This window comes from Egbenema bharatensis FJBBOT/2019, assembly GCF_048077055.1.
Lineage (GTDB): Bacteria > Cyanobacteriota > Cyanobacteriia > Elainellales > Elainellaceae > Egbenema > Egbenema bharatensis.
Genome location: NZ_CP182236.1, coordinates 2,792,743 through 2,850,413 on the forward strand (window position 1 = coordinate 2,792,743; position 57,671 = coordinate 2,850,413).

Annotated in this window: 46 protein-coding genes and 3 pseudogenes (2 of these 49 only partly in view); 32 read left to right on the forward strand and 17 right to left on the reverse strand. The window is 52.1% G+C overall.

Annotated elements, in window-relative coordinates; all coding sequences use genetic code 11:
• Positions 1–232, reverse strand: partial view of a sugar transferase gene (locus tag ACM1PF_RS12905; protein WP_416676639.1) — the start only. It extends 425 nt beyond the left edge of the window; 232 of the gene's 657 nt are visible here — the first part of the coding sequence; its start codon is at positions 230–232; its stop codon lies beyond the left edge, outside the window.
• 401 nt (positions 233–633) lie between these two features.
• Here ACM1PF_RS12905 and ACM1PF_RS12910 point away from each other — a divergent pair, with 401 nt between their 5' ends.
• Positions 634–2,142, forward strand: a complete 1,509-nt coding sequence (locus ACM1PF_RS12910) for a family 10 glycosylhydrolase (RefSeq protein WP_416675053.1) — start codon at positions 634–636, stop codon at positions 2,140–2,142.
• 186 nt (positions 2,143–2,328) lie between these two features.
• Complete coding sequence (locus ACM1PF_RS12915) at positions 2,329–3,264, forward strand: HpsJ family protein (protein WP_416675056.1); 936 nt, start codon at positions 2,329–2,331, stop codon at positions 3,262–3,264.
• On the opposite strand, the gene ACM1PF_RS12920 is transcribed toward ACM1PF_RS12915, so the two are convergent.
• Together ACM1PF_RS12920 and ACM1PF_RS12925 are read right to left on the reverse strand one after the other, a co-directional pair.
• Positions 3,261–4,991, reverse strand: coding sequence for an MBL fold metallo-hydrolase (locus ACM1PF_RS12920; RefSeq protein ID WP_416675058.1), 1,731 nt, complete (start codon positions 4,989–4,991; stop codon positions 3,261–3,263). The two genes, ACM1PF_RS12915 and ACM1PF_RS12920, sit on opposite strands and share 4 nt — an antisense overlap.
• A gap of 8 nt (positions 4,992–4,999) precedes the next feature.
• The gene (locus ACM1PF_RS12925) at positions 5,000–5,386 is read right to left on the reverse strand and encodes a hypothetical protein (RefSeq protein WP_416676957.1); all 387 of its coding nucleotides are present in this window, start codon (positions 5,384–5,386) and stop codon (positions 5,000–5,002) included.
• A gap of 122 nt (positions 5,387–5,508) precedes the next feature.
• On the opposite strand from ACM1PF_RS12925, the gene ACM1PF_RS12930 reads away from it, so the two are divergent.
• A complete protein-coding gene (locus ACM1PF_RS12930; RefSeq protein ID WP_416675060.1) occupies positions 5,509–6,165 on the forward strand; it encodes an AAA family ATPase in 657 nt (218 codons plus the stop codon).
• Positions 6,166–6,449: 284 nt separating this feature from the next.
• Here ACM1PF_RS12930 and ACM1PF_RS12935 read toward each other — a convergent pair whose 3' ends face one another.
• Positions 6,450–7,922 carry a glycoside hydrolase family 13 protein gene (locus ACM1PF_RS12935; RefSeq protein ID WP_416675063.1) on the reverse strand — a complete coding sequence of 491 codons (1,473 nt, stop codon included), beginning with the start codon at positions 7,920–7,922 and terminating at the stop codon, positions 6,450–6,452.
• A gap of 633 nt (positions 7,923–8,555) precedes the next feature.
• On the opposite strand from ACM1PF_RS12935, the gene ACM1PF_RS12940 reads away from it, so the two are divergent.
• From ACM1PF_RS12940 to ACM1PF_RS12950, 3 genes are all read left to right on the forward strand, one after another.
• Positions 8,556–9,083 carry a hypothetical protein gene (locus ACM1PF_RS12940; protein ID WP_416675065.1) on the forward strand — a complete coding sequence of 176 codons (528 nt, stop codon included), beginning with the start codon at positions 8,556–8,558 and terminating at the stop codon, positions 9,081–9,083.
• Positions 9,084–9,543: 460 nt separating this feature from the next.
• Positions 9,544–11,022, forward strand: a complete 1,479-nt coding sequence (gene ffh, locus ACM1PF_RS12945; RefSeq protein ID WP_416675068.1) for a signal recognition particle protein — start codon at positions 9,544–9,546, stop codon at positions 11,020–11,022.
• Between the two features lie 126 nt (positions 11,023–11,148).
• A complete protein-coding gene (locus tag ACM1PF_RS12950; protein ID WP_416675071.1) occupies positions 11,149–11,682 on the forward strand; it encodes a hypothetical protein in 534 nt (177 codons plus the stop codon).
• A 160-nt stretch (positions 11,683–11,842) separates the two neighbouring features.
• Here the strand turns inward: ACM1PF_RS12950 and ACM1PF_RS12955 are convergent, their stop codons facing one another.
• Positions 11,843–12,160 (reverse strand): slr1957 family protein, encoded by a 318-nt coding sequence (locus ACM1PF_RS12955; protein ID WP_416675073.1) that lies wholly within the window; start codon positions 12,158–12,160, stop codon positions 11,843–11,845.
• 376 nt (positions 12,161–12,536) lie between these two features.
• On the opposite strand from ACM1PF_RS12955, the gene ACM1PF_RS12960 reads away from it, so the two are divergent.
• Both ACM1PF_RS12960 and carB read left to right on the forward strand, forming a co-directional pair.
• Positions 12,537–12,854: a hypothetical protein gene (locus ACM1PF_RS12960; RefSeq protein ID WP_416675076.1), complete on the forward strand. Its 318-nt coding sequence runs from the start codon at positions 12,537–12,539 to the stop codon at positions 12,852–12,854.
• Between the two features lie 119 nt (positions 12,855–12,973).
• Positions 12,974–16,250 (forward strand): annotated as a pseudogene (carB, locus tag ACM1PF_RS12965) (carbamoyl-phosphate synthase large subunit).
• A gap of 273 nt (positions 16,251–16,523) precedes the next feature.
• Here carB and ACM1PF_RS12970 read toward each other — a convergent pair.
• The 5 genes from ACM1PF_RS12970 to ACM1PF_RS12990 all read right to left on the reverse strand — a co-directional run bounded on the left by ACM1PF_RS12970 (position 16,524) and on the right by ACM1PF_RS12990 (position 19,493).
• Positions 16,524–17,501 carry a DMT family transporter gene (locus ACM1PF_RS12970; RefSeq protein WP_416675079.1) on the reverse strand — a complete coding sequence of 326 codons (978 nt, stop codon included), beginning with the start codon at positions 17,499–17,501 and terminating at the stop codon, positions 16,524–16,526.
• A gap of 5 nt (positions 17,502–17,506) precedes the next feature.
• On the reverse strand, positions 17,507–17,704 hold the full coding sequence (locus ACM1PF_RS12975; RefSeq protein WP_416675082.1) for a hypothetical protein: 198 nt from the start codon (positions 17,702–17,704) through the stop codon (positions 17,507–17,509).
• 77 nt (positions 17,705–17,781) lie between these two features.
• On the reverse strand, positions 17,782–18,246 hold the full coding sequence (locus ACM1PF_RS12980) for a hypothetical protein (RefSeq protein ID WP_416675085.1): 465 nt from the start codon (positions 18,244–18,246) through the stop codon (positions 17,782–17,784).
• Positions 18,243–18,569, reverse strand: coding sequence for a hypothetical protein (locus ACM1PF_RS12985; RefSeq protein ID WP_416675088.1), 327 nt, complete (start codon positions 18,567–18,569; stop codon positions 18,243–18,245). The genes ACM1PF_RS12980 and ACM1PF_RS12985 overlap by 4 nt, the downstream gene beginning before the upstream one ends.
• Positions 18,570–18,725: 156 nt before the next feature.
• Positions 18,726–19,493, reverse strand: a complete 768-nt coding sequence (locus tag ACM1PF_RS12990) for a DUF4058 family protein (protein ID WP_416675091.1) — start codon at positions 19,491–19,493, stop codon at positions 18,726–18,728.
• Between the two features lie 163 nt (positions 19,494–19,656).
• On the opposite strand from ACM1PF_RS12990, the gene ACM1PF_RS12995 reads away from it, so the two are divergent.
• The 3 genes from ACM1PF_RS12995 (at position 19,657) to ACM1PF_RS13005 (ending at position 21,823) form a co-directional block, all read left to right on the forward strand.
• Complete coding sequence (locus ACM1PF_RS12995) at positions 19,657–20,982, forward strand: four-carbon acid sugar kinase family protein (protein ID WP_416675093.1); 1,326 nt, start codon at positions 19,657–19,659, stop codon at positions 20,980–20,982.
• An 85-nt stretch (positions 20,983–21,067) separates the two neighbouring features.
• Positions 21,068–21,313 carry a hypothetical protein gene (locus ACM1PF_RS13000; protein WP_416675096.1) on the forward strand — a complete coding sequence of 82 codons (246 nt, stop codon included), beginning with the start codon at positions 21,068–21,070 and terminating at the stop codon, positions 21,311–21,313.
• A 27-nt stretch (positions 21,314–21,340) separates the two neighbouring features.
• Positions 21,341–21,823, forward strand: a complete 483-nt coding sequence (locus tag ACM1PF_RS13005) for a GNAT family N-acetyltransferase (RefSeq protein ID WP_416675098.1) — start codon at positions 21,341–21,343, stop codon at positions 21,821–21,823.
• A gap of 70 nt (positions 21,824–21,893) precedes the next feature.
• Here the strand turns inward: ACM1PF_RS13005 and ACM1PF_RS13010 are convergent, their stop codons facing one another.
• Positions 21,894–22,109 (reverse strand): hypothetical protein, encoded by a 216-nt coding sequence (locus tag ACM1PF_RS13010; RefSeq protein WP_416675100.1) that lies wholly within the window; start codon positions 22,107–22,109, stop codon positions 21,894–21,896.
• On the opposite strand from ACM1PF_RS13010, the pseudogene ACM1PF_RS13015 reads away from it, so the two are divergent.
• The 6 genes and pseudogenes from ACM1PF_RS13015 to hypB all read left to right on the forward strand — a co-directional run bounded on the left by ACM1PF_RS13015 (position 22,109) and on the right by hypB (position 28,518).
• A pseudogene (locus tag ACM1PF_RS13015) lies at positions 22,109–24,609 on the forward strand (carbamoyltransferase HypF). The gene ACM1PF_RS13010 and the pseudogene ACM1PF_RS13015 sit on opposite strands and share 1 nt — an antisense overlap.
• A 16-nt stretch (positions 24,610–24,625) precedes the next feature.
• Entirely contained in the window at positions 24,626–24,892 is a 267-nt protein-coding gene (locus ACM1PF_RS13020) for a HypC/HybG/HupF family hydrogenase formation chaperone (RefSeq protein ID WP_416675103.1), read from the forward strand.
• Positions 24,893–24,952: 60 nt separating this feature from the next.
• Positions 24,953–26,080 (forward strand): hydrogenase formation protein HypD, encoded by a 1,128-nt coding sequence (gene hypD / locus ACM1PF_RS13025; protein WP_416675104.1) that lies wholly within the window; start codon positions 24,953–24,955, stop codon positions 26,078–26,080.
• A 60-nt stretch (positions 26,081–26,140) separates the two neighbouring features.
• On the forward strand, positions 26,141–27,232 hold the full coding sequence (gene hypE / locus ACM1PF_RS13030) for a hydrogenase expression/formation protein HypE (protein WP_416675107.1): 1,092 nt from the start codon (positions 26,141–26,143) through the stop codon (positions 27,230–27,232).
• A gap of 9 nt (positions 27,233–27,241) precedes the next feature.
• Complete coding sequence (gene hypA, locus ACM1PF_RS13035; protein WP_416676640.1) at positions 27,242–27,583, forward strand: hydrogenase maturation nickel metallochaperone HypA; 342 nt, start codon at positions 27,242–27,244, stop codon at positions 27,581–27,583.
• On the forward strand, positions 27,574–28,518 hold the full coding sequence (gene hypB, locus ACM1PF_RS13040) for a hydrogenase nickel incorporation protein HypB (RefSeq protein ID WP_416675109.1): 945 nt from the start codon (positions 27,574–27,576) through the stop codon (positions 28,516–28,518). Before hypA ends, hypB begins: the two co-directional genes overlap by 10 nt.
• Positions 28,519–28,567: 49 nt before the next feature.
• Here the strand turns inward: hypB and ACM1PF_RS13045 are convergent, their stop codons facing one another.
• Positions 28,568–29,614: an IS1/IS1595 family N-terminal zinc-binding domain-containing protein gene (locus ACM1PF_RS13045; RefSeq protein ID WP_416675111.1), complete on the reverse strand. Its 1,047-nt coding sequence runs from the start codon at positions 29,612–29,614 to the stop codon at positions 28,568–28,570.
• A 328-nt stretch (positions 29,615–29,942) separates the two neighbouring features.
• Here ACM1PF_RS13045 and ACM1PF_RS13050 point away from each other — a divergent pair, with 328 nt between their 5' ends.
• Both ACM1PF_RS13050 and ACM1PF_RS13055 read left to right on the forward strand, forming a co-directional pair.
• A complete protein-coding gene (locus ACM1PF_RS13050; protein WP_416675113.1) occupies positions 29,943–30,233 on the forward strand; it encodes a DUF3288 family protein in 291 nt (96 codons plus the stop codon).
• 37 nt (positions 30,234–30,270) lie between these two features.
• On the forward strand, positions 30,271–30,753 hold the full coding sequence (locus tag ACM1PF_RS13055) for an MgtC/SapB family protein (protein ID WP_416675116.1): 483 nt from the start codon (positions 30,271–30,273) through the stop codon (positions 30,751–30,753).
• 15 nt (positions 30,754–30,768) lie between these two features.
• On the opposite strand, the gene ACM1PF_RS13060 is transcribed toward ACM1PF_RS13055, so the two are convergent.
• The gene (locus tag ACM1PF_RS13060) at positions 30,769–33,456 is read right to left on the reverse strand and encodes a hypothetical protein (RefSeq protein WP_416675119.1); all 2,688 of its coding nucleotides are present in this window, start codon (positions 33,454–33,456) and stop codon (positions 30,769–30,771) included.
• 488 nt (positions 33,457–33,944) lie between these two features.
• On the opposite strand from ACM1PF_RS13060, the gene pgr5 reads away from it, so the two are divergent.
• Positions 33,945–34,142, forward strand: a complete 198-nt coding sequence (pgr5, locus tag ACM1PF_RS13065; RefSeq protein WP_416675121.1) for a cyclic electron transport protein PGR5 — start codon at positions 33,945–33,947, stop codon at positions 34,140–34,142.
• Between the two features lie 96 nt (positions 34,143–34,238).
• Positions 34,239–35,105 (forward strand): MBL fold metallo-hydrolase, encoded by an 867-nt coding sequence (locus tag ACM1PF_RS13070; RefSeq protein ID WP_416676641.1) that lies wholly within the window; start codon positions 34,239–34,241, stop codon positions 35,103–35,105.
• A gap of 222 nt (positions 35,106–35,327) precedes the next feature.
• On the opposite strand, the gene ACM1PF_RS13075 is transcribed toward ACM1PF_RS13070, so the two are convergent.
• Positions 35,328–35,453 carry a hypothetical protein gene (locus ACM1PF_RS13075; RefSeq protein ID WP_416675123.1) on the reverse strand — a complete coding sequence of 42 codons (126 nt, stop codon included), beginning with the start codon at positions 35,451–35,453 and terminating at the stop codon, positions 35,328–35,330.
• 360 nt (positions 35,454–35,813) lie between these two features.
• On the opposite strand from ACM1PF_RS13075, the gene ACM1PF_RS13080 reads away from it, so the two are divergent.
• The 3 genes and pseudogenes from ACM1PF_RS13080 to ACM1PF_RS13090 all read left to right on the forward strand — a co-directional run bounded on the left by ACM1PF_RS13080 (position 35,814) and on the right by ACM1PF_RS13090 (position 39,350).
• Complete coding sequence (locus ACM1PF_RS13080; RefSeq protein ID WP_416675126.1) at positions 35,814–36,722, forward strand: hypothetical protein; 909 nt, start codon at positions 35,814–35,816, stop codon at positions 36,720–36,722.
• Between the two features lie 5 nt (positions 36,723–36,727).
• Complete coding sequence (locus ACM1PF_RS13085; RefSeq protein ID WP_416675129.1) at positions 36,728–37,966, forward strand: choice-of-anchor Q domain-containing protein; 1,239 nt, start codon at positions 36,728–36,730, stop codon at positions 37,964–37,966.
• A 77-nt stretch (positions 37,967–38,043) separates the two neighbouring features.
• Positions 38,044–39,350 (forward strand): annotated as a pseudogene (locus ACM1PF_RS13090) (NF041680 family putative transposase).
• A gap of 380 nt (positions 39,351–39,730) precedes the next feature.
• Here the strand turns inward: ACM1PF_RS13090 and ACM1PF_RS13095 are convergent.
• The gene (locus tag ACM1PF_RS13095) at positions 39,731–41,602 is read right to left on the reverse strand and encodes an ArnT family glycosyltransferase (RefSeq protein WP_416675131.1); all 1,872 of its coding nucleotides are present in this window, start codon (positions 41,600–41,602) and stop codon (positions 39,731–39,733) included.
• Between the two features lie 570 nt (positions 41,603–42,172).
• Positions 42,173–42,328: a type II toxin-antitoxin system TacA family antitoxin gene (locus tag ACM1PF_RS13100; protein WP_416675133.1), complete on the reverse strand. Its 156-nt coding sequence runs from the start codon at positions 42,326–42,328 to the stop codon at positions 42,173–42,175.
• A 293-nt stretch (positions 42,329–42,621) separates the two neighbouring features.
• On the opposite strand from ACM1PF_RS13100, the gene ligA reads away from it, so the two are divergent.
• Both ligA and ACM1PF_RS13110 read left to right on the forward strand, forming a co-directional pair.
• The gene (ligA, locus tag ACM1PF_RS13105; protein WP_416675136.1) at positions 42,622–44,766 is read left to right on the forward strand and encodes an NAD-dependent DNA ligase LigA; all 2,145 of its coding nucleotides are present in this window, start codon (positions 42,622–42,624) and stop codon (positions 44,764–44,766) included.
• 91 nt (positions 44,767–44,857) lie between these two features.
• Positions 44,858–46,672 (forward strand): alpha/beta hydrolase, encoded by a 1,815-nt coding sequence (locus ACM1PF_RS13110; RefSeq protein ID WP_416675139.1) that lies wholly within the window; start codon positions 44,858–44,860, stop codon positions 46,670–46,672.
• Between the two features lie 88 nt (positions 46,673–46,760).
• On the opposite strand, the gene ACM1PF_RS13115 is transcribed toward ACM1PF_RS13110, so the two are convergent.
• Positions 46,761–47,507 carry an SDR family oxidoreductase gene (locus ACM1PF_RS13115; protein ID WP_416675142.1) on the reverse strand — a complete coding sequence of 249 codons (747 nt, stop codon included), beginning with the start codon at positions 47,505–47,507 and terminating at the stop codon, positions 46,761–46,763.
• Between the two features lie 40 nt (positions 47,508–47,547).
• Between ACM1PF_RS13115 and ACM1PF_RS13120 the strand changes: the two genes are divergently transcribed.
• The 6 genes from ACM1PF_RS13120 to ACM1PF_RS13145 form a co-directional block, all read left to right on the forward strand.
• The gene (locus tag ACM1PF_RS13120; RefSeq protein ID WP_416675145.1) at positions 47,548–47,697 is read left to right on the forward strand and encodes a DUF29 family protein; all 150 of its coding nucleotides are present in this window, start codon (positions 47,548–47,550) and stop codon (positions 47,695–47,697) included.
• 749 nt (positions 47,698–48,446) lie between these two features.
• The gene (locus ACM1PF_RS13125; RefSeq protein WP_416675147.1) at positions 48,447–49,829 is read left to right on the forward strand and encodes an AAA-like domain-containing protein; all 1,383 of its coding nucleotides are present in this window, start codon (positions 48,447–48,449) and stop codon (positions 49,827–49,829) included.
• Positions 49,826–53,440: an AAA-like domain-containing protein gene (locus tag ACM1PF_RS13130; RefSeq protein WP_416675149.1), complete on the forward strand. Its 3,615-nt coding sequence runs from the start codon at positions 49,826–49,828 to the stop codon at positions 53,438–53,440. The genes ACM1PF_RS13125 and ACM1PF_RS13130 overlap by 4 nt, the downstream gene beginning before the upstream one ends.
• 1,033 nt (positions 53,441–54,473) lie before the next feature.
• Entirely contained in the window at positions 54,474–55,337 is an 864-nt protein-coding gene (gene bchL / locus ACM1PF_RS13135) for a ferredoxin:protochlorophyllide reductase (ATP-dependent) iron-sulfur ATP-binding protein (RefSeq protein WP_416675152.1), read from the forward strand.
• A gap of 236 nt (positions 55,338–55,573) precedes the next feature.
• On the forward strand, positions 55,574–56,485 hold the full coding sequence (locus ACM1PF_RS13140) for a DUF5331 domain-containing protein (RefSeq protein WP_416675155.1): 912 nt from the start codon (positions 55,574–55,576) through the stop codon (positions 56,483–56,485).
• 51 nt (positions 56,486–56,536) lie between these two features.
• Positions 56,537–57,671, forward strand: the 5' portion of a protein-coding gene (locus ACM1PF_RS13145) for a ferredoxin:protochlorophyllide reductase (ATP-dependent) subunit N (RefSeq protein WP_416675158.1). It continues 266 nt past the right edge of the window; the window shows 1,135 of its 1,401 coding nt (coding positions 1–1,135); its start codon is at positions 56,537–56,539; the stop codon falls past the right edge of the window.

Sequence of the window (57,671 nt, forward strand, 5' to 3'; positions counted from 1 at the left end):
TCCAGATGCGGAACGTTTGACCGTTTAAACCGCAACGCGCCTGGCTATAAAAAATTGGGCCAGGATTATCGATTTGTATACTGATGGCGATCGGAATGAAGAGTACTGCTGTAATAGCTAATCCAACCAGGGAACCAACCAGATCAATCAGGCGTTTTGCCTTGCTAGTAACAGAGGGATGGGTTTTATCCCCACCAAATTCAGTTTTGAGATTAGGAGAATGAGCCAGCATGGGTGAACGATCGGTGGAGGAGGCAAGAAAATTGGGTGTAGTAATCACGGTTTGCGAAGCTCCAATCGAGTGAATCGCTAGAGATGAATAGTCATCATTACTGACTATCCTATGCGGGGAGGCTAATCAGGAGGTAGTAGATTCGCGGAGGTTTGCCTAATCTTTTAACTAGCTCAGGCTTTTATGAAGTTTCACCCTGGTGTCCGAAATAACCTCTCGTTAAGTGGTTTTATTGATTCTGGAGTACTGTTTGAAAAATAAGCTATATTGATCCGACGACATTGATGCAATGATCGATGCGATTGCGATCAGGTTGCTCCGATTCCATCTAACCCGAGTCGCATCTGATCCCGGACTGCACGGATGTTTTTGGTTGTGGCGAATGGGTGGTGAAGCGATTCATGGCGCGTTTTTGGATTTTCATACTTCAGCAACGGTATCAGCGGTTTTGTCGTCGCTTCCTGATTGCCCTCCTGGTCAGTCTCCTGATCATTCCCCTGGGATTTAGTCAGATCAGCCGTGCCCAAAGCCAGCTTGCTGCCTATTGTCAGTTGAACGCAGAAGCAGTGAGCCAAACCGATACGCTACGCCAGGCGGCCCAGAGTGGTGATGCAGAAGCTCAACAGGCTTATAAAACAGTGGTGGCTCAACAGGCTGAACAATTACGGCAATGCCGTGCTCGCACCTGGCCCCAAAATCAAGCCCTCTGGCTCCGGCTTTATCCCTGCGATGCTAATCCTGGCGCGTTAGATGAGTTGTTCGATCGCGTCATCAGTCGGGGCTATAACATGGTCTATGTTGAAGCTTTCTACGATGGGCAAGTGCTGTTACCGGCTTCCGATAATCCCACCGTTTGGGCTTCGATCGTTCGAGGGGAAGGGCGGGAAAACATTGACTTACTCCAGGCGGCGATCGACAAGGGCCGAGAGCGGGGCATCAAGGTTTATGCCTGGTTATTCACCCTTAACTTTGGCTATTCCTACAGCCTGCGCCCTGAAGCTGAACAAACCCTGGCCCGCAACGGCAGAGGCGAAAATACCCTGACGGCCCTGGCATCGGGGGGGGCTGGAACGATCCACGCTAACGAGGTTTTTGTCGATCCTTACAGTACTCAAGCCAAGCGAGATTATCACACCCTGGTGCAGGCAATTTTGCGCCGCCAGCCCGACGGAGTGCTATTTGACTACATTCGCTATCCCTGGGGCCAGGGTGGTGAGTCCGTTGCCAGCCAGGTTCAGAACCTCTGGATTTACGGGCCATCCGCCCAGCAAGCACTGCTCGATCGGGCGATGAACCAGAAGGGGAGAGATCTGATTTATCGCTATGTGAGCCAGGGACGGATTACGGCTGCGGATCTGTCTGCGGTCAATTCCCTTTACCCGAATGAAGGAGTCCCCCTCTGGCAGGGTCGTGATCCCAACAGTGCTGCCAGCGTGGAACGATTGCAGTCAGAACTCTGGCTCCTCAGCGTTGCCCATGCCGTGCAGGGAGTCCTGGACTTTCTCCAGGTGGCGATCTATCCAGTCCAGCAACGCGGACTGCCAGCAGGAGCGGTCTTCTTCCCAGAAGCCAATCAGCGGGTGGGAACGGGGGGATATGATTCCCGACTGCAACCGTGGGATCGGTTTCCCAGCAGTATGGAGTGGCATCCAATGTCCTATGCCCTGTGCCCCGATTCAAGCTGTATTGTCGAGCAGGTACGGCGCGTGTTGAGCATGGCTCCCGATGGAACGCAGGTGATGCCAGTGTTGGCCGGAACCTGGGGGCAAACCAACGGCGGCCACCCCCCCCTGGAAAATCAGATGCGGGCGATTTACCAGGCAACTCCCCAAATCAATACCATCAGCCACTTTGCCTACTCCTGGCAAGATCCAGAACACGATCGGGTGCGAAAATTTTGCCGCCTGTGAAGCGGTAATGGTTATAAATCCAATGGGGTAGAACATCATAATGGGTTAAAGCATGCAGGAAAAACCACATCGAGAAAAGAGCCTGCGCCAAACCCAGTAAATGACCCAGTAAATGACCCAGTAAATGACAGAGGACAGAAAGATTGTGGGAACCCTAGTTTTGTCCGAAGTTTGGGGCATCTAAACTTGGGTCATCCAGTTTTGAGCGGTCGATCGGATAACCGTAAACTAAACTACATTTTAGTGCTGACTTTAGAGCGTCCTATGAAACCAGACCAACCCTTTGCCACAACCTTTGCTGTCCTCATCCTCAGGGTGGCAGGTCTCCTCTTGCTTTTGGGGGTACTAATCGACTATGTGGCTTTGACCATTCCACCTAACTTTCTGAACAGTGCATGGCTATCCAACTTAATCAGTGAGTGGGTTGGGCGAGGAACCATTCCCCTCATCGGTCTGGCACTCATCCTATTTAGCCTCTGGATTGAACAATCTGAGTCTAACCGCTCTCACCTTTCCCAAGGCTGGCTCTCAGGCACGTTGACTGCGGCGAGTGTGCTGGGGGTCCTGTTTTTGCTGCTGGCTCCCATTTATTTCAGAAGCAACCAACTCGCTAGCGCAGCCGAAACTCGACGCATTAACCAGGAAGCGGCGATCGCTGAAGAACGATTGAATGTGGAATTGGAACAGCAGCGCGATCAGCTAACGGCGGTTTTGTCCAACCAGGAGCTATTGGCCCAGGTAGAACAGCAGCTCCAGGCATCATCGGGTGAGTTGGGCGAATCAACTGATGTCCAGCAGAACTTTGTCCAGCAAATCCAGGAAACCCTGGCGGAAGTGCGAAATGATCCAAACGCGCTGGAGCAAAAAATTGCAGAAGCTCGTCAGGAAGGAGCGGAGCGCATCCAGGCACAGCAGCAAGAACAGGTGAATACCCTAACGACTGACCTGAGAAAATCCAGGGCACGAGTGACGCTCAATAGCCTATTTTTAGCAATCGGCTACCTGGTTATCGCTGGGAAAGGATTGGGTTGGGGACAACAGCGCACCACGAGCCGCGCTAAACAGCGTTCCCCCAAACGTTCCTCCACAAAACGTTCCCCCAAGCGGACTACGAAAAGTTAGAGGGGATTGTCTTCCGATGGGAATTCTTCACGCACGATCGGGGCGGGTTCAAAGGCAGGGCAGTAGCCTTCAGGAGTGACTTTAAAACCAAATAACGGAGAAGCCTGATTCCAGCAGCGTTGACCCCGGCAATGACGGCAGTATTCACAGCTTTCCAGGGCGACGGGTGAAGCCGATTCAGCATGTTGAGCCAGCAATTCTCGCTGGGTTAATCCTCGAAGGACTAACTCTTCCCCTTGCCAGCGGGCTTCCACCAGTCCAGTATCAGCAAAATTCTGCCAGCGTGGATCACGGGTAATGGCATCGGGTAGCGTAATGCTGATGGACATCTCTTCTTCCGTCAGCTCGCCCTCATAGTTCGATTCGGGAGCGGCGGGCTGCAAAAATGTCTCTCCGATCGGTAAATCAACCTGGACTCCGGCGGAGGGAGTATGGAGATGATAGCGGTTTTGCAGTTCTTCCAGGCTAGCCAGATCAGTGAGATAGGTAGGAGAACCGTGAACAAACACAATGTGCTGCGGGCGGAGGTTATGAATCAGTTGGGTGGTGCCTGTGCCATCACAATGATCACCCAGCAGGTAGGTTTCAACGGCAATCTGCCCCGACTGAATTTGAGAGCGTAACTTTGGAGAAGTTCCCAGAGTATGCTCGATCGCCGCTTCCACAGAACCCATGCGCCCAGGCTGGGACGGAATCAGCAGGAGCCATTCCCCCGTGTTGGGAGAGCAGTATTGCCCCAAATCTGATTCTTTATCCGTAATCACAATGCAGGGAGTCTGTCCCTGCGCAAAGGCTTTACTGCGATCTGAGGCAGATAAATTGAGGAGCGATCGCACTCTAGGACGAATCCGCTCATCCCAAAACAGCGGTTGATGCCGGGCAAAATTTTGAACTGTGCTGGGAAAGTGGGACAACATCTCCAGGTAGCGATCGCATCCTAGAGCCACATTTCCATCGACCCAAATATCCACCTCGCGCCCGGTAAAGTGATGATGGCTCCGCAACAGCATTAACAATTCCTGCCCCATTCCCAGGGTTGGAGTGGGTAGCACAATCGACTGGTTTTCAGCGATCGCTCGATGCAATCGTTCTGCCAGTTGGTTCTCCTGCTGCCGTCGGTGGGGATACCGCGCTGTACCGTAACTGCCCTCTACAATCAAAACATCCGGCTTGAGTCCCCTTAGTTCTTCCAGGGGCAACCCATCGACCAGACGCGAATTTGAGAGCAAAAAATCGCCAGTGTAAAATACGCTGTACGACCGCTGCTCACTGGTGTAGGTCAGCAAAAAGGCCGCCGCTCCAGGCAGGTGGCCGGCGGGATAAAGTTCCGCACTCAACCCATCGAAAAATTCAACTGGGGTACGCCAGGGTAGAGCATGGCAAAAGTTTGGAATGGGCTGGGACTGCAACTGGGACTGTAACTGGGACTGGGCATTTGCCACTTCTGTCCAGTTGAGCGACAGCAGATGGGTAGTCACCTCACTGGCATAGATCGGCAGCTTGGGGTAGGTCTGATGGAGTGCCAGCAGTCCTCGTGCATGATCGGGATGGGCATGGGTGCACAGAACCAGATCAACGGGGGGAGCAGACTGCCGTTCAGCCACTAACGGAGCCACACTAGCCAGACCGCAATCTAACAAAACGCGATGCGGCCCTAACTGCACTAATAAACAGATACCCTCATCGGCATGACCTACGCCGTAGGGTAAACATTGCAACTGCTCCATGACTTGCCCTAATGAGCAGAGCCATTACCGTGATAGTTATCCGTGTCGTAAAACCCGTTTCGTGTCCCAAAGAACAAACAGGCGAGGATAAAGATGGGGGTGAAAGCCAGTAAAATCAGCTTGACATCCATAGGGTTTAAATTTCGCTTCCAATCACGATTGTAGGGGAATGCAGAGAAATTCACTAATTCCTGTTGCAGGAGGAACTTCTGGCTGGACAGATGGTAATCTGCTAAGGATGATTGACCCGCAAGGGCAAACCACCCTAAAACAAATCTAGCGTACTGCAATAAATTTCTCAGATTATGGAAGCAAACAAACTCGATCGCCCATTGTCCACTAAGATTTTTTAGAATCTTATTTTGGTGATTGGGTTGTAGACCCAACCCTTCCATAGCTGCTGGTTCCCAATTTTTGATTTCGATTATCGAGCAGGAGCAGGGCGAGATCGTCCTAACCTGAGTGTTGCTGACCTGATTTGCTAGATCGTTGAGTGCAGTGAGGTAGTTCCAAACGCATGACAGTCATTGCCTTTGTCAATCAGAAGGGGGGATGTGCTAAGTCCACCACTGCCGTTCATTTTGCCTATTGGCTGCTTCAGGGCAGAAATCAGGTCGTGCTGGTGGATGCAGATGCTCAACGGTCTAGCTCGATCTGGGTTGACTCCCTGGAAGATCAGATTCCCTGTAAAGTGGCGCAAACTTCAGAAGCACTGCTCGATTGCATTCCTGAGTTAGCCAGCAAGTATAGCTATGTGGTGGTTGATGGCCCGGCGGGGCTATCTGATGCCACTAAAGCCATTTTGTATTGCACTGATCTAGCCGTCATTCCCTGTCAACCCACGGGTGTCGATCTGCGATCGGCTTCGGATGCCATTCGTCTCATCCGTCAAGCGCAAGCCCAACGCGAGGGCAAACCTCAGGCTGCCGTGTTCTTATCCAGGGCCGTCAAGGGAACTCGCCTGAAGGATGAAGCCATGCTCCTCCTCGCTAATATTGGAGTCCCGGTACTGGATACCGTGATTCATCAACGACAGGCGATCGCCGACACCTTTGGGCAGGCTGCTACGGTATGGGAATTGCTCGGCAAAGCATCGGTGGAAGCTGCTGAGGAATTTGAGCAGCTATTTCAGGAGATTGTTGAGTTGGAGGGGGGAGGCGAGGCGGGTGAGTAGGTGAGTGGGTGAGTAGGTGAGTGGGGGGGGGAGTAGGGGGGCAGTGAATGTGGGCGAGATGGAGTTTCAAAAGCAAATTTGGTTATATCGATAGCCATTGACTGGGCAGACAAACTCCCACCCCACGAGCGGAAATCAGCAAGACAACAGCCCCATTAAAACCCTGCATTCACAGCGTCCCCGCTCCCCTACCCCCCTACTCCCCTACCCCCCTACTCCCCTACTCCCCTACTCCCCTACCCCCCTACTCCCCTACTCCCCTACTCCCCTACCCCCCTACTCCCTCACCCCAACACAATCCCCGTCCGAGGCGGCAGCGCGAGAAACAGATTGTCGTCTGTCCAGAGGATGGCAGTTTTCTGGGAGGCATCCGGATCGGTACTGTACAGAATCTGCGTGGGTTGGGCATGGAGGCGAGTTCCGATCGTTTCCAGATCAATCCGGGCAGTCACATCATCAGAGTTGACGGCAATGATGAGCACATCTCCTTCCCAGAGTCGGGCGAAGACGTATACCAGTCCTTCAGCTCCCAGGAGGCGGTATTCCCCAATGCGGAGGGCAATGTGGGCATGGCGCAGGGAGATCAGGCTGCGATGACAGTCCAGAATCTCAGCATTCCATTGCGCTTTTTCGGGGAAGCTGCGGCGACAGTCTGGATCGAGTCCTCCTGCCAACCCGACTTCATCCCCGTAGTAGATGCTCGGTGCGCCAGGAAAGGTCATCAACAGCAAGTTAGCCAACTTCACTGAGTTAATGTCTCCCCCTGCTAGCGTGAGTAAGCGAGCCGTGTCATGGCTGGAGAGCAAGTTGAGCTGAGTCAGTTGAATATCCCAGGCATAGCGATGGAGCAGAAGCTGGATCTTTTCAGCATAGGTGTCAGCATCCATTGCCGGATAAGGATCATAATCTCTATCCTGAACTTCTTCTCGCACCACTCGATCGCCTGCGGTATAGGCAATCGTCGTTCCAGCAAACCAGTAGTTCATCACCCCATCGAACTGGGTGCCGTCTAACCATTGCCTTGCATCTCGCCAAATCTCGCCGACGATGTAGGCTTCCGGGTTAATTGCCTTGACCCGATCGCGGAATTCCTGCCAAAAACCGGATGCTTTGATGCACTCTGGCACATCTAGCCGCCAACCGTCGATCCCCTGACGAATCCAGTGTTCGGCAATGCGCATGATGTATTCCCGCACTGCTGGGTTCTCGTGATTGAACTCTGGTAATGCCCGGTTGTTTGTCCAGGACTTATAGTTCGCTATCCGTTCACCATCATAGGCAGAGAGGGGCCAGCCTTCGATCGTGAACCAGTCAAGCCAGGGAGAGTGGGGCCCGTTCTCTAAAATGTCGTTAAAGAAAAAGAAGCCTCGACTGGCATGATTGAAAACCCCATCCAGCACCACCTTCATGCCGCGCCAGTGGGCTGCCTCCAGCAAGCGATAGAGGGCTTCATTACCCCCCAGTAGCGGATCAACCTGGTAGTAATCGTGGGTGTGGTAGCGATGGTTAGAGGCAGACTGAAAAATGGGCGTGAAGTAAATGGCTGTTACGCCCAAATCTTGCAGGTAATCCAGCTTGTCAATCACTCCCCAAAGATTACCTCCTTTGTAACCCTGGGAAGTGGGAGGAGCATCCCATGCTTCTAGAGGAACCGAGTCCAGCTTTGGCATCAGCGGCTGTGTTCCCCTGGCAAAGCGATCGGGAAAGATTTGGTAGAAAATAGCGTGTTTAACCCAGTCTGGTGTGTGAATTGGCATAAATTCCCCTATGCTTCTTAATTTTCCCTATCGCCTGATTAGGAACTTTAAGGCGCGATGGCGATTCTTTAACATTTATCAACATTTGCTATAGTGCAGCATCTTGCACAAGTCAGACAAGCTTCAGGGCTGAATTTATCCAGTTCTCCCGTCTGGCTGAAGGGGGAGATTGAGCCGTTGCTGGAAAGTCGATCGCAATAGTTCTAAAGAAAGAGAATTTTTCTGGGAACTTTTTGAGTATTTTCAGTGTCTAAATACTGAGATATTTTCAATTTTTTGTTGAAAATAATCTGGCATCTTTTGGAGAGAAATTATTAACTGATTATTCCTTTATTTTGATTGTGTGACAGTTGAAAAACAGAACATTGTCTAACACAAAGTCACCCCTTCAAAATCTATAACAGGAATATGAGCAGCAAACGAATGACAACTCAAAACACTTTAGGTAATTCGCCTGCATTGCCCCCTCAAAGAAATGCATCTTAAACCTGAAGTTTCGGTCATCTACGACAATCAGCTAGCAAATTGAATTAAATCTAATTAGTAAGAATTAGTTTTTTCTTGCTAGCTAATTTGATGGGTAAAATGTCAAATCTACTGCAAATCAAAGCCTCACACCAAGGAAGGTATCTCATGAAATTCGCTCTGAAGTCGATCGCAACGGTTTCTCTTTTCTCTGCATTAACAGTTCTACCTATTCTATCTTCAGCTGAATTGGCTTCAGCTCAAACCGCAAGGGGAATGACTGGAAGCTATGTCGGTGCAGGGGTATCTGTTAGCCCAACTAACTCCGATGACGATCAGATTTTAGGTGGTAATGTTCAAGGACGTTTGGACATTCAAGAATTGCCCGTTTCTCTGCGTGCAGCCTACCTGTTTAACGGTGACAATAGTGCCCTGATGCCCATTCTTTCCTATGACATTGGTATTGCTCCCAACACGAATCTCTATGTGGGTGGCGGTTACTCTTTTGTCCTCGGAAATGAAAACACTGCTTCACCCTTAGGAAATCAGAATGCCCCCTTCGTCACCCTGGGTGCAGAGACGGCCGTACAGCGCAATGTAGTTCTATACAGCGATGTCAAGGTGGGCTTTGACGCTTACCGCAATAGCTCTGATACAGCAGTCAGTGTGCAGGTGGGTGGAGCCTATCGGTTTTAGGAAGTGAGGAGGGAGGGGTGAGGAGTGAGGAGGGAATAGGGAGTGGGGCGTGGGGCGTGGGGAGTAGGGAATGGGGTAAAGCAAGGTAAGGGTGTGGCTGAACTCTTGTGGGGTGGGCATCTTACCTGCCTAATCCATTCAGCTTTACCCAATCTCTTGTGGGGTGGGCATCTTGCCCGCCCAGTCCATAACCCGTAGCGCAGGCATCTTGCCTGCAATTAATCTCCCCCTTTCCTACTCTTTCCTCTATCCCTCCCTCCCTTCCCCACTCACCCACTCCTCCCTCCTTTTACGGGCGAATTACAGTTTGCCCCTACCTTCCTCCTCACTCCCTCACTCCTCACTCTCAAATTCCGGTTTTCCCCCCTTCATTCCACAAACCCTTGCAACATCCGGGACGTGAATCTCTAAAATGGTAAGGAAGTTTTAATATATGCCGTGCCGCTAGAGATACAGCGTTATGTTTGAAGCCCTTGCCGATCGCATGGAATCTGCCTGGAAGAAGCTCCGGGGACAGGACAAAATTTCGGAGTCGAATATTCAGGAGGCATTGCGAGAAGTCCGTCGTGCCCTGTTGGAGGCAGATGCCAACCTCCAGGTGGTGAAGGACTTTGTGGCAGAAGTCCAGAAAAAGGCCCAGGGAGAACAGGTGATTTCCGGGGTAAATCCGGGCCAGCAGTTCATCAAGATTGTCCACGATGAGCTGGTGACGGTGATGGGGGAAACCAATGTGCCGATGGCCCATGTCGAGCCTGCCCCCACGATCGTCCTGATGGCGGGACTCCAGGGAACAGGTAAAACCACTGCCACTGCGAAACTGGCCCTGCATCTCCGTAAGCAAGAGCGGAACTGTTTGCTGGTTGCTACGGATGTGTACCGTCCGGCGGCGATCGATCAGCTAATTACCCTCGGTAAGCAGATTAACGTTCCCGTATTTGAACTGGGAAGTGATGCCAACCCGGTGGAGATTGCCCGGCAGGGGGTAGAAAAAGCGAAGGCGGACGGCGTTGATACGGTTATTATCGATACCGCTGGTCGATTGCAGATTGATGAATCGATGATGGCGGAGTTGGCCCAGATCAAAGATGCCGTACAGCCCCACGAAGTCCTGCTGGTGGTGGATGCCATGACGGGACAGGAAGCCGCTAACCTGACGCGCACCTTCCACGAGCAGATTGGGATCACTGGCGCAATTTTGACCAAAATGGACGGGGACACGCGAGGCGGGGCGGCCCTCTCCGTCCGGCGGATTTCTGGACAGCCAATCAAATTTATTGGGGTGGGTGAAAAGGTTGAAGCCTTACAGCCCTTCTATCCCGATCGCATGGCCTCCCGAATTTTGGGGATGGGGGATGTGCTGACCCTGGTGGAGAAGGCTCAGGAGGAAGTGGATCTTGAAGAAGCGGAAAAACTTCAGGAGAAAATTCTCACCGCCAAGTTTGACTTTACTGACTTCCTGAAGCAAACCCGCCTGATGAAGAACATGGGTTCCCTGTCAGGGCTGGTCAAACTGATTCCTGGCATGGGCGGCAAAATTTCCGATGACCAACTGCAAAAGGGCGAAGAGCAGTTGAAGCGGGTGGAGGCAATGATTAACTCCATGACCCCCGAAGAACGACGCGATCCAGAACTGCTTTCTGGTTCCCCCAGTCGCCGCAGACGAATTGCCAAAGGGTCAGGTTACGGGCTGGATGATGTCAGCAAGCTGGTCAAAGATTTCCAGAAAATGCGATCGCTGATGCAGCAAATGGGGCAGGGACGATTTCCTGGAATGGGAATGCCGGGCATGGGCGGCGGCATGGGCGGTATGTTTGGTGGCGGCGATCCAGTGGGGGGTGCGCCTGGTGCGCCTCCTCCGGGATGGCGCGGATACAATACCCCATCTCCTGGAAAGAAAAAGAAAAAAGACAAGAAGAAGAAAGGGTTTGGCAGCCTGTAAGGAGAATTTTTGTTGGGGAATTCATCTCAACATTTCTCCTTTCTTTCCCGCCCCCATCTCGTGATAGTCTCGTATCTATAGCATCAATTAAGGCCTTCTGGACGGGTTGTTGTCTATGAGGCTGTGTTGGATCTTGCTGGAGAGAAGACGTTAGGAGCGATCGCAACAATGGTATTAAAGTTTTTAGGACTGGGTAAAAAAAGCGAATATTTTCTGGAAGCAGAACCTGAATCCCCCAATGGGTCAAAACCTGCGCCCCAGCCAGCGGCATCAGAAACGAAAGCAGCACCAGAACCAGTGGAGCCAGAGTCTCAAGCAGCTCAGGATGTTGCAGCCGCACAACTGACCGATGCTGAAACCCCTGACTCTGTTGAAGCAGTTGTGGTTGAAACGGTTCCCAAATCTGCGCCTGAAGCGTCTGAAGCGGGTGCAGAGCCGAAAAAAGCAAAGGCAAAGAAAACGAAGGTTAAGAAATCTGAAACGAAAGCAGTGGAAGCAGAACCCGTAAAAGAAACGGTGACGGCCTCCATTGCTCAATCTGCACCTCAGACAAAGAACTTTGCCACTGAACATCTACTTCCCAACAACACCCCCCGTCGTCGCCCTGGCCCCAGCCTGGATATGTTCAAGGAAATGGCGCGTCAGGTGAAGATGAAGTAGTAGGATAGGGCGTAAAGAAGTAGGGCTGAAAAGCTGATTTTTCTGCGTTAAAAGTCTCTTAGAACCAATGAAACTAGCCGGACGTGGCACTATTCCAGGTCCGGTTTTTTGGTTTTCTTCATTTTGACAATCTTGGATTTTTTGATTGTTTAATGATGATTTAATCTTCGATTTCCATCTGAGCCACAATCATGGCGCAAAAGGCAAAGGCTGCCACGATCGGCATCGGAGACTGGAACAAATAGCTGGATAGGGTTGCGATCGCGGTAAACCCAATCGCTCCCAAGCACCATTTCCGCTCATCAGGGCTGAGTCCTCTCTGAGACTTAATCAGCCGCAACGCCCGGGAGGGGATGGGAAGCGGCATGACTGCATTCGGCGGAAAGGCCCAGTATTCTCTGCGCTCCCGCAAAAAGGGATCAGACCAACCGTTTTCTTCACACCAATCCTGAATCCAGTTGTAGCAGTAATGTTGCATAATTGATTCGTTGAAAATTGAGTCGTTGAAAAAACAGGATACTGAACAGCGAAGCTCTACAGTATTTCGTCCGTAGAACCCATTGGGAATATCATTATTACAAGAGCTAAAAACTCTGAACCTACCGAGTAGGCTAACAAAGTTAAAGATACTACCGACCTTATAGGACATCAAAGTTTACTAAAACCGCCTTTAGAATTAAATTGAGTTAAGCATGAAGTGCCAAGGTTACAATCTGTAAGGTTTTAGAATAAATCAAGGAAGCTTTTGTTGTTTCGATCGGTAGATATTCTTATTGACTCCGGTTGTGCCGCATAACCTGGTTGGTGCTGTATCACTTCAACTCCCTATGGATGAGCTGGCTAGAAGGGATCTAATGACTTGTTTGGGAATCTGGCTGGCTCTGGAAATCATTGGGTTTGGCTTAATTCCAGCGATCGTTTCCGCATCTCCTATTCCAACGGATGACTGGTTTTTGCTCAGTTTACCCTTGGGAATTGGCGGTGCGTTTTTTATGGCTAGCGGCACTCAACTGATGATTTATGCCCTTGAGCAAGAAAGCCAGATCAGGCTGCGTCTGGTACAACTGCTGTCTGTTTTAACCAGTTGGGCAGGCTTAATTGGAATTGGCTTTCCGCTGATGGTGATGAGTGTTCTTGTGGGGGTAGAACTGCTAACTCGGCTGCAAGGATAACCAAAACCATCTATCTTCCCAGAGAACTTCCTTAAAACATGAATCAGGAAAGTCAGAACGATCGGCAAAATGCCTCTACAATATTCTGGATTTAAACCACTGTCTTCAACCATACCCCTATGCCTCGTCGTACTGACCTTCACAAAATCCTTTTGATTGGCTCCGGGCCCATCGTGATTGGGCAAGCCTGCGAGTTTGACTATTCTGGAACCCAAGCCTGTAAAGCTCTGCGAGAGGAAGGCTATGAAGTGGTGCTGGTCAACTCCAACCCTGCAACCATCATGACTGACCCGGAGACAGCCGATCGCACCTACATTGAACCCCTGACCCCGGAACTGGTTGCAAAGATTATTGAAGTGGAACGCCCGGATGCCCTGCTCCCAACGATGGGAGGACAAACTGCTTTGAACCTGGCAGTTGATCTGGCGAAGAATGGCACGTTGGACAAATACAACGTGGAACTGATTGGGGCCAAGCTACCTGCGATCGAAATGGCGGAGGATCGCAAGCTGTTCAAAGAAGCGATGGCGCGGATCGGGGTGGGGGTGTGCCCGTCTGGGTTAGCGACTACAATGGCTGAAGCGAAGACGATCGCCCATGAGATTGGCACTTACCCGCTGATTATTCGTCCTGCCTTCACGATGGGCGGCACGGGCGGTGGCATTGCCTACAACCAGGAAGAATTTGAGGAAATTTCCCAATCAGGACTGGATGCCAGCCCCGTGTCGCAGATTTTGATTGAAAAATCCCTGCTGGGCTGGAAGGAATATGAACTAGAGGTGATGCGGGATCTGGCGGATAACGTGGTGATTATCTGCTCGATCGAAAACCTGGATCCGATGGGAATTCACACGGGGGATTCGATTACCGTTGCGCCGGCCAAACCCTCACCGATAAAGAATATCAGCGGCTCCGGGATGCCTCGATTAAAATTATTCGGGAAATTGGGGTCGAAACGGGAGGATCGAACATTCAGTTTGCGGTGAATCCAGACACCGGGGAAATGATTGTGATTGAGATGAACCCCCGCGTCTCTCGTAGTTCTGCCCTGGCTTCTAAGGCTACCGGATTCCCAATCGCCAAGATGGCGGCAAAACTGGCGGTGGGTTATACGCTGGACGAAATTCCCAATGACATTACTAAGAAAACTCCCGCCAGCTTTGAACCGACGATCGATTACGTAGTCACCAAAATTCCTCGCTTTGCCTTTGAGAAATTCCCCGGATCTCAACCGTTCCTGACGACGCAGATGAAGTCCGTGGGCGAGGCCATGGCCATCGGGCGGACGTTCCAGGAATCCTTCCAGAAGGCGTTGCGCTCTCTGGAAACGGGTCGGGCGGGATGGGGCTGCGATCGGCAGGAGAAATTACCCAGCCTGGAGCAAATTCGGGCGGGACTGCGGACGGCCAATCCAGAGCGAATTTTCACGATTCGCCACGCGATGCAAATGGGCATGACGGTTGAGGAGATTTTTGAGCTAACGGCGATCGACCCCTGGTTTTTGGACAAGTTAGCTGGGTTACTAGACACTGAGAAATTTTTGAAGAAAACTCCCCTCAAGAGCCTGACGCGGGAGCAAATGTACGCCATCAAGCAGCAGGGGTTTAGCGATCGACAGATTGCCTATGCTACCAAGACCAGCGAAGATGAGGTGCGAGCCTATCGCAAGGAACTGGGGGTAATTCCGGTCTACAAAACCGTTGATACCTGCGCGGCAGAGTTTGAAGCCCTCACCCCCTACTACTATTCCACCTACGAATCAGAAACCATTTCCCTGCAAGGGGAACAGGAAACAGTTGCTGTGGAATCTGAAGTGGCACCTTCCGATCGCCGCAAGGTGATGATCCTGGGTGGCGGCCCCAACCGGATTGGGCAGGGAATTGAGTTTGACTATTGCTGCTGTCATGCCTCCTTTGCCCTGCGGGGGGATGGCTTTGAAACCATCATGGTGAACTCCAACCCGGAAACGGTTTCCACTGACTATGACACCAGCGATCGGCTGTACTTTGAGCCGTTAACGAAGGAAGATGTCCTGAACATTGTCGAAACAGAACAGCCAGAAGGGGTGATTATCCAATTTGGCGGTCAAACCCCCCTGAAGCTCGCGGTGCCTCTGCAAAACTACCTGGCACAGAATCCCGATGTGCCCACGAAAATTTGGGGCACTTCCCCTGATTCAATTGACACCGCAGAAGACCGGGAACGGTTTGAAAAAATCCTGCGCGATCTGGAGATTCGTCAGCCGCCCAACGGCATCGCCCGCAGCTATGATGAATCCCTGCGGGTGGCTCAACGGATTAACTATCCTGTGGTGGTGCGTCCCAGCTATGTGTTGGGGGGGCGGGCCATGGAGATTGTTTACTCAGATGCTGATCTGGAACGGTACATGACCTATGCGGTGCAGGTGGAACCCGATCACCCGATCCTGATCGATAAGTACCTGGAAGATGCGATCGAAGTCGATGTAGATGCGATCGCCGATCAGACGGGGCACGTTGTCGTGGGCGGAATTATGGAACACATTGAGCAGGCAGGGATTCACTCCGGAGATTCGGCTTGCTCCATTCCCACCATTTCCCTATCGCCGACCGTACTGGAAACCATTCGCTCCTGGACGATTAAGCTGACCCAAGCCCTGAAGGTCATCGGCTTGATGAATATTCAGTACGCAGTGCAGGGTGAGGATGTTTATATTCTGGAAGCGAATCCCCGCGCCTCCCGGACAGTGCCCTTTGTCTCGAAGGCGATCGGTGTGCCCCTGGCAAAATGGCGGTGCGGGTGATGTCGGGGAAAACCCTGGAATCATTGAACTACAGTCAGGAAATCATTCCCCAACACATTGCGGTGAAGGAAGCCGTTCTGCCCTTCTCCAAGTTTCCCGGCACAGACATCATTCTGGGCCCTGAAATGCGATCGACGGGAGAGGTCATGGGGATTGATACCGACTTTGGGAAGTCCTTTGCCAAGGCTGAACTGGCTGCATCCCAAATCCTGCCTCTGGAAGGGATGGTGTTTGTATCCATGAACGATCGGGACAAGGCGGCGGCGGTTCCTATCGTTAAAGACCTGGTGGAACTGGGGTTGAAAATCGTCGCCACTGAAGGAACACGCAAAGTCCTCCAGGAACACGGTGTTTCGGTAGAACGGGTGCTGAAACTCCACGAAGGACGACCCAATGTGCTGGACTGGATCAAAAATGAACAGATTCAACTGATCATTAACACGCCGCTGGGAGCCGCTGCCCAGATCGACGATCGCTCCATCCGCCGTGCTGCCCTCGCCTATAAGATCCCCATCGTCACCACGATCGCAGGAGCCAAGGCAACAGCCTCTGCCATTCGATCGCTCCAGTCGCAGCCGTTGGGGGTAAAGGCAATTCAGGACTATGGGAGGTGATTGAGGGCGAGAGGTGACTTGATAGCACCTTGTAGGGGCAAACGCCATTCCCCCCTGGGGATCCTACGGTGTACACACAAGTCATCTGCTCTAGCCACGACTGGGTTTGATCCTCCCTAACCCTCCTTAAAAAGGAGGGAACCGGATTAGAAGTCCCCTTTTTTAAGGAGGATTTAGGGGGATCTATCAGGGTTTGAGCCTCCCAGCCAAGATCTGTGTACACGGTAGCCTGGGGATCTGGAATGGTAAGGGCGCACAGCTGTGCGCCCCTGTTTATTCTTCACTTCTGACTCCCCGTTGTCTTGCTGCCTTGATCTGCTGAATCACCCGCTCAAAGCTGATCATTGCGCTACCTAGGGTCAGAATCAGAATTCCGGCAATTTGCCCGATGCTGAGGGAGTTTTGAGGGATGGGAAGGATCAGAAATGCCAGTAATGCCGTTAGTGTTGGAACGCTAGCAGTAATCAGGGTGGCCCGGGCGGGCCCCAGCAGGCGCGATCCCACATCGTTCAAGAAGTAGCTGACGATCGTGAGTCCACCCAAAACTAAGCCGCCTATCACTAAGCCTGGCCAGTTGGAGGGAGTGGCCCGCGAACCGAGCGCAATCAGGAAGACACTGCTCAAGACAAAAATCGTTGAGTTTTGAATCAGGCTAATTGGGACAGGGTTTAGCTTCCGGCGATTAATGATCAGCATGGATACCAGATACAGCGCAAAGGTAATGCTGGAGAGCACACCCGCCACAATACCTTCATTGGATAAGCTGGTCTGTGCTGCAAACAGGGCCAGTCCTGCCCCCACACCGATCGCCGCAATTGCAATCACTTTCAAGCGAGTGGGACGATCGCCGAACAGCATCCAGGTGAGGGGAATCGTTGCCAGGGGATAAATTGAGGTCAGGGTAGCAGCCACAGCCGGGCCAATTTCACCGATCGCAATGTAGAGAAACACCTGGGACAGCATCAGAAAAATGCCGCTACCGATCAGGCTCCAGAGGGTTCGTCGATCCTTTGAGATAAAAATCAGTTTGACATCTCGCCAAACGGGTTGATACAGCAAGCCCGCCAACCAGGCTAACAAGGGTACGATCGCCACCATGCGTACCCACAGTACCAGTAGTGCACTGCTAAACGTCGCCAGGCTAATAAATCCGCCAACCGGCAGGGCTTCATTCCCAAACAGCCGACCCTCTGTGCCAATAATCTGCACAATCACGTAATGCAGAGCCAGCATAGCCGCTGAGAACAGCATGAAGATTACGCCAGAGCGGAAGGGGTTATTTTTGCGAGCCGCCGATCGGGGGGGAGAACAGAGGGATCGCTCAGAGCGGCAGGGGCGGCAGGGGGGCTGGTCGAAGTTGGATGGGTCGTTCCAGGACTCGCCAGGGTAGAACCTGGCGCAGCAGGAGACATCCCCAAATCAGCCGCATTGACCAGAGGAACCCCAGACAGCACGTTCGAGCCAGCGTTTGACCCTGGAGGGATGGCCGCAGGAAAAGGAATGGCATCGGGGGGAGTCCCAGTCGGGCTTTCTACTGGAGGAGGCGTTGCAGTCGCATAGCCGGAGGGAAGAGGGGGATAAGTGGACAGCGGGGATGGGGATGGGGGGGAGCCTGAAAGGAGCGATCGGCAGGAATGCGATCGGTGGGAATGCGATCGGCAGGAATGCGATCGGTGGGAATGCGATCGGCAGGAATGCGATCGGTGGGAATGCGATTTCTGACCACATCCGACTGAAGCTGCTGGCTAATCCGACCGACCAGCACTTCCAGAATTGCTTCACCCTGCTGGCCCAGATCGTGCATTCGATTGATTTGCTGCGACAGGGCACTCTGGTAACTGCTCAAATCGTGATTCAGAGAGGTAAAGGCGCGATTTACCGTTTCATCGATCGAAGCCAGGAGTCGCTGCGTCTGTTCTGGATCAACCTGAGTCAGGGAAAGCTGGGAGACATCGACCGTCTGCTGAAGCTGCTGCGGACTGACGGATTGACTCAACCGTTGGCCAGGGCGGTATGAAGATGATTGGCCAGGGCCAGGGCAAGTTGTTTGGCCCAGGCTTGTTGTTGGGCAATCTGCTGGCGAGACAGATCCATCTCATGCTGCGACTGGATGATTTGGCGTTGATTTTGCAGCTTTTCAATATCGCTGATCAACCGCGACTTTTCTGCCTGAAGCCGTTGCACATCTTGATGCAGTTGCGACACCACATCCTGCTGCAAGCTCCGCAAGTCGTTGGCCATTGTTTGTAAGAGATTCTCAGTTGTTGCTCTAGAATCTTCAAATTCACCATTTTCGGGTTGATTGTCCAGTCGCCCCATGCGTGTGCAACCTCTCGCGCTCAACTAACCTAGTGATGATAGCTCCAAAGTCGGCAAATGCACGCACGGATTCCGATGAACTTAATATCGATATCCTCTCCAATACCAGATTCTGAAGTCGGCATTTTTCCTGGACGGAACGGGCCATCATGCACCTCAAATCGGAGCCAGTAACTCATCTACCCACTGCTGATCGACTTCGGATTTGGGAGGGGGGACAGGTTGGTGATAATTAATGCGGAAGTCATAGCTACCGCGATCGTAAACGCCCAGCAGAATAGTTTGTAAATCGACAATTAATTCTGGATCGTCGGGTTTGAGGGGTAACAAAAAGCTGGGGATTGGCTCTCTCATCTGGAATTCATATAGATCTGCCATGGGACGATGACTGGCTCGACTCACCACGATGCGATAGTCACCCGTATCCTCTACCCCAATCATCGGCATAGGTGGATTTTCTCGCAGTAAATCGATTTCAACCAGATGAGAGGAACTGCCCAACACGCGCTGCCGCTTCTTCTCATAGGCAGATCGTCCTTCGCCCTTGCGCTTATTTTTAGGCGACAGCACCTCAATCACCGTAATCACCTGATGCGTACCCACCTCCCGCACTTCTAAATAACGTTCTTTCACTTCAATGGGTAGGGGGAGCTGGATTTGTTTCGGGCGCGTTTGTGTGGCGGTCGTTGTCGGTTGCGCGACAAGAGTGGGTGAAGCAGTCAGCACGATCGCATCAGGGATTCCCACTAGCAATTCAGGATTGTCGTCATCCAGATAGGTACGGGTTTCGACTGCGACGTAATACTTGGGTTGCAGATAGGGAGTGAGTGCATCCGAAATTGCCACAATCAAGCGGTTATGAAACTCGTGCCACAAAGCAGGTAATTCCAGGTAGGGGTTCATGCCAGGGAAAGGGGACGGCATGGGTCAACTCCCATAGAGCAAAGATTTGAATTCAGTATACTCTAGCCCCTGGAACTGTCGTCGTCGTTCAGTCGTAGAACAGATCTGTCTGCTCCTAGGGGGCAAAGGTTGCTTACAATGCTGAACAGCACCATAGCCCCTCAATTCCCATTCTCTAGCCACCATGACTTCTAACCCCAAGATTATTGTTTTAGACGACGACCCCACCGGCTCGCAAACGGTGCATAGCTGCCTGCTGTTAATGCAGTGGGATGTTGAAACCCTGCGGTTAGGATTGGCCGATGAGTCTCCGATTTTCTTTGTTCTGACCAATACGCGGGCTTTAACACCAGACAAAGCCCTGAACACGACGCGAGAAGTTTGCCAGAACTTGAAACAGGCGATCGCCGCTGAACAGATTCAGGATTTCCTGATCGTCAGTCGATCGGACTCGACTTTGAGAGGTCATTACCCGATCGAAACCGATGCCATTGCTGAGGAGTTGGGTGACTTTGATGCCCATTTTCTGACTCCTGCTTTTTTTGAGGGGGGACGCTTTACCCGTGACAGTGTGCATTATCTGGTGGTGGACGGTGTACCTGTGCCAGTCCATGAAACAGAATTTGCCAAGGACTCGGTATTTGGCTATTCCTACAGCTATTTGCCCGATTATGTCGAAGAAAAGACAAAGGGACGAATCCATTCCAATGCCGTAGAACGGTTTTTGCTGGATCAGATTCGAGCCGGAACCCTCGATCGCCTGATGCAGTTGCAGGATAATCAGTGTGTTGCCGTTGATGCCGAAACCCAGGCAGATATGGATCAGTTTGCCTCGGATGTCCTGGCTGCTGCTGCTCAAGGGAAACGATTTCTGTTCCGCAGTGCGGCGAGTCTCCTGACGGCCTTAGCAAAACTGCCCCCTCAACCCGTTGCCCCAGAAGCAATGGCAACCTACACCCGTAAGGGCAAGCCCGGAGCTGTGATTGTTGGTTCCCACGTCAAAAAAACCACAGAACAGCTGACAGAATTGCTGAAGGAAAACGGCATTGAGGCGATCGAAGTGGATGTGGTACATTTGCTGGAGGAGTCCCCAGCGCAACGGCAGGAACTATTACAACAAACCCTCGATCGGGCTCACACGGCCCACGCCCAGGGTAAAACCCCCGTCATCTATACCAGCCGCCAGGAACTCACCTTTAAGGATATTCAAACCCGCCTTGATTTTGGGGTGGCCGTCTCTACCCTGCTGATGGATGTGGTACAGGGTTTACCACCGGAGATTGGGTTTTTGATCAGCAAAGGCGGCATTACTTCCAACGATGTCCTGAGTACTGGGTTAGCCCTCCAATCCGCGCGCCTGCTGGGGCAAATTCTCCCCGGAGTCTCGATCGTCCGTACCCCCGATCGTCATCCCCAATTCCCCAATCTCCCTGTTGTCCTGTTTCCTGGTAATGTTGGCGATCGATCGGCGTTGGCAGAGGTATACCGGCGGTTAAAGGGAGATGAATAGTAGGATAGAAGAACAGCTTTACAAAACTTGAGGCTGTCTAATGCTCTGTTCTTGAGCGGTTTCCTGCGTTGAGTCTGAATCCACTATGGCTTTTTTTCGTCAGTACATTGCGCCGTTTTTGATTGTTCTGGTTTTTCTGGTGGCTCTGCTTGCAGTGAGTGCCCGGATTTTTCTGCCGTCTGATATGGCGATGCCAGCTCCGATCGAGGAGGTAGAACCTGCTCCCCAGGCGGAGATTCCGTCTGGTTCTGAGCCGATCGGTGCGGCTCCCTCTCTGGAGGTTTTGGTGAATGGTTTTCCCGATGAGCCGATCGAAGGCACTCATCTTTAGGCGTACCTCAGCAAGAGCCAGATTAATGTGATTGATTTTTCTGTTCCTGGCTACATTCTGCGATCGGGTTCAGGACTTGATCGGGCTTTGCTGCTTCAGTTCATGCAGCGTACCTATCGGGAACTGTATCCCTACAATCGCTATTCCCATCTGGCGGAAACAGTCGATCGCTACCTCTCTCCGGATACACCACTCTGGTGGGTAGAATCATCCGAAACCCGTACTCCGGTGGGTTGTCTCTGGTTAGGGAATGTAATGGATCAAATCCGGGGTGATCGCCATGCCTATATTTTGCTGCTGTATGTTCATCCCCATCACCGACGGCAGGGCATTGGTTCGGCCTTACTGCACCAGGCGGAGGAATGGGCGATCGACAGAGGCGATCGACAGATTGGTTTACAGGTTTTTTGTCAGAATCAAGCAGCGATTGATCTTTACCAAAAGATGGGGTACGAAACGCAGTCGTTTTGGATGAATAAGGCGTTGTGGGAAGAGGGAAGGGGGAAGTAGGAAGAGGGAAGGGAAGGGGGGAAATGCGGAGAAATAGCGTATTGTCGCCGGTATAGCCAATTCGCGTCTGTTAGGATGGAACTATCGGTCTGAGTTGCGATCGCTTCAAGATGCTGCTGTCGATGCCGTGATCGGCCAAGCTGATTTTCAAAGCAAAGGTGAGAATCGCCTTGACGGACTGCCTACAGGGAAGAGTGGGGGCTGATCCTACAATCTTCCTGCCTGTGGCAATACGATGGCGATCGCCGATTCTGACACTAAGCGCATCTTGCTGTGGAGGTGGCAATGACCATCCGCCTCAATCACATATCTCCCTCGCTAGAGGATTCTTCTGAAGAAATCGCTGAAACGATCCGGGTGCGGGGAACGGTTCAGGGGGTCGGGTTTCGGCCAACCGTGTATCGTCTGGCCATAACCTGGGGGTTGAGGGGCGAAGTCCTTAACGATGGCGAAGGGGTACTGATTCGAGCCATTGGCACCAGAGCCGCTCTGGATCAGTTTGTGCAGCAGCTTCAGCAAGAATGCCCCCCCCTCGCCCGCATTGACGCGATCGCCCGTTCTCCCCTGGTTGAATCGGCTGTTTATCACGGCTTTCACATCGTCCCCAGCCTGTCCAGTGCCGTTCAGACGGATATCGCTCCCGATGCGGCCACCTGTCCCGACTGTGTCAGTGATACGCTCGATCCCTCTAGTCGCTGGTATCGCTATCCCTTCACCAACTGCACCCACTGTGGCCCTCGGCTGAGCATCATCCGCACCATTCCCTACGATCGCCACCATACCAGCATGGCGCATTTTTCCCTATGTCCAGACTGTGCCCAGGCATATGAGGACGTGAGCGATCGCCGTTTCCATGCCCAGCCCGTGGCCTGTCCCAAGTGCGGCCCCCATGCCTGGTTAGAACGGGCCAATGATCGGGCGATCGTATCCGACATTTCCATGATGAACGATGTAGATGCCGCTTGCACCCTCTTACAACGGGGTGAAATCGTGGCGATCAAAGGTATTGGCGGCATTCATCTGGCCTGCGATGCCACTAACGAAACCGCTGTCCAGACTCTCCGCCAGCGCAAACACCGCTACGACAAGCCCCTGGCCCTGATGGCCGCGATCTCAGCGTCATTGAGCAATATTGCGCCATCAACGCGCCAGAACGAGCACTGCTGCAAAGCCCTGCGGCCCCGATCGTGCTGTTGGAGCGAAGGCAGGAGTCCGAAGCCAGGAGTCCGAAGCCAGGAGTCCAAAGCCAGGAGAACAGGGAAGCCTCACTCCCCACTCCCCACTCCCCACTCTCTCCCTCCCTCACACCTGGACTCTCCACCCTTGGCTTCATGCTCCCCTACACGCCGTTGCACCATCTGATGCTGCGGCGAATGAACCGTCCGATCGTGCTGACCAGTGGCAACTTGAGTGATGAACCGCAATGTATTGCCAACGATGAGTCCAGAGAAAAACTAGGGGCGATCGCTGATTTTCTGCTCCTGCATAACCGCGATATTGTCAATCGAGTCGATGATTCGGTGGTGCGGGTGGTAGAGGGGCAGACGCAAATTTTGCGACGGGCGAGGGGATATGCTCCCGCCCCCATTCATTTACCCGCTGGGTTTGCTGAGGCTCCTGCGATTCTGGCGATGGGCAGCGAACTCAAAAACACGTTTTGCTTGATGGAGCGGGGACGAGCCATTCTATCGCAACATTTGGGCGACTTAGAACAGGCAGCAGCCTTTGTGGTCTATCAAGAAACGCTGAAACTCTATCTCGATTTGTTTCAACTGCAACCGCAGGCGATCGCCATTGATCACCATCCCGAATATCTATCTACGAAATTAGGACGGGAACTGGCCGAGCAGCAATCCTTACCGCTGCACTCCATTCAGCATCATCATGCCCATGTTGCCGCCTGTATGGCAGACCATGATCTGCCGCTAGAAAATGCCCCTGTCCTCGGCATTGCTTTGGATGGGCTGGGGATGGGTGAGGATGGCACCATCTGGGGTGGTGAGTTTTTGTTGGCGGATTATCGCCAGTTTCAGCGATTGGCCCGCTTCCAGCCGATCGCCATGCTGGGTGGAACACAAGCGATTTATCAGCCCTGGCGCAATACCTATGCGCATCTCATGGCGGCCTTGACCTGGGACGATCTATATACCCAGTATGGTGATTTACCCTGTGTGCAATTTCTGGAAAAACAGCCGCGATCGCTGCTCGATCAACTCCTGCAAAAAGGATTGAATGCCCCCCTAGCCTCCTCTGCTGGACGTTTGTTTGATGCGGTTGCTGCTGCGGTTGGTGTGAGTCCTGAAAAAGTCAGCTATGAAGGGCAGGCGGCGATTCAACTGGAGGCTTGCATTCAACCCCCGGATCTGGATCTGGCGCAAACGTCACCCTATCCCTTCTACTGGCACGAGATCCCCCAGGCAGACGGAACGATCCTGGAGTTAAATGCCCAACCGATGTGGCTGGCACTCCTAAACGACCTGCAACAGGTGGTTCCAATTGGATTGATTTCAGCTCGATTTCATCTAGGGCTAGCCAGCGCGATCGCCCAACTCGTCCAACAGCTCCATCAACACCACACCTTCACCCAAGTCGCCCTAACCGGCGGCGTATTTCAAAACAAGATTTTGGCTTGTGCGGTGCAACACCAGCTCACCGCCCTGCAGTTCACCGTCCTCACCCATCACCGCGTTCCGCCCAACGATGGGGGGCTGTCGCTGGGTCAGGCGGCGATCGCAGCGGCCCGTTCCCTACGCGGTCGTTCCATGCTTCTGAGCTCTCGCTCCTGACTTTGAGGTGATTCCCATGTGCTTAGGCATTCCCGGTCAAATTGTTGAACTGACGAACGTTGAGAACCAGTTAGCGATCGTCGATGTGGGGGGTGTCAAACGGCAGGTGAATATTGCTTGCATTGTGGATGATGAGCATCCGGTGGAAGCCTGTGTGGGAGATTGGGTTCTGGTGCATGTTGGCTTTGCCATGAGTCGGATTGATGCCGCAGAAGCCGCAGAAACCCTACGCCTGTTAGAAGAGTTAGCCGCCGTTCAGCAAGAGATGGCTGCCAGTGGTTGACATTAAGCCGTTGTTGAATCCTCCCGTCCGTTTCGCTGCGAGTTAAAAAGGGGAATCCGAATGAAATATGTTCAGGAATATCGTGATCCTCAAAAAGTACAGGGAATTTTGCAGGAAATTAAACGCTTAGGAGAACCTTTAGCCGCCGAGAAAACCCGTCCGATCAAAATCATGGAAGTGTGCGGTGGGCATACGCACGCCATTTTTAAGTATGGACTGGAGGAGCTGCTATCACCTGCTATTGAAATGATTCATGGCCCAGGCTGCCCGGTTTGCATCATGCCTAAAGGCCGACTGGATGATGCGATCGCCATTGCTAATCATCCCAACGTCATCTTCACTACCTTTGGCGATACGATGCGCGTGCCCGGTTCTCAGTACAGCCTGTTGCAGTCCAAAGCCAAGGGTGCAGATATTCGCCTGGTCTATTCGCCCCTGGATGCCCTGGAGCTGGCTAAAGCCAATCGCGATCGTCAGGTTGTCTTTTTTGCGATTGGGTTTGAAACAACTGCACCCAGTACGGCTTTAACAGTGCTACAGGCGGAAGCAGAAGCCGTGGAAAACTTTAGCCTGTTCTGCAATCACGTTCTGGTGGTGCCTGCCCTGGAATCCTTACTCAGCAACCCTGATCTGCAACTGGATGGCTTTGTGGGGCCGGGGCATGTCAGCATAGTGATCGGGACAGAACCCTATCAGGTAATTGCTCAGCGCTATCACAAACCGCTGGTTGTATCGGGATTTGAGCCGTTAGATCTGCTGCAATCGATCTGGATGGTGCTGCAACAGTTAGCCGAGGGACGGTGTGAGGTTGAAAATCAATACACGCGATGTGTGCAGCCCCAGGGCAATGCGGTGGCTCTGGATGCCATGCAACGAGTATTTCAAATGCGCGATCGCTTTGAGTGGCGAGGCTTAGGAGAAATTGCCAACTCTGGTTTGAAGATGCGGCCAGAATACGCCCAGTTTGACGCAGAAGCCAAATTTACCCTGCCCCATCGTCAGGTTGCCGACCACAAAGTCTGCGCCTGTGGAGACATTCTCAAGGGGGTGAAAAAACCGTGGGATTGCAAAGTGTTTGGCACTGCCTGCACCCCAGAACACCCGATTGGAGCCTGCATGGTGTCTTCGGAGGGAGCCTGTGCAGCGTACTACAAGTATGGTCGGATTTCTATGGCATCTACTGTCTAGTGAGCAATGGTCTAGTGAGCAATGGTCTAGTGAGCAATGGTCTAGTGAGCAATGAATGTGATGTCTCAACCCTTCAATCAGGCTCGATCGCCCAACCCCAGTTCACCCTCTTCGCGGCGTTCAAAGCTGCGCGATCGCGAAATTACTTTGGCTCACGGCAGTGGTGGCAAGGCCATGCGTGATTTGATCCAGGATATTTTTATTGATACTTTTGATAACCCTGCCCTGAATTCCCTGGAAGATCAGGCGCGATTCCAGTTGGCAGATTTAATGCAACTGGGCGATCGCCTCGCCTTCACCACCGATTCCTATGTGATTGATCCGCTATTTTTTCCGGGAGGGGATATCGGCAGTCTGGCGATTAACGGCACCGTTAATGATTTAGCGGTCAGCGGTGCAACGCCTCTTTATCTGACCTGTAGCGTCATTTTGGAAGAAGGGTTGCCGGTAGATACGCTGCGGCAGGTGGTTCACTCGATGAAACGGGCGGCGATCGCGGCTGGCGTACAAATCGTCACGGGAGACACCAAAGTGGTGCCGCGGGGCGCAACCGATCAATTGTTTATCAACACAGCGGGAATTGGCGTGATTCGCTCAGATGTCTCTCCCTCGGCGCAGCAGCTTCAACCCGGAGATGTTGTGCTGGTGAATGGCACGTTGGGCAATCATGGGGCCACAATTCTGCTGGCGCGGGGTGAACTGGCGTTGTCTACCAGCATTGAGAGTGACTGCCAACCCTTGAATGGACTGGTTGATGCCATTGTCAATATTTGCCCAGAGGTGCGTGCCATGCGCGATGCCACGCGCGGCGGTTTAGCCACCGTTCTCAACGAGTTTGCGACCAGTTCCCAGGTGGGAATTCGGATTCACGCAGCGAACTTGCCGGTGCAGCAGGAAGTGAACGGAGTCTGTGAGCTTTTAGGACTCGACCCCCTGTATCTGGCAAACGAGGGAAAACTGGTTGTGGTTGTGCCGCGATCGCAGGCTGATCGGGTGCTAGCGGCAATGCAATCCCATCCTGCTGGACACCAGAGCCGCATTATCGGTGAGGTGATCGCCGCCCCCGCTGAAATCGTTTTGCTAAGAACCACCTTTGGCACTGAACGAGTCGTTGATATGCTCGTTGGCGATCAATTACCCCGTATTTGTTGAGAGGTGATGATGCACGAACTGGGAATTACGCAAAATATTGTGGCGATCGCAGCGGAATATGCCCACGGTATGCCAGTCAAACGGGTGACGCTGGAAGTCGGTCAACTCACCGCTATTCTGCCCGATGCGATTCGCTTCTGTTTTGATGTGTGCTGTCAGGGAACGGTATTAGAAGGCGCACAGTTAGACATCATTGAGATACCGGGATTGGGCCGTTGCCAACGATGCGGACGGGAGATTCCTCTGGAGTTGCCCTTTGGTGTGTGCGATTGCGGCTGCCAGGAGTTGCAAATTATCCAGGGTGAAGAACTTTTAATTAAACAACTGGAAATGGAGGATGTATGTGTGTAACCTGCGGCTGCTCCGATGATAGCCACCCCATCCTTACCAATCTGCAAACGGGTGTGATGGAAGCGATCGCACCTGCCGAAGCACCTTTGCACGACCATATTCACACGCTTCCAGATGGCTCTGTGATCACCCACAGGCATGATCATTCTGCGGCGACTCATGCAGAACTATCCCATGCTCATCCCGATCAGCCCCATCAGCACTCGCATTCTGATCATCATCCCGATCCCGATCCCGATCAGCCCTCTGATTCCGTCACCCAACTACACGCCGCTCTGCATGGCAGCACGATCGAGCTAGAACACAAACTTTTGGCGAAGAATGATCGGATTGCGGCTCACAATCGAGACTGGCTGAAGCAGCGTCATATTTTGGCCCTGAATCTGGTCAGTTCCCCCGGTGCTGGAAAAACAACTCTGTTAACGCGCACTATCACTGATTTACAAAATCAGATGGCGATCGCGGTAATTGAGGGCGATCAGGAAACCGCCAACGATGCCCAACGCATTCAAGCAACCGGATGTCCGGTGGTGCAGGTTAATACGGGGACGGGCTGCCATCTGGAAGCAGCAATGATAGAACGCGGTTTGCAAACCCTGAATCCGCCTCCAAATTCGCTCTTGATGATTGAAAATGTGGGAAATCTGGTTTGTCCGGCGTTGTTCAATCTGGGCGAACAGGCGAAGGTCGTAATTCTGTCGGTGACAGAAGGGGAGGACAAGCCGATTAAGTATCCCCATATGTTCCGAGCCAGCCAGGTGATGATTCTCACCAAAACGGATCTGCTGCCCTATGTGCCGTTTGATGTCGATCGCTGCTTAGCCTATGCCCGCCAGGTGAATCCCAGGATGCAAATCTTTCAGATTTCAGCGCTGACGGGTGATGGATTGGCGGATTGGTATGCCTGGTTGCAGCAAGCTCAAGGAGGCAGTTGACGGGAACCAAACCCACCCATGTTGCGGGTAAGTTTGATTGTGCGTTCATTCAATCCTTTACCTTTGTTCCAAACCCTCGGCTTTGTTTCTTCGCTGCCGTACCTGATTTTTTGTTCATCTTTTTGGTGGGCTTACTGCTGCCAACAAATGTTTCAGGGGTTTTGGGTTTAGATTTTGCTGGGGCAGTCGATCGAGTTTTTGATCGGGTTTTTGATTGGGTTGGGGAAGGCGTTGGCTCTGGGACAGACACATCCGTGAATTGATGCCCACAGGCTTTACAGGCATACTTTTGTTTGCCCGATCGCCGTCCATTTTTGCGAATCTGATCTGAACCACATCGGGGACAGGTCGTTTTAGCTGGAGCAACGGGGGCAGTGGAGGCAACGGGAGTTACAGCCGCAGCGGGTTGAGAGGACGCTTGAGAGGTCAACGCTTGAGTTGCTTGCGCCTGGGCTTCGACCTCTTGATGGGCTAACTCTTGCGTGACTTGCTCCATATAACTCGCCATCGTTTCCAACCACTCTGCCACGGGTTCAGGCGATGAAGTCTGAGATGAAGTCTGAGCAGAGGGATTCGCCGATTCCTCGATCGCTTTTGCTGCCACCTCAACGACTTCAGGCTCAATCACCTCAGGCTCAATCACCTCAGGCTCAGGCGCGATCGGTTGGACTGGCTCAATCTGGGCTGGCTCAATCTGGGCTGGCTCAATCTGGGCTGGCTCGGCTTTAACCGGGGGCACTGCCGCGATCGCCGGAGCAGGAAGCTTTGGTAAGAAAATCTCTGGATTGGGCGAGGGGGGTTCCTGGTCTCGCAGCCGACTAATGCGATCGCCAATATTCTCCTGCACCCCATACACCAGAGGCAGCACCGTCGGACGACTGACCGCAGCACGCACCAATTTTTCGATATGGTCAGATAAATCAATGGGTAGCTCCGGGGGCGGAACTGGTTTTGCGATCGGTTGAGGCGTAGGATGAATTGATGGCAAGCGGGCAGGCTCCGTCAACTTTTGGTAGGCAGACGGGTTGGGAATGTGGGGCGCAAACCGGATGGAACGGGCCATCTGTCTGAACGGTTCGAGTTGCTCTGTCGTCATTGCTTTACCTGTCTTGATCTGAGTAGAACAAAGTTTTAGAAGCGATCGGGTAGAAACGCCCCAAAAGACAATCCAGACTGGAACACGAACTGAAGTGTCTGGCGTAATGTGGCGAAACTATAGCAAACTCTTCCCAAACTGACAGAGCCGCGAATTTGATCGTTAGTATTCTTAACAAGCGTTTACGTAATTCCCTCTCCCCCCGGTTCATCTCCACCTACAATAGAGCGGCAACATGGGCGCAGTGAATTGCTGGTGCTCCCTAGTGATCGCTGGCTCTGGTTTTCCTTTACCCTTTGTCTGTGACCCTGATACCTTGACTCTGACCATGCCCGACTCCACCCCCAAAGACCAACAACATCCCCTCTACACCGACGATCGCCAGATTCTAAACACTTTACTCAACGAGCAGCCAACAGACTACAACCTGGCAGAACTGGCACGGCTAAACATTCGCTATCGGGGCTTTCCGGGCGCAAGGGATATCCAAACCGATTTAGAGAGTATTCTGAAAAAATGGGGGTTGACTGAAGAAGAATTGTTTGAAAAAACTCGTCAAATTCACCAAACGGCTCAGGTCTATCGCACTCGCACATCTCAACGGGAAGACTGGAGTTAAACAAAACTGAAGTTCACGAAACGATTGACTGGAAACGATGACTGGAATTGAACTGTTATATCCTGTGCCCTGGTGGGAGATGATGCTCCGGCTGGGTTTAGCTGTTTTTTGTGGAGGGGTGATTGGGTTAGAGCGGGAAGTGGATGAAAAACCCGCTGGACTACGAACCCATATGTTAGTCAGCTTAGGGTCTGCAATATTTGTCATGACTGCGATCCAGACCGGACTCGTCCAAGACACTGCCGATACCATCAGCCGAATTATCCAGGGGATTGCCACCGGGATTGGCTTTCTAGGAGCAGGTGAGATTTTTCAAGTGACGCGATCGAAACCAAGTCGGGTGCGGGTACGCGGACTGACCACCGCCGCCGCCATCTGGGTTTCGACTGCTTTGGGAGTTGCCGCAGCCTGTGGATTATGGTTCATGTGCATTTTCAGCGTCGGGCTAGCATTCCTGATCCTAAACATTGCCAAACGCATCGAGCGATTTTTAGCCCGTCAAGATAGAAACACGCCCTAGAATTGAGGAATTCAATTAAACATCCAATTCATCAAATGAGTAGGATGACCAATTGGCAGGAATCACTTTACGCACCAGCGTTACCTTATCGCTCTCACGCTGAGTCGCCATCTCAACAGCGATCGCTTCAACTTGAATCTCGACGCAGCCGTGGGGCACGGTCAACTCCGTTCGGGTCAGCAAATCCCCAAAGCCATCGGGCAGAAATTCGGTTAACCAGCGGGGAGCATCCAAAATAGAGCGGCTCTGGCGTTCACTTAACCACAGTTTGACGAAAATCTGCGGCTGCGAGTCAGGTAGCTTGACAGTCACCGTTAAAGTTTGTCCGGCAGTCAATTCTCCTGATGGAGCGTTCAGCTCAGGAACGGGAACCGGTTCATCGATCGGCAGCACCAGCGTCATTGCCGGTTGGTGAGAGTCGATCGATGCAGCAGCAGGAGTTGAACCTAGCTCCAGCTCATCTTCTGCCAAAACTTCTTGAGCTGCCAACTGAGCATCTCTGCCAATCGGACGACGTTTTAGTTTGCCTAACGGAAAGGTGCTCCCCTCCTCTACAGCAATGGATGAATCGGACTCGTCCATTTCCCCTACTTCTTCTGCTTGCAGGACTTCCAACCAGTGAGAGAGTTCCCGATCAACCACAAGGGACTGTAAACGCTCCCAAAATCGATCCTGAAGATTTAAAGCCCGGAAAGCAGCCTGTTCGGGAGAATCGGGTTCAGCAGAGTCAGCGGTTGCAGCAACAGATTTCTCTGTGGCGGTGGTTGGCTCAGACTGCCAATAATTGGTATCCCAATCTGGAATCGGCTCATCTTTAAAGGTTTCAATCGTCATGGCTGGAGGATGAACCAGGCGAGCGGTTCCAGTTCGACCTGATGCTTCAGATTCTGGCAGATTAGACGGACGATCGAGGTCAGCCTCTAGGGGCGAGTGGGCGGTTGCATTGGAACCGGGCGCATTGGCGGCTGCCTGCCCCAGCGGATCCACTTTATCCCCCCAGTCCGCCACACCAGATTCCGTAGCACTGGCAGCGATCGGGTCGTCCAAATCTGAGTCTAACGGATCTAAAGATTCAGAATCAAAACGGTTTAGGTCAAGTGCATCTGCATCCGACGGTTCTCCTTCCTGATCATCGGCCGTCACCTGATTAAAGCTGGGGAGTTCCAGCGGTCGATTGGGGCGATCGAATGGCTCCGGTGACGATGGGTGAAGTTGAGGGGGGAGGGGCTGTTGGGATGAGGCTTTGAAGGAAATCTCTGGTGCTATTGCCTGGGAGGGCGTGGGAAAGGAAACATTGGAACGATGATCCCGTTCGGCTGAGGTTGGAGCTGCTTCGGGAGGAAGGGGGAGGTCTAGCTCGGCATCCTCTGTGACGATGTAATCATTGGCGATCGCTTCAATCAGTTCGTGCAGATCGGTCGTGACGTTGAAGGATTGGATTGCCAGAACGGGCGGCGGCACATCGCCATCAGCTGCTCCATAGAGCACCAATTCCCCCAATACCAGATAGGTTTGGTAATGTTCGGGGAGAGTAATACGGCAGGTAAATGGGAAGGGAAGCCGCCGCGCAGTTAAGGGCTGTCGTTTTTCTACCAGAATACGAGAGGTGCGGGGGTCATACAGTCGAATTTCCAGCGACTCCACAGGTAATAGCTCGTAGGTCAGCAACTCATCAATGCTTGCCACTTGCCCCGTCAGAGTAACGGCTTGTCCGCGCTGAGCCACGTAGGTTTCCTGCCCCAGGTCTAACCGCAAGGGCAGAGTGTTTGGATGCGATCGAGCTAGACCCAGAGAATGTTCTGGAGAACGGCTTTCACGATCAATTGCCCGATCAACTGGCTGGGGTGCGCTTGCCTCCGTCGAATTTTCCAACTCCCGGAATGAATCAACAACTTCCTGGGCAGGCTGGGCTGCGGTTTCCTGGAGAGAGGAAGGGCGATCGTCTGTGGAGCGAGGCACAAGGGGCAACAGATTAGACGCTTCTCCCGCACTCGTAATTGGAGGCGCATCAGGAGATATATGATCTAATCCATGATCTGATGCATGATCTGGCCCATCAGGCTGCGCTTGAGTCGAAGTTCTTGAGGGGGAATGGGTTTCCGACCTTTTATTTGTGTTATTCGTGAGTGACCCAGCGAACTCTTCAGATAGGGTTTCACCATTAGCTTCAGTTGGGGTGGAGTCACTCTGGAGCAACTCAGCGAACATGGGTGCTTCAGACGGAGATTCTGTGGCAGCGATCGGTTCAGGTTGCGGTAGGGCAGACAGCTCCGAAGCTGGATCGAACCCAACACCTTCAGCGGCAGTGACACCCTCACCCCAATCCGAATCCCACTCATCGTGAATATCTGGCTCGATCGGCAGAACGTGCAGGTGCAGCGCGTATTCCCACCCTGATCCCATCAGGTCTGACATCACATCGCTCATACAGCGGAGTTGCCATGTTCCTGGTAGCAGGCGAGTAAACGGCATGACCACGATCAACCCTTCGCGGTTGGTTTTGCCATGTCGTTTCTGCGTCCGGCGGACAGGCGGGAGTTCAGCAGTGGCATCGTGAATAATCCGAATCTCCACGGATGTATCTGTTCGACTCGATCGCGCTACCACCCGGTATTTCCCTTCCAGAACCTCCACCTGCGGAGACTCCAGGGGCAACCAGGAACGATCGCCTTCTTTTTGTAGCAGAAATTCCCAAAACGCCATTTCCAACCTCTGCCGAACCAAATTCTCAAGGGCTAATGGATATCCAGCGCGATCGACATTGCTGTCCTAACCGCTCAGACCCCATCCAAGCACCACTGGGGATTTTGGATGCCAAAAACTCGATCGAGTTTTCGGTACGGATACTTAATCTATCAGCATTAGGTTATCAGGTTTTTCTAATTGTGGTTGAGTGCTGTGATGAACTCTCTATAAATAACCGGAACTCATTACTGCCATTTCAGATTTCTCGCAACAAATGTTGCGCTATTGTAACAGTATTGTTATATTTATTCACATAAGGTTACAAAAGGCGCGACAGGGAGCGTCCAGGGGAAAAACCCGCTCGCCTCCCCGTTTACAAGGCAAGTCATGCCATAGTGATACGCCAGCTCAGTAAGCCAATCAGTACGCCAGCTCAGCGCACAGCATCAAGAGCACGGCATCAGGATCAGCATTCAAGATCAGCACACAGTACCCAGGAGAAGCCAATGTTTGCACCACTCGTTGTTTTAGTCCGTCGATCGATGGGTGATCCAGAATTTGTTCGGTTTCGCGGCAAGGCGATTGCCCTGCACACCCAGGTCATTACCCGATTCTGCAACCAGTTTGGAGTCGATCGAACTCGTCGCCAGAATTGGATTCGGTTAGCACGAGACAACGGCAAACGGCTCGGATTATTGGCTTAGGATCATGGATTAAATAACCTGAAACTCTTGTGGGCAATCCCTTTGGCAAACGTCACAATAGATGTATCGCTCAAAGTTCCGACTGGAGGAATGCCAATGGCTCACCTCAACCGACGACGCTCTGCAAACGTGAGCGGGGATTTTTACGTTGATTCAACCTGCATTGACTGTGATACTTGCCGTTGGATGGCTCCAGAAGTGTTCAGTCGCACCGGCAGCCAGTCCGCAGTTCATCATCAACCGATCGATGCCCAGGAACGATTACGCGCCATGCAGGCATTGTTAGCCTGTCCGACGGCATCCATTGGCACCGTTGAAAAACCAGCGGATGTGAGGCAGGTGCAATCCAGCTTTCCAATTCCGATCGCTGAGAATGTTTACCACTGCGGCTATCATGCTGAAAGTTCCTATGGGGCTGCGAGTTACTTGATTCAGCGATCGGATGGGAATGTGCTGGTGGATTCGCCTCGCTTTACGCCGCCTTTGGTGAAGCGGTTAGAGGCATTGGGTGGTGTGCGGTATATGTATTTGACCCATCGTGATGATATCGCAGATCATGCAAAGTTTCGGCAGCATTTCCATTGCGATCGGATTCTACATGAGGATGATGTAGATCACAGTACTCAGGAGATTGAAATTCCCTTATCCGGTCAGGAACCGATCCAGCTTGCCTCTGATTTACTGATTATTCCCGTTCCAGGTCATACAAAAGGGCATACAGTTTTACTGTACAACAGTAAGTTTTTATTTACAGGAGATCATCTCGCCTGGTCAGAGTCTCGTCATCAGCTTTATGCCTTTCGTGATGTTTGCTGGTATTCCTGGGAAGCGTTAGTTCAATCCATGCATCGGTTAGCAGATTATTCGTTTGAGTGGGTGTTACCCGGACACGGACGACGCTACTCCGCCGATCGCCAAACCATGCAAAAGGAAATGCAGCGATGTCTGGATCATTTAGGATGACTGAAGCATTTGGGATGATCTAAATCTTGCGAATTGACAAAACTTTTGAAACCCCGATTCTCCCGTAGGTTGGGTAAAGCCGTTCCGGCATACCAGAAAAGCGGTAGCGTAATCCAACAGAGCGTAGGCTGGTATTGGGTTTCACACGTTGTACTGTTCCGCAGAAGCAAGCTACAACCCAATCGACAAGAGGATCGGCGTTTCAAGAGTTGTGTCAGTCAACTAGATATTCCCACTGGCAGGCAAGATGCCTGCGCTACGGTTTCCATCATTCGGGAGAGCCAGATCTTTTTCAATCGAGAGCGTAAAACCAACGCCGACCCGATCCATTTCTGACGTGATCATCATCACTAACCTTGCGTTACTCTCATCACATTAACAGAGGCGATCGATCTCTTACTGTGATTCAGGCATCTCCAAGTTTTATTGATCGACAAGTTTTGTTGATCGAATTGATCGAGAGGAAAAAGTTTCGCCTCTCATCAATTTTTTGCCCCAGTTGGGCATTCTAGTTAGAACAGGGTTCAGCTACCAGAAAATCATTGTTTCGAGTCGAGATCGATTGCTTGTAATCACAGGTGAAACAGTGAATCCTGTAGCACGCCACCCCATATCAGATCACCAGTATTCAATTAACCGATAATGAGTGTCCCTCTTCAAGTTTGGGCACCCATTCGCGCAACCCATTAAAGGATTTTTCGATTCTCTATGGCGAATATTATTGTCACCACCACTGCGGACAGTGGGGCAGGTTCTTTGCGGGCGGCGATCGCATCTGCCACTGCCGGAAGTACGATTCAGTTCGCGTCAAGTCTGGCCAACAAAACCATTACCCTGACCAGCGGCCAGCTTGAAATTGCGGCTGGAAAAAACATCACGATCGATGGCGCAGCTGCACCCGGATTGAGCATTAGCGGCAACAGCAAGTCGCGCATCTTTGCAGTCAAATCCAATCAGGATTTTCCCACCACAGTTACCTTCAAGAACTTGTCCCTGATTAATGGCTATACGTCTGGAACAGGGGGAGCTATTCAGGGAGAGCATAAAGCCAAAATCACGGTCGAAAAAGTCAAGTTTCAAAACAATGTGGCCGACCAGGGCGGTGGGGCAATCTATAGTGCCTGGGAAAATCAGCTCACCGTCAATCACTCCCAATTCAACGGCAACAAAGCAACTGCGGGAAACAACGAACGCGGGGCAGGGGCGATCGCCTTCGTCAGTCCTGGCAATTTCACCGTTCGCAACAGCAGCTTTACCAATAACACGGGCATTAACGGCGGTGCCATCAACAGCTTAAATGGCAAACTGACGATCGAAAATTCTCGCTTTATCAACAACAATACGCTGGCGGCTCGGTACGACACGGGCAAAGGCAATCCGACCCTGCGGGGCTATGGAGGAGCACTGTATACCGATCGCGCCAGCAGTTCCAATGAGCCATCTGGAACCATTCGCATCACCAACACTGTGTTTGAGGGCAACCAGGGTAAAGCAGAAGGGGGTGCAGCCTATCTCTATACGGGGCCCCAGGACAGCGTCAATCTCCAATCCACTACCTTTAAAGACAACACGGTGCAGGCTCTGCCCAGGGTAATGGGGGCAATGGGGGCGGGTTAGTGGTCATGAGCAATGCCCCAAACAAGGGTTTGACGATCGCCCGAAGTTCCTTTGTTAACAACACTGCATCCAGCCAGGGGGGTGGTCTCTGGGTGATGGGTGCCCCTGCAACGATTCTCAACAGCACTTTTTCGGGTAATAAAGCACCTGGAACGGTTCCAGGTAAGGTGGTCGGCAGAGACTATTATCCGGTGGGGGGAGCAATGGCGCTCTACAGTGATGCCAGGGTAATCAATACCACGATCGCCAATAATCAGGCGGGTTGGGTTGGCGGTGGCATCAGTGCCTCTGGAGGGGCTAAAGTCTCACTGCAAAACACGATTTTGTCCAAAAACACAGCAGCCAACGGTGGCAACCCCTGGGGCATTCAACAACACACCAATGGCACATTCACGGACAACGGCGGCAACATCCAATTTCCGCCAGAAAAGGACGGCAAAAATGCCACCCCTGGAATTACCCTCCTGGATCCAAGGTTAGGAGCATTGCAGGATAACGGCGGTGGGATGTTAACCCATGCCCTGCTGGCGGGCAGTCCTGCTATCAATAAAGGTGTGAAATCTGGTGCGCCTACCGTTGATCAACGAGGCTTTGCCCGCACGGATGGCTTGACTGATGTGGGAGCCGTTGAGTTTGGCACAGGGTCTTCAGCCTCCCAGACTCCAGCTTCCCCAACTTCAGTGGTTCCCCCTCAAGCCAGCACCACTCCCGCCCTCGGAACCACGATCGCAGGCACTCCAGGCAACGATGTCCTGACGGGCAGTAATGCGAATGATTCAATTACAGGGGGGCTGGGGGCTGATACGCTCACCGCGGGAGGAGGAGCCGATCGCTTCATCTATGCGGGAAGCTCCCAACGGGCCGCCTTTGCCCATTCTCGGCTCCAAACTCCCGATCGGATTCTGGACTTTAACGTGATGGAGGGCGATCGGATTCAGTTGGACTTTGACAACAATCCTGCCACAAGCGATCGTCCCACTGGACTATTTAATGCGGGGAAAGTCAAGGGCGGCAGTTTACGCGCAGGTATGCAGGCAGCATTTGAGGATAAGAACCAGAAGCGCAAAGGCAACCAGGAGCTAAAGGCAAATGAAGCAGTCGTCTTTCAATGGCGGAAGCAGACCTTCCTGGCCGTCAACGACAACGATCGGGGATTTGCTGCCAATCGAGACATGCTGATCAATGTCACCGGACTGCAAAGGTCGAACCAGGATACCACTGCGGGCGTTTTAACTGGAGTTTAGACTAATTGGGAAAGAAAAGCAGCCAAACCCGACGGTTTGGCTGCTTAATGGTCATGTTGCATCAATAATGATTGACCATGACTAATTTTGACCGCTTGAGGGCGTTTCGACATAAATCCTACATGCTGATTGGCAACGGCAAGGATGCTCTCTTCGACCTGATGGATGCCGTGCTAGTGAGCCGCAGTGTGTACTCCTTTGCCGAACTGTCGGTTGCCCCTGTCTTTCGACGCCAATGGCCGAGTTTGTATGAAGCCCTACAGGATAGCAACCCGCCTCGACTGGAGTGGATGGGGTTGTACCTGGAGCAAATGCCCCAGGACGAACGGGTTGTCTTAGCGGGAGACCACACGGCATGGTCAAGGTTACAGGCACAAACCCTGCGAGAACGGACGTATGAACATCAAGCAACTCCGATGAGTGGAGCCAAACCGGTGACGTTGGGACAAGGATATAGTACGATTGCGTGGATTCCAGAGGAGCAGGGCAGTTGGGCATTACCGTTGCTGCATGAACGCATCACTAGCGCAGAGAGCCCCATTAGCAAGGCAATAGTGCAATTGCGTCAGGTGTGTGAGCAGTTCCAGGTTCGTCCCTTATCTTTGTGGGATGCCGAATATGGCTGTGCCCCATTCCTCAATGGTACGGCGGATATTGCTTGTGACAAGTTGATTCGGTTGCGTTCCAATCGAGTACTGTATGGACCACCGCCTGTTTATAGCGGAACGGGTCGTCCTCGGCAGTATGGGGAGAAGTTCAAACTTAACGATGCCACCACCTGGTGGTCATCTGATGCCGAACTCCAGGTAGAAGAGTCCCGGTGGGGACGATTACACGTGCGGATGTGGTCATCAATGCGACTGCGACGCGTTGCCAACCAGACGATCTGGTTAATTCAACTGCAACGCCTCCATGACTCTGCCCTCCACCCCGCCAAACCTTTGTGGCTAATTTGGGTGGGACAAGCACCACCCGACTTAGAGACGGTGTGGCAACAGTATTTCCGTCGCTTTGCCATTGACCACTGGTATCGCTTCGCTAAGCAACGATTGCACTGGACGTTACCCCAGTTGGCAACGCCCGAACAATCCGAACGCTGGAGCGATCTGATGCCCTTGCTCACCTGGCAGTTGTGGTTGGCTCGTTGCCACGTCCAGGACTCCCCCCTGCCCTGGCAAAAGTCATCTGCTAAGCTATCTCCGGGACGAACCGCAAATGCCTTTGCCTCTGTTTTAGCGTTGATTGGCACACCTGCCCCCCGCCCAAACCACGCGGAAAGTCACCGGGGTGGACTCCAGGGCAACCCCGTTCCCGCCGTATTCGCTATCCAACGGTCAAAAAGCGCTTCACCAGACCCAAGAAGGTGGCGAACAAGACCGCTTAACCACTAAATTTTTCCCAATCTTCAGTCTCGCTCAATCCAGATAAGGGGGTTGGGCTATTTCTGCTGTGATTAGTCTAAACTCCAGTTTTAAACGTCAGCAATTATTTTGTCTAGTACACTGCGGCTTGAATATGCCGACCATCTGTAGGGCAGGCTTCTAGCCTGCGCGGGCAGGATGCCTGCTCTACGGTAGCTAAACTCACGCCAAGGTCTACTAGCCCCAACCCTTCAGGCTAGGGGTTCAACTGTAGACAAATCTTTTCCCGTAGGTTGGGTTGAACAACGTGAAACCCAACACCAGCCTATGTTTTGTTGGGTTACGCTATCGCTTTTCTGGTATGCCGGAACGGCTTTACCCAACCTAGGGAAGAATCAGGGTTTTAGGAGTTTTGCCAGTCAATCAGGGTTGAACCGCTGGTTGAACCGCTGGTTGAACCACCATCTCCCAAAGTCTGGGCAACCTCTGACGGCATCCGCACCAGTTGATAGACACTCTGCTGAGCGATCGGTTGATAGCTGTCTTCGGGTAACTCCGCTTCTCGCAGTTTGACATCCCGCCCCAGGATCAGGATTGAGTCTGCCGTATCCGGGCGATCGGCAATCCGCCGCAAATCCCGCTGCACCTGACTGATTTCGGGTAAAAAGATCACGGGTCGCTGCGTGTAAAACACAATGCTGGGCTTACTGAATCCCACCATCACGATCGGCTCATTGGGCTGCTGAATCTCCACGATCGTTTCAGAAAGTTGGCGCAGGGGCAGATGCCGCTCCGCATCTACAACAATCCCCGCAGGCAGTAAGCCCACCAGAATAAACGCTGCCAGCCCAATCAGATTCACACTCCACAGCCAGTTGCCCTGACGACGTAAGAGTAAAATCAGTCCCCCGATCGCTGCAATGCCCCAGACGATCGCACTGCTAATCATCACATTCGACTGCCGGATCCGATCGGCTAGATTCGGCATTTCCGGGTCATCTCCCAGCCAGTTGGGACTATACCAGGTAGCAACCACCAGGACAACAAACAGCAGGATATTCACCCCATGACTGATCCAGGCAGCTTTGCTGGTACGGGGTTGAGTCAGTTGATCACTCCAGAACAGCCCCACCAGAATGCCCGCCGCAGGCAAGAGGGGAATCGTGTAGCTGGGCAGCTTGGTGACGGCGATCGTAAAGAATCCAAAGATCACCGCAAACCAGATCAGGGCAAACAGTCCAAGCTGACGGGAACGGGGCTGCTGTCGCCAATCCTGCACTCGCCAAAATCGTAATCGCGCCATTGCTACAGGCAAATGAGCTGACCAGGGCAAAAAGGCGATCGGCACCACCAGAAAGTAGAAGTACCAGGGAGCTGAGTGGTTATTGACAACGCTAGTAAACCGCTCCACATTGTGGTACCCAAAGAAGGAATCAATATAGTCCTGCCCATTAAAGACCGTCACCAGGATGTACCAGGGCAGCGTGATCAGCAAGAAGACTAATCCCCCCCGAATCAACCGCATTTCCCGCAGCAGCACCCGCAGATTTCCCATATACAGCGAGAAGGCGATCAGGATCAATCCAGGCAGAACAATTCCCACCGGCCCCTTGGTTAGAACAGCTAAGGCACTGAAGATGTAGAAAGTCAGATACCAGCGAGATTGGAGCTTGGGGCGATCGAGTTGAGCATAGCCACAGAAAAAGGCGAGCAGGGCAATCCCCATACAGCCATTGAGCAACATATCAGAAACCCCCGTTCGCGCCCAGAGAAAGGTTTGCGGATTAAGGGCGATCGCAGCAGAACCAATGAGGGCAGACCAAACGAGAGTCGGGTAGGGGCGAATAGCAATTCGCCCTTCTGGATTGATGTTATCCAGGGTTTGAGGGTTAAGGGGACGAGGAAAACCAAAGCGGTAAAGGGTGTAGAAGCCGATCGCCATCAGTCCAGTGATAGCCAGGGCCGAAGGGAAGCGCACCGACCACTCGTTAACCCCAACCGTTTTGTAGGCGATCGCCATTAGCCAGTACACCAGAGGCGGCTTGTCGAAGCGGGTTTCGCCATTAAAGTAAGGCGTAATCCAATCCCCAGTGACAGTCATTTGCCGGGCTGCTTCAGCAAACAGCGGTTCAGTTTCATCGATGAGTCCCACGCCCCCCAATTGCAACCACGCCACAATCCCGGTAATCAGCAGCACCCAGAGGACAGCAAACCCCCAGGCAAGCAACGGTTTTTTCTGGAATTGAGCCAGTGCAGTATTAATCGTTCTGTACATCAGCATCCCTACTTTAAACAGAGGAAACAGAGGCGCAATTGATCAGCCCCATCCGTGTGACTCAGCCGCTCCTAGACCCTGCTTCCCAAATCCGATCGCAGATGGGTTGCTGCAAACTTTGTTAAGTTTTGGATCAAGATTCAGCCGTAAGACCTTACTTTACCTGGAAACCTGGATCGCTTGACAAGTTCCCTACCGTTTCTCGTTGTCCTACGGAAAACTTTATGGTGATCACCGGGAAAAATCAGTGCTTCTACGCGATCGATCGGGCTGGACTAGTAAAAATACGGAACCCTTTTTCTCCAAGATCCGGCACAATGAAATTAGTGTGGCGGTAAGAACACAGAGCTTGGGGGTAGGTAGTATTGATCCGAGTTGCGGGAAACACTTGTGATGTTCATACTATCTACCCCACCCTGCTCATCTCCCACTCCCTCAAGATTTACTCAAGGCAGTGCAGCAAGATTCATCCCAAGCAATTGAATCATTAGCAAAAGTTCAAACGAATGTGCGTTCGGTTATCAAGCAGGTTAATTTGGAGCACCATTCATGAGAACCACTAACTTGAGATTATTTTTTGTATTGCAAAGCAGTCGGCTTTAAAGCTTCATTAGGTTGCAGCGGATTGAGAATTGCTTCCACAAAAGCATTACTGTCTTCAAGACTCAGCTTCAGAGTTTGGTGCTGTTCAATCACTCTCCGAGCCTCTATGCGACTTTTCAACATCAGTTTGCGGCTGACGCAAAACAACCTTCCGGAAATATGTAGTGGCTAGCAATCCATTGCTGAAAATGGAAAGCCAATTTTTGCAGTATTTAGTCGTTATGCTGACGTAGCATGACTTTTCTATATTGGTAGATCAAGTCTATATTGGTAAATCAAACGGCAAAAGGGCGAAACCTAAATGCAGCAAGACATCTGAATTTTACTATCGCCAATGCGACAGAAGCGGGATATATTAAATTCGCATTCCCAAGCATCCAGTGATCAAACTCGTCAACCCGCAAATTGAAGCCTGAATGGACGCATCGACTGCCGCACAACGCATTGAAACCCTCCGCCAGCAGCTTCAGCAGGCCAGCTACGAATATTATGTTCTGGACGCACCGACTCTCCCTGATGCCGTCTATGACCAGCTTTATCGGGAACTGCAAGACCTGGAGCAAGCCCATCCTGAGTTGATTACCCCCGATAGTCCCACTCAAAGAGTCGGGGAAAAGGCCGCCACTCGATTTTCCTCTGTCAAGCACAACGTTCCCCTCTACAGCCTGGAGAACGCCTTTGATATGGCAGAGTTCGCCAGTTGGCAGGAGCGGTGGCAGCGGTATTGGCAGGGGCGCGATCGCAGGGCCAAGTCTGAATCCTCAGAACCCCTGGTTGAATACGTCTGTGAACTAAAAATTGACGGTAATGCCCTGGCCCTCACCTACGAGCATGGACGATTGGTGCGAGGGGCGACACGGGGGGATGGGGTAACTGGAGAGGAGATTACTCAGAACATTAAAACCATTCGATCGATCCCCCTGCGGCTCCAGATGGACAATCCGCCTGCCATCGTCGAAGTTCGGGGTGAAGCCTTCCTCAGCCTGGAAGTCTTTCAGCAAATCAACCAGGAGCGGGAAGCCGCAGGTGAACCCCTCTTCGCCAATCCTCGCAACGCTGCCGCCGGAACCCTCCGCCAGCTTGACTCCCGCATCGTAGCCAAACGGAAACTCGACTTTTTCGCCTACACCCTCCACATCCTCGACCACCCCTCTGATCCCAATCCTCAACCCCCCGACCAACAACTCACCCTCCTCGAATCTCCCTCCTCGAATCTCCCCACTCCCCACTCCCCACTCCCCTCCTCCCAATGGAACTGCCTTGAACTCCTGACCCAACTCGGCTTCAAAGTTAACCCCCATCGCCAGATCTGCGACTCTCTGGAGGCGGTGCAGGACTACTACGATCGCTGGTCTACGGAACGGCAGTCGTTGCCTTATATGACCGATGGAGTGGTGGTGAAGCTAAATTCCCTGACCTTGCAGGAGCAGCTTGGCTTTACCCAGAAGTTTCCCCGCTGGGCGATCGCGCTGAAGTATCCACCGGAGGAAGCGCCTACCGTGGTGGAGCGGATTGGGGTGAATGTGGGCCGGACGGGAGCCGTCACGCCATTAGCAGAACTGCGGCCAGTTCAGTTGGCGGGAACGACGGTATCAAAAGCCACCCTGCACAATGCCGATCGGATTGCGGAACTGGATATTCGCGTCGGAGATACGGTGATTGTCCGCAAGGCGGGAGAGATTATTCCCGAAGTGGTGCGGGTGCTGCCTGAACTGCGTCCGGAGGGTACGGAACCGTTTCAGATGCCGACCCACTGCCCAGAGTGTGAACAGCCCCTGGTGCGGGAGGAAGGGGAAGCGGTGATTCGCTGCGTCAATGCTTCCTGTCCGGCGATTTTGCGGCGATCGGTGATTCACTGGGCGGGGCGGGATGCCCTGGATATTAATGGATTGGGCGAAAAGTGGGTACAGCAGTTTGTCGATCGCGGTTTAATTCAAACAGTGGCGGATCTGTACGATCTGACGGTGGAGCAGTTGGTGACGATCGACCGCATGGGGCAGAAATCGGCGGAAAAGCTGGTGCAGGCGATCGAGCAGTCGCAGCAACAACCCTGGGCGCGGGTGCTGTACGGGCTGGGGATTCGCCATGTGGGGAGTGTGAATGCTCAGGTGTTGACGGAATCGTTTCCCTCGGTGGAAAAGCTGGCGGCCGCAGACATTGAGGCGATCGCTTCGGTTTATGGCATTGGTTCTGAAATTGCCCAATCGGTGCATCAGTGGTTCCGGGTTCCAGCCAACCAGCACTTGATCGATCGGTTGCGGAAAGCAGGGTTACAGCTTGCCCGTGAGGTGGATCCCAACGAGGCCATTTCGACTCCCAAGCCCCTGGCAGGCAAAACCTTTGTGGTGACGGGAACCCTGCCCACCCTGACGCGGGATGAAGCCAAGTCCCTGATTCAAACCGCAGGCGGCAAGGTGACGGGTTCCGTCAGTTCTAAAACGAATTATGTTGTGGTGGGCGAAGATGCCGGATCAAAACTGAAGAAGGCTGAAGAGTTAGGAATCACCCAGTTGTCGGAAGCGGAACTGCAAGATCTGATTGCATCCTCAGAACAGGGATAACATGACGTTTTTTTACGACCTGTTACAGTAGGACTAAAAGTACAACGTTTAGCCCCATGACCTGACCCATCCATTCAGGGAGATCCTGATTATGAATCGCCTGGGTTTAGTAACTTCTCAGAGAGCTGTTGCCAAATCGGACTCTGCATCGAACTCTGCCAGGAGTCAGTCCAGAGGTAAGGGATTTGGTATTTTTTCCAGACTCAGCCGATCGCCCTGGTGGATTCTGGCGGGATTGAGTCTTCCCCTGGCTCTGAATGCAAGTTCTGTTCAAGCAGCACAAACCGTCACCCTGACCTATGGAGCAATAGAGCGATCGATTGCGGTGGAGTCGCTGGAGGTTTATGCGCGAACGGGGGAAACACCCAGTGATTTGCGGGGAATCGTCCGCCATCTGTCTCCGCAGCAGCGTGAGGATTTTCGCCAGATGTTGTCCTCGCAGGTGGATCTCACCCCAACGGCCGTGGCTCAGTTTCTTTACACGGAACAGGGAGAAATTCTGCTGCGGCGATTGAGTGAGGTGATCCGGACGCAGGCGAATCTGCCAGGGTTTTATGCAATTCGATCGGCCTTGATTGCGGCGGCGGCCGAACCGGAAAACGGGTTGACGATGATTAACGTTCTGAGAGAATTTCCTCTGACTGGACTGCGGGTAGATTTGAACCGATCGCTTCAACTGATGGGCCAGTTGGAGGATTTAGTCACCCAAACCCAGGATGCAATGGCTTTGATTCAGGAACAGTCTACCCTGGAAGCGGAATTTGGTCGCTGGATTCCGTTTGATTCCTTACCCGATTTGCGGGTCGCAGGTGACACTCCCTGGGAAGTGTATTCGTTCGATTTAACGGATTCCACCCGTAGCCGATCGTTTCCTGTTGATCTCTATTTACCACGCCTGGAACCAGACGATCCGGCAGCTCCCCTCATTGTGATTTCCCACGGGCTGGGTTCCGATCGCACCACCTATGCCTATCTGGCAGCCCATCTGGCTTCCTACGGATTTGCGGTAGCCGTGCCGGAGCATCCCGGTAGTAATGCGACGCAAATGCAGGCTTTGATTTCAGGAACCGCCAGCCAGGTGACATCCCCAGCGGAATTTATCGATCGCCCTTTGGATATCACCTATTTACTGGATCATCTAGAAACTCTCTCTGAGCGCGATCCGGACTTCCAGGGACGACTGGATGTGCAGCGAGTGGGTGTAATTGGTCAGTCGATGGGAGGCTATACGGCTCTGGTGCTGGCGGGGGCAGATCTCAACTTTGATCAACTCGAAGCAGAATGTACGGGAAATTCCTTTAATCTCTCTCTGCTGCTACAATGCCGGGCCCTGGATTTACCGCGATCGAGTCCTCCCTTGAAAGATGAACGGGTTCAGGCGGTGGTGGCAATTAATCCGATCGGCAGCAGTTTATTGGGGCAGGAGGATTATGCTGCGATCCAGGTTCCCGTCCTGATCGTCAGCAGCAGTTCAGATACCGTCGCTCCGGCTTTGCTGGAACAAATTCGTCCGTTCACCTGGCTCCGCACGCCCAACCGCTATCTGGCTATCCTGGAGGGCGGCACCCATTTTTCGGCGATCGACATTCCCAACCCAGAGGCGATCGATTCGGGCGAAGTCCTCCCCCTGCCACCTCAGGTGATTGGCCCAGACCCCGCCCTGGCCCACACCTACCTCCGCAGCCTCAGTCTGGCCTTCATGGGCAACTACGTAGCTGCTGACAACAGCTATCAGTTTTACCTGAATCCAGCCTACGCCCAACGCATCAGTCAGGAAACCATGCCAATTCGCCTGGTGCGATCGCTAACCCCAACTCAACTGACCAGAGCTTTAACGGATTCGGTGATTGAACTGATTGTGCCGCGATCGATTGGGTCAGGCACCGATACTCAGCCTGAAAGTTAAAGGGGGATAGGGTTAAATTCATTCATCCGAAATTCGTTCAGCCAAAATCCAAAATCCAAAATCCAAAATCCAAAATCTAACATGGACATCACTTCCCCCCTGCCACATCAATCAATGCCCCCGTCGTGTAGGACGCTTCTGCCGATAGGAGCCACAAAATTGCCCGTGCGACCTCAATGGCTTGTCCGCCTCGCTGCATGGGCACAAAGGCTTTAACTCGCTCTACTCGATCGGGTTCACCGCCACTGGCATGAATATCGGTGTAGATAAAACCAGGACGAACGGCATTCACCCGAATTCCCTCATCCGCCACTTCCCTGGCTAATCCAATGGTCAGGGTATCGATCGCACCTTTAGATGCGGCATAGTCTACATACTCGCCTGGAGCACCTAAACGGGCTGCAACGGAGGAAACATTGACGATCGCGCCTCCTGCTCCGCCCCGTCTGGTAGACATTCGTTTGATCGCTTCTCGCGCACAAAGAAAACTTCCGGTAATGTTGGTGGTAAAGATGCGATTTAACCGATCGGCATCCATTTCCTCGACTCGCATTTGTCGTTCTAAAATACCAGCATTATTCACCAGGGCAGTCACTTTGCCGAATTGTTGATCGACGGTCTGAAACAGATCAATAACATCCTGTTCGGAAGCCACATCGGCTGCCACTGCGATCGCTTTACCTCCGATCTGCATGATTGTTTGAACAATTTGGTTGGCGGCTGATTGATTGCGCAGATAGCTGATACAAACGGCATAACCTTGTTCGGCTGCGAGGCAAGCAGTGGCCGCACCAATGCCACGACTTCCCCCTGTAATGATTAGAACTTTTTCCATATCTCGGTTTTACAATAAAAACAGCGGTTGGAGCAAGCTAATGCACAAGCCTGAAGGCTCAGAGGCGATCGATCATCCCCGGTCTGCCCTTAATCTCTACGAAACGGACTTCTATGCCTGGCCCCAGGAACAGACAATGCTGCTCCGCAACCAGCAGTGGAGCCAGATTGAAGTGAACCCAATTGGTTAGACAATTCTGAGGGATCTTTAAGCTCTGAAAATTGAGATCTCCATGTCCAAATTCAAGCTTTTTGCTCAGGCGATTTCTTTGAGAGACACTACCGAGATCACGTTGAAAGTATAGTGCTACGCACTGAGATTAGGAAGGTAAAAGCCCCGCGCTGCGGGGCTTTTACCTCTAAATTTGTCCTAACTACTGTGACTACAGCTATATAACGACAATTTTTAACTTGACTAATTTTCAGCTCATGCTTTGGAGCTATTGGCGGTGTCAGCTTTGTTGATAACACCAACGTCTGGGCAACCTTTGAAGGAATACCTGGTCAAACTGGCATAAACGCTGTTGTATTAAAAGAAGATAAGAAGATGAGCAGGACTCCTGAATTAGATTTACTCTTGTCGTAAGGCTGATCGCTTTTTTCTTAACAAAGAAATTCTCGAAACCCCAGTATTACGGTTCGTATGGAGCCGATCAAAGGGAGTGTCGTGTTCGTAAGCTTCTCCTTGTGAGGATGCGTTTAGCTGTAGTTAGCAAAAATCTGGCGTGGGGCAGTAGCCTGTTGTTCGGCTAGTTATGCAATCGATCTTGGCGGATACCTTGATATCCGGAGGTTCTGATTGTTGCGAATATCTAGTGATTGTGCTTACCTGTTATTGCAAGAACCGATCAATAGGCTGATACAAGCTTGATGCGGTTTCCTTAATTCTTTGTCTTTGGACGGTCTGATTGCCCCCATTCTGTGAGGTCTTGGCGGACTCATGAAAGCGCGACAACTCAAATCCAAGCGGCATCGTGGGTATATCCTGAGCGAGGCTGGTAGACACAAGCTACAGTTTCAATTGTCACAATTAGAGGCTCAGAAGGGCTACAAATTTACGCTACCCGTCCTGGCTCGACAAACTCAATTAGCTGATCCGCAAGGATTACACTCAACGACGATTAAAAAAATTGTTGAGCAACAAACCGGGGTGGATGAGCGATCGCTCAAAACCCTTTTTCAGTCATTGGCAATGGAGCTTGAGCCTCAAGATTATTGCTCGGCAACTCAGCCGGACAATCTGGTGAAGTTAGCAGGTCTGAGCCATGAACCAAGCGCGATCGACTGCAAGCAAAAGCAACCCCCTGATTTTCCGGGTGGGCCTGTTCCTTTGGATTCTCCTTACTACATTGAACAACCCGTATTGCAAGCACGGGCACGGGCTGAGATTAGCCAATCGGGTGGCTTGATCCGGGTCAAAGCTGCCCGAAAAATGGGAAAAAGTTCGTTTACGCTGCGGTTGCTTGATCACGCGACATCGCTGGGCTACCGCATCCTCCAGATTGACCTGAAACGAGCAGACGAGGCGGTGTTTTCCGGTATCGATCGCTTTCTTCGCTGGCTCTGCACCATTCTGAGTTATCAGCTTGATCTTTCTCCTGCGTTGGATGATTACTGGGATACCGAAGTAGGCAGCAAGGTCAGTAGTACGGTTTATCTACAACAGGTTTTACTCAAGAAAACCCGTGTTCCGATTGTGTTGCTATTTAATGAAATTAACCGTGTCTTTGAGTATTCTGAAATTTCTCGTGAATTCTTACCGTTATTACGCTCCTGGTATGAGGAAGCAAAGAGCGATACACCGCTCCATAAACTCCGGTTTATTCTCAGCTATTCTACTGAAGTATACGTGCCCCTGAACCTGAATCAATCTCCGTTTAATGTCGGACTGCCGATCGATTTACCACTCCTAACCATAGAAGATGTTCAGGTTCTGGCGCAGGCTTATGGTCTTTCCAGAGACGTTGCGCCACCCTTAATGGAGTGGGTTGGTGGTCATCCTTACTTAATTCAGTTGGCACTCTATCATCTCTGGAGTGGTCAATCTACCCTGGAGGATCTGTTACAAAAAGCGTCTACCCCTGTTGGCATCTATGCCAGTCATCTCAATCACTGCCTGGTCAAGTTGCAAGACGAAGCAGAATTAGCCGAAGCATTTCAGCAAGTTGTGCAGGCAGAAACAGGCGTGGGTTTGGAACTGGCGATCGCCCACAAGTTAGAAAGCCTGGGGCTGATTCAATTTGATGATAGTTGCCATGCTCAACCCCTGTGCAAACTCTATCAACAGTTTTTTGCTGCTCATAATCCTCAGATGATTGAATGACCCCTTACCAATACCATGTCGGTGGCAGTTTATCAGTGGATGCGCCTACTTATGTAGTGCGTCGAGCGGATGCTGAATTGTTTGAGGCATTGATGGCAGGAAGGTTCTGCTATGTGTTTAATTCGCGCCAAATGGGGAAGTCTTCCTTGTTGTTTCGCACCCGTCGTCTTTTAACCCAGCAGGGAATCTGGACTGCTTTTCTCGACATGACCCGAATCGGTAGCGAAACGGTTTCGCTGGAGCAGTGGTACAGGGGAATTATTCTGGAGCTATGGCGTAGTTTTGAGTTGGAAATGAATCTCAAAACCTGGAAACAGCAGGTTGAGGATTTGTCTCCCATTCAACAGCTAAGTGTATTTATTGAAGAGGTGATGCTGCCTGCTTTTCCTGATAAACAGTTAGTTATTTTTATTGATGAGATTGATAGCATTCTTGGTTTAAGTTTTCCGGTGAATGACTTTTTTGCGTTCATCCGGTCTTGCTATATCCAGCGATCGAATCATTCAGCTTACCAGCGTCTAAACTTTGCCTTGTTCGGCGTTGCGACTCCCACTGACTTGATGCAAGATCGCCATCGGACTCCCTTTAATATCGGTCAGGCGATCGAGCTACACGGCTTCCAGCCCAATGAGATTGAGCCACTGGTGAAAGGATTGGTAGGCGTGGTTGACGATCCGCAGGCTGCCCTCGATCGGGTTTTGGATTGGACAAACGGGCAACCGTTTCTAACGCAAAAGCTGTGTCGGTTAATCGTCGAGAGCCAGCACAATCATCGTTTAGCGGAGCAGCACAAAGAACCAGTTGATAGTGCTGATCTGGTAGACCAATTGGTGCAATCTCGCATTATTCATAATTGGAAAGCTCAAGACAATCCTGAACATCTCCGCACGATTCGCGATCGGATTGAGCGCAACGATCAACGGGCTGCCAGGATGTTGAGCATCTATCAGCAGGTTTTGCTGTTCCCTCAGACGCTAACCTGCGAGGAGCAACGTTTAATAACCAATGGAATTAAAGCAGATGATAGCCGTGAACAGATTGAACTGCTCCTGTCTGGCTTGGTGGTTCAGGAACAGGGATTCCTGCAAGTTCGGTGCCCGATTTACGAAAAGATTTTTAATTTGACCTGGACTGAGCAACAGCTTGCCGCCCTGCGTCCCTACTCAGAAGGGTTGAGTGCCTGGGTTGCGTCTAACCAGGAAGATCAGTCTCGATTGTTGCGAGGACGAGCCTTGAAGAGTGCATTGGACTGGTCAACGGGCAAGAGCTTGAGCGATCTCGACTATCGCTTTTTGGCAGCCAGTCAGGAATTGCAGCAACAGGAAACCCGAAGCAAGCTGGAACAGCGCAACCTGCGACTACAGAACTTGATTTTGTCGCTGGTTAGTGTGGCTCTGCTGATTTCTGCGGGGTTAGGGTTGGCTCTCTTTGTCCAGTATCGTCAGGCACTACAGCGAGAACAGCAGCTACGCATCAGTGAAGTTCAAGCGATCGCCTCCTCTTCAGAAGCATTCTTTGCCTCAGGACGACGATTAGACGCGCTGGTGCAAGCCATCAAAGCCCAGATTGGATTGCAAGCTTTGAAACAGGACAATCAAGCAGCGGATCGACAGCGTGAATCTAGCTCAATCCCTGCGGTTCAGTCTGAACGACAATCCTCTGAGCCAGAGGCACTGCATCAGCAAGTCGAATTAACCTTGCAGCAAGCGGTTTATGGGGCGATCGAATCGAATCGGATATCGGGGTTTGAGAATGGCGTGAACAGTGTTGCGGTCAGTCCTAATGGAGCTTATATTGCCACAGCCAGTCTTGATGGCAGCGTGCAACTTTGGCAAGCCGACGGTTCCCCTGTGGCTACCATGCAGGGACATGGCAATCTTGCCTGGAGTGTTGCCTTTAGCCCTGACAGTTCGACCGTCATGTCATCTGGAGCCGATGGAAACATCAAGCTCTGGGATTTAAATGGAAAGTTATTAAAGACGATCGAAGGGCATTCACTGGGGGTATGGCGGGCGATTTTCAGTCCCGATGGATCACTGATTGCCTCTGCCAGTCCCGATCAGACCGTGAAGCTGTGGCAGCGGGATGGCACCTTGTTGAAAACCCTGCCCCATCAAGGGCTTGTATTCGGTATCGATTTCAGTGCCGATGGTCGATCGCTGGTGACGGGTGCCTACGATAACCAGGTGAGAATCTGGCGAGTCGATCGCCCATCTTCTCCAGAATTTGGCACGCTCCTGAGAACGCTGAGTGGGCACCGCACGGGTGTCACCAGTGTGGTTTATCGCGCTCAAGGTGACTTAATCGCGTCAGCAGAGCAGGATGGCACCATTAAACTATGGCAACCCGATGGCAAATTGATCAGAACGCTAGAAAGCGATAGCGGCTTTACCACTCTTGCCTTTAGCCCCGATGGTCGAACCTTTGCTTCGGTGGATGCGAATGGAGCGACGAAACTATGGCGATCCGATGGAGCACCCCTGACCACCTTTCAGGGGCACAATGGCGAGATTCGAGGCGTGGCGTTTAGTCCCGATGGTCAAACGATTCTTTCAGCCAGTTTAGACAAAACAGTGCGGTTCTGGAAGCCTGGAGGAATGCCATTTTTAACCCTCCTCCGCCACCCCGCAGAAGTGAGTGGATTAGCGGTTAGCCCCGATGGAAATCGCATTGTGACGGGCACCAGTAGCGGCAACCTCTACCTGTGGGAGCAAAAGGGAGTGTTGCTGCATTCGATCGATGCCCACGACTCTAAAATTCAAGACATTGCCTTTAGTGCGGATAGTCAAGCGTTTGCGACGGCGAGTTGGGATGGAACGGTTAAGCTTTGGGATCGGAATGGCGCGTTACTCAACCGATTGCGAGGCACAACGGCTAACCTGATTCCCAAACGAACGGTTGCCTTTAGCCCCAATGGGGCTTACCTCGCGGCGGGTGACTTTAATGGTGGCAAATTCACAATCTGGAATCAAGATGGAACCCTGATGAGAACGGTGTCAGCCTGCGCTTCGATCGTGGGTGCAGTTGTCTTTAGTCCCGACAGTCAAACGATCGCCACTGGATGCAATGATAATCAGGCTAAATTGTGGAGCCTGGATGGGGAACTGCGACAAGCCTTCGACGGGCATCAAGGCATGGTGCGGACGGTTGTGTTAAGTCCAGATGGAAGGCACCTCGTTTCGGGTTCTGTCGATACCACAGCCAAGCTCTGGCGATCGGATGGCACGTTGTTAACCACTTTTGCCCAACACGAAGCACCGCTTTTAAGTGTGGCTTATACAGACCATGCCCATTACGATGGCAGTTCGAGTCGCACTCTGATTGCTTCTGCATCCGGCGATCGAACCGTGAAACTGTGGCAACCCGATGGGGCGATCGTAGGAACCTTAAACGGACACTCTGGGGCGATCAATAAAGTCGCGTTTAGTGCAGATGGTCAGCAGGTGATCTCTGCCAGTGCGGATGGTACTGCAATTATCTGGAATCTCAACGCCACCGTTAATTCTGAGAATGTGTTGCGGCTCGGCTGTGAGTGGATTGCGGGTTATCTACACAACAATGCTGATTTGCCAGAGGGCGATCGTACTCTCTGTGATGGAGTCATCAACTAGCTCTTGTCAAAGAGTGCTTCTAAACAGTTTGAAGTGTACCCCATTGTCTAGACAGCTTTCGTAACTGCTCAAACTGAACTGCAATGTTCGAGCAACCCACTTCTGGGACAAGAACGAGCGTCTCCGGTTCAATCTGAAAAGCGGGATTAGATGAACGGAGGACGATCGCCCACTTTGAACCGTTTCTGTCACCATGTAACCAAACTGTCTCTGAACACTCAAAGGGTGGAACTAGCGAACTAATGATAGCTTGCGTCATTCGAAAATGTGGCGAAATCGCATTCTTACTCAGAAGCCGAGTACCCCAACATGAGCAATGCGTCACGATTTATAGTATTTCTCAAGGATTGAGGGGTTGCCAGATGGTGTTCGGTGGTAGTTTGCCCTGAATCACCGATCAACGTCTCAAAAATTAACAATGTGTTTGAAAAAATTCGATCGCTTCCACCGGAGAAAGGGTGGAGGAGCAGTGGTCTGGGGTTCTGCCTTGGAAACGAGTTGAGATTGAAGCAATTAGGGGTAGATACTTCAGTCCCAGCAGAATTTTGCTTAACCTTAAAATGGCGATCGGGCTAAGAATTAAAGGAAACAGCAGTATGAGCTGACCCGAATTAGTTTTGCTTGAATAGCATGGTTGCAGACCCGAAAGTGGCTGAATTTGATGATTTCCAATTTTTGGGTTTGGGACGATCGGATTCACCTGGCTCTAAAAACGTTTTGCTTTTGTTCTGATTTACCAAATAGAAAAATACAAATGGTTTTATAAATTCCCATAAATACTTCAGAAACAATGAGGTTCAATTTTATTGAATTTTGTCTTCTATGCTTCTATTTTCGTCGATTTACAACCCAACCGGGCGATCGTCCCCCTTTCACTGTTCCCAGAATTCGTCAATAATGCAGACATTCACCAAGCGAGGCTTGAGGTTAAGGCTAAGGGTCGTTCCCGTGTTGCGGTGCGACCCACCCCGTTTGTAGAGAACTCTTTTATAGAGAACTCCGCTAGAGAGAAAGAGATTAGGAGACACTCAACGTGAAACTAGCAGTCTACGGAAAAGGCGGAATCGGCAAATCCACGACAAGCTGTAATATTTCGGTCGCCCTGGCTCGACGGGGAAAAAAGGTGTTGCAAATTGGTTGTGACCCCAAGCACGACAGCACCTTTACCCTGACCGGATTTTTAATTCCCACCATTATTGACACCCTACAAGAAAAAAACTTTCACTACGAAGATATCTGGCCCGAAGATGTGATCTACAAGGGCTATGGCGGTGTGCATTGCGTTGAGGCCGGTGGCCCTCCCGCTGGAGCAGGCTGCGGCGGTTATGTCGTAGGGGAAACCGTCAAGCTGTTGAAGGAGCTAAATGCCTTCGATGAATACGATGTGATTTTGTTTGATGTGTTGGGTGATGTGGTTTGCGGTGGCTTTGCAGCTCCCCTGAACTATGCGGACTACTGCATGATCGTGACGGATAACGGGTTTGATGCCCTGTTCGCCGCTAACCGGATTGCTGCCTCAGTGCGGGAAAAAGCTCGCACCCATCCCCTGCGGCTGGCAGGATTAATCGGCAACCGTACCTCGAAGCGGGACTTGATCGATAAATACGTGGAGTCCGTGCCGATGCCCGTTCTGGAGGTCTTGCCCCTGATCGAAGACATTCGGGTGTCTCGCGTTAAGGGCAAAACGCTGTTTGAAATGGCGGAAAGCGATCCGTCCCTCAGCTATGTCTGCGATTACTACCTGAACATTGCCGATCAGATCTTGTCTCGTCCCGAAGGCGTTGTTCCCCAGGATACGCCCGATCGCGATCTGTTCAGCCTCCTATCCGACTTCTATCTCAATCCCGTGAAGCCTCAGCCCACCGCCGAGGAAGAACTGGATCTGATGATGGTTTAGATCTAGTATCCCCTGCCGTCTAGCCCGATCGCCTTTAGACCCTATCTGAAAACCCTGTCAGGGAGTTTGGATTTCAAACACTCAAGTGATTTGGATGGGCACTCAGAAGATGAAACTGGAAGATTCGCTTGAGATGTTGGATTTCGTCGTGATAAGGGGTGAGTTTTGGGTTATGAGTTATATCTGTGCAACGCGCAAATTACTTTAACTAACTCACAACTCTTCACAGGTGTGCCGTGAACATCGAGCATCTTCGCAAATCGCTAAAGGCGCAGTGGTTAACGTACTATCGGGACAATCGCAGTTGGCTGACTCATCTTGGGGTGTGGGTAACCTGCGAAGGCGAGCGTCGTCCCTCGTCCAGCTTTATCCTCGGAACGTTATCGACTCTGGAACCCCAACTGGTGCAACTGCTCCCCCTGATTGTGGATCTCAGTAGCAATCCCGATCGGATTGTGATCGCGTTGGGGCTGAACTTTAATCCCGATGATGAATTGGAATCCTTTGAGGCAGCAGAACAACTTGTCGCCAACGGTCATACCCACTCCGTGAGAATGCTGCCGCAAGGTAATACGGTTGAGGTGGCAGTGCAACGGATGACGGGACGAGAACCTGAACCCGAATCTGAAGCTAATCCTTTTGAGGCTTTGCCTGAAACGGTCGTTCATTCAGCCCAGCCGGAACAGCCCCAGGCGGAGCAGTCCCAGACGGAACAGCCCCCAATGGAGCAACCTCAAAGCAATCCAGCTCAACCTACTCAAAAGCAAAAAGCTTCCGATCCAGCAAAACAATCTCCCGAACCAACGCGCCAGCCCAATCGATCGCAGTCCTTCCCTGCCAAACCTCAGCCTGCTCCCCCGATCGCTAAACCGACTGCTAAACCGACTACTACACCCCCCATTGCTCCTGCGGTTAAAGCTCCCCTGGTCAATCCCAAACCGAAGCCAGCTCCCAATCCGGATGACACCCTTGCCGATCGCCCGGTTCAGTCGATTACTTCATCTCCATCTGTATTTGAACAACGGTTTTCGGTGGTGCGTCCGGTAATGGATTCAGTCGAACTGTCGGCAGGAGAACTCCCTAAACGAGAGGTGGAAGAGACGAACGACATTGATCGGGAGGAACGCACCCCTCACTCCGATCGTTAACACCCATTAATACCCATTGCTCAATACGCACATTTGAGAGGAACCTATACCATGACCCTTGCCAATACTCAGCCCCAAGCCCTGGACTTTGAGTGTGAAACTGGGAATTACCATACCTTTTGTCCGATTAGCTGTGTGGCCTGGCTGTACCAGAAGATTGAAGATAGCTTTTTTCTGGTGATTGGGACAAAAACCTGCGGCTATTTCTTGCAGAATGCAATGGGCGTGATGATTTTTGCAGAACCCCGCTATGCGATGGCGGAGCTGGAAGAGGGGGATATCTCGGCCCAGCTCAATGACTATGAGGAACTGAAGCGGCTCTGTGTCCAGATTAAGCGCGATCGCAATCCCTCGGTGATTGTCTGGATTGGGACTTGCACCACTGAAATCATCAAGATGGATCTGGAAGGGCTGGCTCCGAAGTTAGAGTCAGAAATTGGGATTCCGATCGTGGTGGCACGGGCCAATGGGTTGGACTATGCCTTTACCCAGGGCGAAGATACGGTGCTGGCGGCGATGGCTCAACGCTGTCCCAGTAAAGCTCCAGTGAGCGAAACGGAAAAGGATGAGCGAGGCGGCATTCAAAAACTCCTGAATTTTGGGCGCAAGAAAGAGGATGTGGTGGCGGAAGAGTCGGAGTATGTGGATCATCCTCCCCTCGTCCTGTTCGGTTCCCTGCCTGATCCCGTGGTAACGAACCTGACCCTGGAACTGAAGAAGCAGGGAATTAAAGTATCCGGCTGGTTGCCTGCTAAACGATTCACAGAGTTACCCGTTCTGGAAGAGGGCTACTACGTGGCAGGGGTGAATCCCTTCCTGTCGCGGACAGCCACGACCTTGATGCGACGACGGAAATGCAAGCTGATCGGCGCACCCTTCCCGATCGGGCCCGATGGCACTCGCGCCTGGATTGAAAAAATTTGCTCGGTCTTCGGCATTGCACCGCAGGGATTGGAGGAGCGGGAAGCGCAAATCTGGGAAGGACTGGAAGAGTATGTCCAACTGATTCGCGGCAAGTCGGTCTTCTTCATGGGCGACAATTTGCTAGAAATTTCCCTGGCTCGCTTCCTGGTGCGGTGCGGCATGACGGTGCCAGAAATTGGCATTCCCTACATGGACAAACGCTATCAGGCAGCCGAGTTAGCCCTCCTGGAGAAAACCTGTCAGGAAATGGGGGTTCCCACTC

Excerpts from the sequence above, each read along its gene's own strand:
- ACM1PF_RS12910 (WP_416675053.1), top strand. The coding sequence starts at position 634 with ATGGCGCGTTTTTGGATTTTCATACTTCAGCAACGGTATCAGCGGTTT.
- ACM1PF_RS12920 (WP_416675058.1), bottom strand. The coding sequence starts at position 4,991 with ATGGAGCAGTTGCAATGTTTACCCTACGGCGTAGGTCATGCCGATGAG.
- ACM1PF_RS12925 (WP_416676957.1), bottom strand. The coding sequence starts at position 5,386 with ATGGAAGGGTTGGGTCTACAACCCAATCACCAAAATAAGATTCTAAAA.
- ACM1PF_RS12930 (WP_416675060.1), top strand. The coding sequence starts at position 5,509 with ATGACAGTCATTGCCTTTGTCAATCAGAAGGGGGGATGTGCTAAGTCC.
- ACM1PF_RS12935 (WP_416675063.1), bottom strand. The coding sequence starts at position 7,922 with ATGCCAATTCACACACCAGACTGGGTTAAACACGCTATTTTCTACCAA.
- ACM1PF_RS12940 (WP_416675065.1), top strand. The coding sequence starts at position 8,556 with ATGAAATTCGCTCTGAAGTCGATCGCAACGGTTTCTCTTTTCTCTGCA.
- ffh (WP_416675068.1), top strand. The coding sequence starts at position 9,544 with ATGTTTGAAGCCCTTGCCGATCGCATGGAATCTGCCTGGAAGAAGCTC.
- ACM1PF_RS12955 (WP_416675073.1), bottom strand. The coding sequence starts at position 12,160 with ATGCAACATTACTGCTACAACTGGATTCAGGATTGGTGTGAAGAAAAC.
- ACM1PF_RS12960 (WP_416675076.1), top strand. The coding sequence starts at position 12,537 with ATGACTTGTTTGGGAATCTGGCTGGCTCTGGAAATCATTGGGTTTGGC.
- ACM1PF_RS12970 (WP_416675079.1), bottom strand. The coding sequence starts at position 17,501 with ATGCTGTTCTCAGCGGCTATGCTGGCTCTGCATTACGTGATTGTGCAG.
- ACM1PF_RS12985 (WP_416675088.1), bottom strand. The coding sequence starts at position 18,569 with ATGGGGCGACTGGACAATCAACCCGAAAATGGTGAATTTGAAGATTCT.
- ACM1PF_RS12990 (WP_416675091.1), bottom strand. The coding sequence starts at position 19,493 with ATGCCGTCCCCTTTCCCTGGCATGAACCCCTACCTGGAATTACCTGCT.
- ACM1PF_RS12995 (WP_416675093.1), top strand. The coding sequence starts at position 19,657 with ATGACTTCTAACCCCAAGATTATTGTTTTAGACGACGACCCCACCGGC.
- ACM1PF_RS13000 (WP_416675096.1), top strand. The coding sequence starts at position 21,068 with ATGGCTTTTTTTCGTCAGTACATTGCGCCGTTTTTGATTGTTCTGGTT.
- ACM1PF_RS13020 (WP_416675103.1), top strand. The coding sequence starts at position 24,626 with ATGTGCTTAGGCATTCCCGGTCAAATTGTTGAACTGACGAACGTTGAG.
- hypD (WP_416675104.1), top strand. The coding sequence starts at position 24,953 with ATGAAATATGTTCAGGAATATCGTGATCCTCAAAAAGTACAGGGAATT.
- hypE (WP_416675107.1), top strand. The coding sequence starts at position 26,141 with ATGTCTCAACCCTTCAATCAGGCTCGATCGCCCAACCCCAGTTCACCC.
- hypA (WP_416676640.1), top strand. The coding sequence starts at position 27,242 with ATGCACGAACTGGGAATTACGCAAAATATTGTGGCGATCGCAGCGGAA.
- hypB (WP_416675109.1), top strand. The coding sequence starts at position 27,574 with ATGTGTGTAACCTGCGGCTGCTCCGATGATAGCCACCCCATCCTTACC.
- ACM1PF_RS13045 (WP_416675111.1), bottom strand. The coding sequence starts at position 29,614 with ATGACGACAGAGCAACTCGAACCGTTCAGACAGATGGCCCGTTCCATC.
- ACM1PF_RS13050 (WP_416675113.1), top strand. The coding sequence starts at position 29,943 with ATGCCCGACTCCACCCCCAAAGACCAACAACATCCCCTCTACACCGAC.
- ACM1PF_RS13055 (WP_416675116.1), top strand. The coding sequence starts at position 30,271 with ATGACTGGAATTGAACTGTTATATCCTGTGCCCTGGTGGGAGATGATG.
- ACM1PF_RS13060 (WP_416675119.1), bottom strand. The coding sequence starts at position 33,456 with ATGGCGTTTTGGGAATTTCTGCTACAAAAAGAAGGCGATCGTTCCTGG.
- pgr5 (WP_416675121.1), top strand. The coding sequence starts at position 33,945 with ATGTTTGCACCACTCGTTGTTTTAGTCCGTCGATCGATGGGTGATCCA.
- ACM1PF_RS13070 (WP_416676641.1), top strand. The coding sequence starts at position 34,239 with ATGGCTCACCTCAACCGACGACGCTCTGCAAACGTGAGCGGGGATTTT.
- ACM1PF_RS13075 (WP_416675123.1), bottom strand. The coding sequence starts at position 35,453 with ATGATGATCACGTCAGAAATGGATCGGGTCGGCGTTGGTTTTACGCTC.
- ACM1PF_RS13080 (WP_416675126.1), top strand. The coding sequence starts at position 35,814 with ATGGCGAATATTATTGTCACCACCACTGCGGACAGTGGGGCAGGTTCT.
- ACM1PF_RS13085 (WP_416675129.1), top strand. The coding sequence starts at position 36,728 with ATGAGCAATGCCCCAAACAAGGGTTTGACGATCGCCCGAAGTTCCTTT.
- ACM1PF_RS13095 (WP_416675131.1), bottom strand. The coding sequence starts at position 41,602 with ATGTACAGAACGATTAATACTGCACTGGCTCAATTCCAGAAAAAACCG.
- ACM1PF_RS13100 (WP_416675133.1), bottom strand. The coding sequence starts at position 42,328 with ATGTTGAAAAGTCGCATAGAGGCTCGGAGAGTGATTGAACAGCACCAA.
- ligA (WP_416675136.1), top strand. The coding sequence starts at position 42,622 with ATGGACGCATCGACTGCCGCACAACGCATTGAAACCCTCCGCCAGCAG.
- ACM1PF_RS13110 (WP_416675139.1), top strand. The coding sequence starts at position 44,858 with ATGAATCGCCTGGGTTTAGTAACTTCTCAGAGAGCTGTTGCCAAATCG.
- ACM1PF_RS13115 (WP_416675142.1), bottom strand. The coding sequence starts at position 47,507 with ATGGAAAAAGTTCTAATCATTACAGGGGGAAGTCGTGGCATTGGTGCG.
- ACM1PF_RS13120 (WP_416675145.1), top strand. The coding sequence starts at position 47,548 with ATGCACAAGCCTGAAGGCTCAGAGGCGATCGATCATCCCCGGTCTGCC.
- ACM1PF_RS13125 (WP_416675147.1), top strand. The coding sequence starts at position 48,447 with ATGAAAGCGCGACAACTCAAATCCAAGCGGCATCGTGGGTATATCCTG.
- ACM1PF_RS13130 (WP_416675149.1), top strand. The coding sequence starts at position 49,826 with ATGACCCCTTACCAATACCATGTCGGTGGCAGTTTATCAGTGGATGCG.